The following is a 53,526-nucleotide window of genomic DNA, read 5'->3' on the forward strand; positions in this document are numbered from 1 at the left end:
TCGCCCGGCTTGGCCAGGCGCACCCCTTTAAGCCGCTGCGCAGCAAGCCATAGGGCGCGGTCGCGCTGCCCGTGCATGGTGGCATCGGGACCGGTGAGGATTTCAGCGCGCAGCGCCGGGCTCAGGAGTGCCAGGGCCGTCGCGGCGAGGAAATGGCGGCGGGGAAGCATCATGGGGACTTTCGTCAGCTTTGATGCGCGCACCGATATTTCAGAAACGCGTGCATGCCCAGGATGGCTTTCATTGGGTGAACGCCTCCAGCGGGATGTCGGCCGCCTTCACCTTGGGGAGTTCGAGGGGCCGCATCGACGGGAGCAGATAAGCTCGCGTCGGAATGATCTCCAGCCACTCGGTTTGCGTGACGAATCCGCAGGCGTCCGCCATCTTGGGGTCTTTGCAATCGACGTTAAAGCCCAACAATTTGGCATGCAGCCAACGCGTGAAATAAGGAAGATAAGTTTCGAGGTCGCGCTTGTCGCGTACGTACAGGGTAATGCCCGGATGCAGGAAGGTTCTGCTCGCATAAGCTTCGTATGCCTCAATGGACGTGAACGGCTCGCAATGCCAACCACTACACCCTGGCACACTGTCCACGGCGGCAAGCAAGCGCGGGCGACCGTCCGGACCATAGATGGCGACAGATCGAGTCGTGGCCTCCTTGTATCTAAAGCCCCAGTAAATGGTCGTTCCGTCTTTCAGGGTCAAGCGCATTGGACCGGCCTGGAAGCCGTCGAGGATGCGGCTCGATACCAAGGCCTTGTCTTCGATGCCTGGGTGAGTGAATGAATAATAGAGTGCCTTAGCATTCCCGGTGAACGCTTCAATAGTCGACGTAATAGTCTTTTTATCCAAAGGGGTAACTGGGACGCTGTTTAATTGCGCTGCAGCAAATGAGAATGGGAGGAACAGCATCGCGAGAGCTGTCACGTAAATTGCTTGACGAATCCTCATCATCTTGAAACGTCCTTTCATGGTCTGCTTTGATTACCCCCGCCCTGACTCGCAGGCGGACAGGGATTGCCGGTTTCCGGCAAATAAGCGTTGTCGATACCGAACCGCAGTACGTCACTCTCCCGGCGTCTGCGGTCCCTGTATTGATCGGGTGGTCTGTAAAGCCAGTCTGCCAGTTTTTGCCACTCGCCATCGTAGACGTATCTCCAGAACGTCTGGCGAATTGAGTCCTTTGAATCGCTCAGTCCGTATTGATAGGCGAAATCGACGATGACCGTCTGCGCCTCTTCCGGAAGTTTCTTGAAGACCATTCCCTGTGTGTTTTTCCTGTCGAACTGTGCGGCGACTCTCTTCTGCGTGTCGTAGCCAAACGCGTCCGCCAGAAGCCTGGCCTCGGCTTTAGTGACGGTCAGCGGGCTCTTGACCAACGCATCAACTGCTTTTTGCCCTTTTAGAGGGGCGAAGTAGGGATCGAGCTTCTTCATCAACGCAGCCACATCGACGTTGTCGGGGTTACCCTTGTCCTTGATGTAGGCATTGAGCACGGCTTTCGTGCCTGCTGCGCTTTGCTGACCGAGATCGACCCCGGTGCTGATGGTGACGCCGCTGGAAGCAATCACCTTCCCATTCTTGTCTGTGGGAACGTAACCTTTAACTTCCAGCACGCCCTCGCTTCTCTCCAGAAACTCCTTGTCCACCCGCCACTTCTCGGTACAGGCATCGGACAGGCGTAACGTGCAGTTGTTCGCCCTCACGAACCGCATTTTCCGTTCGAGGCTACCCAGACAGATCCCGGGGCATTCCGCCTTCGTTGCAGTGCCGCCCATGCAGGAGGCCTTCGAAGGGTCGCACGCGGGTTGGGCTGGGAGCAAGGGCAGCGCGGCGACACTGGCGGCCAGTCCCAGCGCCATGAGCCAGAGGCGCTTGCCGAACGGGCGGGTCCGCCCTGATCGATGCACGTCGTGTTTCATGGCGCGGGCGCGAGGTTGATGCACACAGGCTTGTCGGGGCAGTTGCCCTGTGCAGGATCGCAGGTCGACTGGGCCGCGCAGGCCGCCTCCCCCGCGGTGCACTTGGGCAGGGTCCCACTCCCTCCATAGGGCGGCCCGGGGTCCTTTGGCTTGCCGTCATTGCCCGGACCCGGGATGGAGGCCATGGCGTCGTTCTCGATGGCCTCAGACTGCATGCGGATGACGGTGTGGGCGACGATGGGAATGCGGCCGCGGGCGATGAGGGCCTTGCGGAAGGTGTCCGGGTCGTCGGCATCGAGCACCGACAGCGCCCAGGTGTAAAACCGCCCCACCAGCGGCAGTTGTTTCTCCCGGGGGATGCCGTAGGTCACGCGCAGCTTGAGTAGATTGGCGTCCTGCAGGGTCTGGCCGGATCGGTTGGTCTTGGGGTCGTGGTTGCAGCCCGGCACATCCATCGGACACTGAAGGAAGGCAAGATTGGCGTTGGGAATGACGCGACCCTTGACCTTGAGCCTGGCCGCCAGGGCCGGGCTGGCGTAGTCGTCGAAGCTCTCCTTGCTGGGTGAGAGGATTTCGATGCGCACCGGGCTGGTAGCCAGGTCGGCTACGAGCCGGGCGTAGGACTGGGCGAGTTCCGTCGGGGTGGTGCCGCCGCCGTAGTAGGCCACCAGCCCCCGCCGCAGGCCGGTGAAGAGGGCCTCCATGCGGGCATGATCGACGGCACCGGCGCGCGCCGCTTCGAAGGTGGCGTAGTTGAGATTGCTCTTGGCGTGATACACCAGCCCGGCCTGCAGGGTGGCCAGCCCCAGCATCAGCACCGTGGGCGCCACGACGACGAACTCCACCAGGGAGGCGCCGCGCGTCCGTGCCCACCGGGCCGTCAGAGGACGGCGCCTCATGGCCGGCCCGCCTCGCCCAGAACCGTCAGGCTTTGGCCCACCTCGAGCCCGAGCGCCTCCGCCTGCCCCGCCGAAAGCTCCAGTACCGCGCGGCTACTTGGGCAGACGGCGATGCGCCACGGGGGCAGCGGCGCGACGATTTTGCGGATGCGCTGCTGGGCATCCAGGAACACCGCGTCGATGGCATAGGCCATGCCGAAGGTGTGCACCGCGGCGCAGGGGACGATGAGCAGGCCCTCTTCCCGGCTGAGGCGGCGCCAAAGCAGGCCACGGGCGCGGGCGAGGAAGCGGTCGGCCACGTGCAACCGCAGCACCTTCCCGTTGATGAGCAGTTCGCGTGGCATCACAACCCCATTTGCAGGAAGCGGACGATGATGGGGAACAGCAGGATCAGGAAGGTGCATGGGAAGATGAAGAAGATGAGCGGAAACAGCAGCTTCACCGGCGCCTCCATGGCCGCCTTCTCGGCGCGCACGAAGCGCTCGACCCGCCGCTGCTCCGCCTGGGCGCGCAGGATGGGCCCCAGGTTCATGCCCATGGCTTCGCCCTGGATCAGGGCGGATACCAGGCTCGCCACCGCGGGCTCGTTGAGCCGGTCGGCGAAGGTGCGCAGTGCATCCACCCGCGGCTTGCCGGCGCGGATGTCTCGCAACACCCGCTTCAGTTCGTCGCGCAGGGGGCCTGCCGGGCCCTTGGCCACCGCCTGCTGGAAGGCGCCGGTGAGGTTGAGGCCAGCCTCCACACAGAGGGTGATGAGGTCCAGGAAGAACGGCAGAGTCTTCAGGGTCTCGCGCCGCCGCAGCGCGATGCGGTCACGGAACCAGGCATGCATCAGGGCGTAGCCCAGCAGCGCGCCCAGCAGGCCGAAGCCCAGGGAGTTGGCGGCCCGGAAGGAACCGGCGATCCACCACAAAAGCAGTCCGCCGAGCAAGCTGGCGAGCAGGCGCTGGGCGATGAGTTGTTCCGGCGACAGCGCATAGTCGAGGCCGGCGAGCCGCAGCTGCACCAGCAGGCGCTGGCGCTGGCGCAGCGGCAGCAGCGGCCCCAGGTAATAGGCCACCCACTGGATGGGCCACCACAGCAGGCGGAAGGCGGGCGGCGGCGGGTCGAGATAGGTGCGGTCTTCCGGCGGCACCTCGACGACGGCGCGCGACAGTTGCCAACCCACGAGGCCCACCGACAGCCCGGTGAGCAGCCCCACGCCAGCCACGATCAGGGAGGAGGTCGCCGCTGCGGCCATGGTTTTACACGTCGATGGCAACGATCTTGCGGATGAGCACGACGCCGAAGAACTCCAGCAGCACGACCACCGCGATCGTCCCCCAGCCCATGCGCGTGGTCCACAGCAGACTCATGGCAGCAGGTTCCAGCTTGCTCAAGGCGAGAAACAGGAACACCGGCAGCAGACCGACGACCCAGGCCTGCAGCTTGCCCTGCGCGGTGAGGGCGCGAATCTTGCCCTCCATGGCGATCTTGCTGCGCAGCGTCTGCGCGGCACGCTCCAGGGCTTCGGCGAGGCTGCCGCCGGTCTCGTTGGCGATGCGCATGGCGGACACGAACAGCGTCACCGACTGCAGCGGCACGCGCCGCGCCAGGTTCTCCAGGGATTGGTCCAGGGCCACACCCAGCCGCTGCTCGCGCAGCACCAGCTCGAACTCCTGAGAAACCGGCGGTCGCGTCTCGCGCACCAGCTGCTGCAGGGCGTGGCTCAGGCTGACACCGGCGCGCAGACCCCCCGCGATCACCAGCAGCGCATCCGGCAACTGCTGTTCGATGGCGTGCAGACGCCGCTCACGCAGCTTGCGCAGGATGAGCCGCGGCAGAATCGCCGCCCCCACCGCCGCCGCCACCCCCAGCAGGAACAGGCCGCTCGCCACCCAGACTCCGATGCCGGCGAGCAGAATCAGGGCGATGTTGGCGATGAAGAGGTGCGTGGGGTCCACGAACAGGAACAGCTCGCGCAGGCTGAAATGGGCGCGTTGGGTGAAGGCCTCGCGGTAGCGGGCGACGGCCACCACGCCGATGTCGAAGGCGGCCCACGCCAGTAGCGCAACCGCCATTCCGATCCCGACAACGATGCCGAACACGGCGCCGCTCATGGCTGCTCTCCGCCGTCGAACATCGACAGGTCCAGCGTGGCGCCGCGCGCCCGCAGTTCCTCGTAGAAGCTCGGCACGATGCCGCCGGCGACGAAGCGCCCACGCACACCCCCATCATCGCCATAGCCATGCTGCTCGAATCTGAAGAGCTCCTGCAGCTGGATGGTGCCGCCTTCCATGCCGGTGACTTCGCTGATGCTGGTGACCTTGCGCGCGCCGCAGGCAAAGCGCGTCTGCTGCACGATGATGTCCACGGCACTGGCGATCTGCTCGCGGATGGCCATGAGCGGCAGGTCCATGCCGGCCATCAGCACCAGGGTTTCCAGCCGCGCCAGTGCGTCGCGGGGACTGTTGGCATGCAGCGTGGTGAGGGAGCCGTCGTGGCCGGTGTTCATGGCCTGCAGCATGTCCAGGGCTTCGCCGCCGCGGCACTCGCCCACCACGATGCGATCCGGCCGCATGCGCAGCGCGTTCCGGACCAGGTCGCGAATCGTCACCTGCCCCCGTCCTTCGAGGTTGGCGGGACGCGCTTCCAGCGACACCAGGTTGGCATGGTGCAGCTTGAGCTCGGCCGCATCCTCGATAGTGATGACCCGCTCGCCGTCCGGGATGAAGTTGGAAAGGACGTTGAGGAAAGTGGTCTTGCCCGAGCCGGTACCCCCGGAGACGACGATGTTCTTGCGCTGCTCGACGCAAACGCGCAGGAAGGCGCCCATGGCGGCGGAAAGGGAGCCATAGGCCAGCAGGTCGTCGATGGTCAGCCGGCGCTGGGCGAATTTGCGGATGGTGAGGGTCGGCCCCTTCAGCGCCAGCGGCGGGATGATGGCATTGACCCGGGAACCGTCCTTCAGGCGTGCGTCCACCATGGGCGAGGATTCATCGATGCGCCGCCCGATGGGCGCCACGATGCGCTCGATCACCCCCATCACCGCGCGGTCGCTGGTGAAGGACAGCGGATACGGCTCCAGCCGGCCGTTGCGCTCCACGTAAATCTGATCGAAGCGGTTGACCATGATCTCGGTCACGCCCTCGTCCGCCAGCAGTTCTTCCAGCGGCCCCAGTCCGATGGCTTCGTTGAGGACCTCCTTGAGCAGGGCGTCGCGATCCAGCGTTGGCGGCAGTTCGGGATCGGCCTCGATCAGCTCCCGCACCAGGCTTTCGGTTTCCTTGCGCAGCTCGGCTTCGGTCATGCGCGTGAGATCACGTCGCCGCAGGTCGATGGTATCCAGCAGGCGCTCGTGAATGCGTTTGCGCCAGAGGTAGCGACCCTGGATGGCCGCTGCGTCCAGATTGTGTGGTTGGGTGGGCGTGGGCGTGGCGTCGCTGGGCGTGGCGTACTCGAGGGTCGCGCGCTCCCGGGCTTCGGCTGCCACGGGTGCCTCGGCCGGCTGCCGGTCCTTCACGCGGATGCGGTAGCCGCCGATGACGATCTCATCGGCGAAGTCCAGCGGCCCGTGGCGCACCACGCGTGCACCATTCACCCAGGTGCCCGCCAACTGCCCCAAATCCTCGATATACAAGCCGCCGCCAGCGCGCAGCAGCCGCGCGTGCTCGCGCCCGATGCGCCAGCCGGCAAGCTGCACCGCGCAATGCCTGCCCCGGCCCAGCAGGGCCTCGTTGGCATTCACGGCGGTCTCCACCGTGGTGCCGTCGCTGTCGGTGATGGTCACACTGAACATGGCATTCACCTCAGAAGTCGTCGAAACCACGTGTCGCTTCGGCGGGCGCCGCAGTGGGGGAATGACTGACCTCCTCCACCTTCTTCTGCACCGATTCCTTGAAAGCCGTGAGCGCGGGGTCATCGGGTGTCGTGACCATGGGCGTTACGAACACCACCAGTTCGGTCTCCCGTTTCTGGTAACGCTTGGACTTGAACAGGGCACCGAGGATGGGGATGTCACCCAGGAACGGCACTTTGTCCACCTGGTTCGAGGTCTCGCGGGAGAGCAGCCCGCTCAGGACGATGGTCTGGCCCTGGATGACGTTGAACTCGGTCTCCGTCTTGCGCGTGCTCAGGGCCGGACCGGCGCGGGTCACCACCGAGGCGTCGATGTTGCTCACCTCGCTGCTCACCTTGGCGCGGATCACGCCCTTGTGGTCCACGCGGGGCTCGATGCTGAGCCTGATGCCGTATTCGCGAAACAGCACCGTGGTGCCGTTGATATTGCTGACCTCGTAAGGGAATTCGCCGCCGGCGAGGAAGGTCGCCTTGGAGCCACTGCGCGCGGACAGGGTTGGCTCGGCCAGCAGGGCCGCGACCCCGTTCTGCACCAGCAGGTTGAGCTGGGCGTTCAGGCCCAGGTTGACCAGGGACAGAATGTTGAGGCCGGACGGAACGGGCAGCGGACCGCCGCCGGGCGTGGTGATGGGCGGGGGGTTGTTTTGTCCCGCCAGCACGTTGATCTGGTACGGCCCGTCGCCGCGGCGGATGGGGCCCCATACCCCGCCCACGGCCACGCCGCCGGTGCTGCTCCACTTGAGCCCGATCTCGCGCAGGACGTTGGTCGGCAGTTCCATCACCTTGACGTCCATCACGACCATCTTTTCCCAGCCCAGGCGGTTGGTGAAATTGATGATCTGTGGATAGCGCTTGGCCAGTTCGTCGATCTTGGCCAGGTCGGCGTCGCTCAGGTCGTCGCCTTCGACGATCACCTTGTCGCCCACCCGGCGCACCTTGGCATTGGGAATGCCGACCAAGACATCGACGATCTCGTTGAGCACCCGCGACATGTCGCTGGGCAGCACGGTGATCTTGAGCTTGCGGCTGCGCCCGTTCTTGGTCCAGATGTAGAGGCTGGACGCGCCAGCCTGGTTGGCGATCAGGAGAATCTCACGGTCGTCGAGCACCGATGCGGACAGCACCGCGCCATTACCCACGGCCAGCCGGGCGGCATTGGTCTGGGGCATCACGCGGGTCTCGCCCACGAACATTTCGATCTCGGCAGGTTCCTGTGCCCCCGCTGCCGGCGTATCGAGGGCACGCACCTTAGGCGCCTTGGGCGCCGGCGCGGCGGCGGCGTTCGCGACCTGAAGGAATAACGCAAGCGGGACAAACAGGAAAAAAACGGGTTTGAACATCGAACTTTCCATGTTTTGTTTTATGGAGCATGTCGTGACGGGCTCACGCCGCCCGACATGTCGAGCGCGCGCACGGCGTCGGCCAAGGCCTCACCATTGCCGGCGGAGCGCCCCGCCGGGCCTAGCCTGAGCTGCGGCACGTCGCCGAGCTTGTGGCCGGCGCCACCATAGATGACCGGCACCCCGCCGGCCGTCTCGATGGCCTGCTCGGACAGGCCCAGCAACGCAAAGGCATCGCGCTTGCTGCGCGAGATTTCCGCCGTATCGCCCGGCGCCCGCAGCAATGCGGTGATCTTGCCCACCTCGCGCGCGGCGATGATGCGCTGGGCGTCCTCCGGCGTCGTCTCCAGCGTGACGGTAGTGAAACTCTGTGTGCGCGCCCCATCGCCTTCGGGCCCGGGGGTCACCCGGTTTCCGGCGGCGAGGACGGTGACACCCTGCAGCAGCGCGAAAGTGATGTTGCGGTTGTCTTTGCGCACGTTGACTACGATGTCGATGAGATCGCCCGGCTGCAGCATCCCGGACAGCGAACTCACCTCGTCCACCGGCACGGTGATGGCGCGCCGTCCCGGGGTCAGCCGGGCCGAGAAACTGGGCGCCTTTTCCCCTTCGAGCTGTGCCCACAAAATGGCCTCCCCCTTCATTGCCGGGTAGGCCAGCACCGCGTTGGCCGCGCGGTCGAACTGGGCGGGGGTGATGGCATCGGAGTGGGCCCATTCGGCGGGCACTTCGCGCACCGCCACGGTCTCGGGCGTCAGCGCGGCACCTTTCTGCAGATCCTGCTTCGCCACCACCACCTTGCGCACGGCCTGCTTGCCACGGGCCTCGATTTCCGCGACGCGCTGGTTGAGGTAGCGCATGGCCAAAAGCGCCGCGCCGATGCCGAGAATCCCGGCGACAGCGAAGATGAGCCAGGAACGTTGGATTTTGAGCTTCACGGGCCACCTCATACCGGCAGGGCGATGGCGGACAGGAAACGGGCGAAACCCTTGCCCACGGCCTGGGCGAACTGCAGCAGCAGCGGCGGCTCGCCGCCGAAGGGCGCGAAGAAAATCGTGGCGACGATGGCGGTGAGGATCAGGTACTCCACCATGGACTGGCCGCATTGCATCGGGCGGCACCTTTCCAATAGCTGTTGCATGGCTAGCGCTCCGTGTCGGTTGTTTCGATGAGATTCAGCACCACGCTGGTACCCGAGGCCAGGGCCGAGACGACCAGGATGGCCTCGCGATTGGCGGCGGCAAACCACAGGCTGCGTCCCTGCGTCCCAGCGCGCTGCACCGGCAGGTCCCGTTCCACCCGGTAGCCGCGAGATTGCAGCTCGGCCCTGAAGAACGCCGCATTCGTCTCCACGCTGTGGTCGTTGGTGATCGTCACGACGCGCGCCCGCTTGCCGGGGTCGGTCATCTCCACGTCCACTGCCAGCTTGCTGCCGGCGGGGAGCCCGAGCCCCAGGGGTCGGCCGAGATGGGCCAGGCCTGCTTTCAAATCGCTGACGGAGACCGTGCCCTCGGTGCCCCGCAGCGCCTTGCGCAGGCGCGCGGTGTAGAGCAGATCGCCCTGCCGCTGGGACACCACGGTCCAACCCTTTAGGGTGGTCTCCACGCGCCTGGCGCCGAAGCGTGTGCGGTAGAACGCCAGCACCGCTGCCAGCGGTTTGTCGGTGGCGAACACGCGAACGCGAGTCGGCACGCCGTTGATGCGTAGGGATTGCGCGATGTCTACGGCATCGATGCCCTCCATGGCCGGCGGGACTGGCAGGGCCAGGGCCGCGAGCGGGCTTGCGCAGCAGACCACGATCAGCGCCGCCAGGCCGCGCAGGATCGTCCGAGCCGTTTTCGAGGAGCCGTTCATCGCAGTCGATCCCCCGGAACGATTTCCGGATCGATGTCGTTCACGTCCATGGCAGGGTCGAGGATGAGGGGCGGCACTTGCCCGAGCGTGCTGCCCAGCGCCTCCAGGGGGGCAATCGGATAGGCGGCGGCGCCCGCCCCTTCCACCTTGACTTTCACCATGCCGGGAGAGGCGGCCGCCCAAGCATCGACCAGGATGCTGGTGGTGCGGGACAGGACCAGGTCCAGCTCGTCGAAGGGCTTGAGCAGCGCAAGCTTGCGCGGGCGCACGGTGACACGTCCGGTGTAGAGGTTGGCCTCATTGAGGTTGAACCCCGCGCGCCCCGAAAACACCGCGGCAGCCGGGACATGCTTGCTCTCCACCTTGGTTTCCACCGCCACGTCCGCGTCGAAGTCGGCCAGCAGGGGCTTGCCCTGATAGTCGGCCCAGACGGGATTGCGGTGGGCCGGGATGTTTATCGCCACGTCGTGGGTCTTGATCGGTGCATCGGAGGTGCTGTAGAAGCGCCGTCGCACTTCGGCCGCGAGTTCCGCATCGGTCTTTAAGCTCGATGCGCTGTTGCGGATGGTGCCCTCGAAGGCGACGTAGCGGCTCGCGATTTCGGTGGTCTGCGCCAGATCCGTGTACTTGCCTAGCAAGGGCACGATGAGAAAGAAGGGCACCAGCACCAGGGCCAAGGCAATGAATTCGACGGTGGACGCACCGGCCTCGGCTGCGCCTGTGATGCTACGGACGGCTGACATAACGCTTGTCCTTGACCGGCAGGTCCCGGGGCGGATCGAAGACGGCGCGATCGATGCGTGCCACGGAAACCAGTGTCTCCACCCGTCCTTCGAAGGCATGCGCGGGGCTGTCCGGCGAGGGGGAGGACACCCGCAGGCTCATGGGACGCGCAAACGCAGGGAGCCGGGGGCTGTCCGTGATGCAGGCGGAGGCCATCTCCCCCGGCCAGCCCATGACGCGGCAATGGACGAAGGGGAAAGGCTCCGCCTCGCTCCCGGTGTCCTGGAGAAAGTCGCGCCAGCCCGGGTGGAACTTGCGCCTGGCCGGCAGGTAACCCGGGCTCATCAGGTCCAGCAGGGCGTTTTCGTGGCGATCGTTCACGTCGCCGGGCCGGTTGTCGGACTTGGCGTAGGTGGTGATTTCCCACTGGTCGCCCACGCGCCGGATGGCGGTGACGATCTTCTTGAGCCGTACCTGGAAGTCGCAGGCGTTCGCGTCCAGCGGCACCAGCTCATGGAGATAGAGATATTCCACATAGGTCGGCCCGATGTATTCGTAGCCGTAGAAGGTGCCCGCGTCCTCGAGGCGTCCTCTGGTGAGCCGCGCCGCCCGCCCCCGAAACTTCGGGCAGATCATGCTTGCCGCCTCGAAACGAATCCTGGCATCGGCATGAAGGGGCGTGGTTCCGGTCTTGCGCACGAACACCCCGCTCACATGGGCGCCGCTGGGCGCGCGATCATCCGGCAAGGGGACCGTCACCGGCGCTTCGCTGGGACTGTCCTCCCGCGGCAGTGGGTCCGCCGATGCGGCCGCGGAGAGAACGGTGAGCACCCCCAGCAACACGGTTGGAAAACAGCGCCGGGCGGACGTCGGTCGGATCATGGTTTTTCCTCCACGCGAACCCCGTCCGGAAGCGCGAACACGCCGCGATCGATGTCGGCGTCGGGAATGAGCACGTCCACCTGGGCGTCGCCCCGCGGGCGTCCAGACAACGTCACGGACAGCTTGAGCTGCATCTGACGCACGTAGTCGGGCACGCGCACGGAATCGATGACACAGATTTCTTGCGTACTGGGTCCCAGGCTTGCCCGCATGACGCGACAGGGAAACCCCGCGATCTCCTCGCGACCGCCAGTGGGCGTGAAATCCCCCATCCCGCCCCCGTTCAGCTTGTCCGGGTTGAGGTGGGTGAACAGGCGTCGGCCGGGGACGGTAAGCGACGTGGCGCTGGCCTTGTCCGGGCGGTAGGAAATACGACGGGTGCGCTTGCCGTCAAAGGACGCGATCGCCACCGTGTGCAGGGTCACTTCATGGAAATCGCACAGGTCGTGCCCCGAGACCGGCGCGATCTGCGTGCTCACCGTATAGCTCGCCGACTGGGTGGCAGTGTAATAGGCGTCGGCCTGCCACTTGCCCGCGTCCGCAAGACTGCCGGATATGAGCCGCGCCTCCCGATGCTTGAGCGCCGGGCATTGCGCCTGTGCTGTGGCAAACATTTGCGCCGCCATCTCGCGGGCCAGGTGATCCACGCCCGTGGCATGGGCGTACACGCCCGTCGTGGTGCCGCGGGGTTTCACCCCTTCCGGCAGGGGCGCGATCGTGCCGGCCGCAGCCCAGGGGGCGATCCCGGCGGCGAGCAGCGCCATGCCAACCACACTTCTCTTCAGCGACGACTTCATGGCAATGCCAGTCCTTTCTGCCACGCTGCGGCGTAGGCCTTGTCGCCGGCGGTGGGGGCGACCAGCCTCACCTGCCAGTAGGGGTTGTACAGGCTGGCCAGTTCCTGGCGACCATCGCTGCGAGCCACCGGCCGGTCGAAGAACACTTCGGCGCGGGAGAGCGCCGCGAGCACCGAGCCCGGCGCATCGGCGCCGAATTGCGCCAGGTCGCCGCCGGGCTGGATGATGGACGCGCCGCCGGAGGTGCGGGTGACGCTGCGCGGCTTGGTGACGCGGATGGTGATGCCGGTACGCTGGCTTCCGTCGGCGGCGAGATCGGCGAGATCACGCGAGGTGGGCAGGCCGCTGAAGACGGCGCCGCCCGAGGCAGTCAAATCGACCATGGCAGGGTCCGCGCGCTTCTTGCTGGTGCGGCTGTTTTCCGCGTAGGAGCCGCCGTGATAGCCGTGCCCCTGGTCGGCACCCAGGGCGTTCACCTGGGCCGCGCCCCAACTGATGGACTGCTGCACGTCACCGCACCAGTCGAGGCCGAACTTGCCGCAGCCGAGCCGTTGCCCATGATGCTCGAGGGTGTCCATGGCACGCCATTCGTCGTACCCCACCAGATCCGTGCCGCCGCGGCGCTTGAGCGCCACGTCCTTCTGCAGCGGCCAGATCGTGGGCCCGCTCAGGGTCCAGACGCGCTCCCGCGTGAAGCGGTCGCGCGAGGCGGTCGTCACTTCGGCGAAGCGACCCCGTTCGTCGCCGGTGCTGCCGCTCTTCCCGTAGGCCTTGGTGAAGCGGTCGAAGTCGTAGCTGGTCAGCACCACTTCGGCGGCCATGGCGGGATCGATTTTCTTGACGATCTCATCCGCCAGGCTGCGCTGGCTGATGCCCAGGAGCAGACTGGCGTGAAGGACGGTCTGGGAGGCACTCAAGGCCCGCACGGCCGTATCGTGCGCGGTGATCAGCGAGGGCAGCAGGGTGTCCACATAATTCAGGAAAGTCTCGGTGCCCTCCCCGCCGGTGTATGCATTCAGATAGGCCGTACCCGTTATGACGGCCATAAGCTGCGCCAGCTCCGTGTAGTCGCCGGGGTTGAATATCCAACTGCCCGCGACATCGTCAAGCGCCCCGGCGTTTTCCACCAGGGTCGCCGAATAATGGGCCCAGGACACGAAGCTCACCACCTGGGCGATGGCGATTTCGTTGGCGACCATGGTGCGGTTGACATAGGCGTCGTAATTGAGCGCCCGCGCTTCCAGCGTGGCCGCGCTGTAGGCCGCGGCGTCGGCGGCGTTGGTCAGGCGGATTTTTTCGGTCACCGCCTGCCCGCTGTTGAATGCGTAGAACATCACCACGGCACTGAGAAACAGAAAAGCCAATCCCAGGATCAGCGCCTGGCCGCGGGCAGGGAATCCAACTTGATGCCGTTTCATGCGCCGGCCCGTGCAGATGCCCTGGCACGCGTTTCCGCCAGGGCACAAACCATCAGGCCCAGGGCCACGAGCGACATGGGCAAGGCATCACCCGCCAGCACATAGGGGGTGCTGCCCGTTCGCGGTTCTACGCGCGTGATGAGGCTGGCCACGGTCTGGGGCGGCAGCGCGTCCAGGACGTGGCCATGATGGTCGATGGCCACTGTCCAGCCGGTATTGGCTGCGCGCAACAGGGGCTTGCCCGCCTCCAGCGCACGCGCCTGCGAGATCTGGAGATGCTGATCCATGGGCGCGGTCGCACCGTCCCAGCTATCGTTCACCAGCGTTACCAGCAACTGGGACTGGGCCACCGCTTCCCGCCGCTCGTTGCCGAACACATCCTCGTAACACATGCGCAGCGCGATACGTGTGCCCGCAAGAACCAAGTCACCCGGGTGCGGCGCGCCGGGACTGGTATCCAGCATGCGCACCTTCGCCATGCGCTCGTAGAGCGGGCGCAGCCAGCGGGCAAAGGGAATGAATTCGCCGAAGGGCAGCAGATGCTGCTTGTCGTAAACCTGGTTGCCCGACACGCCGAGGCTGCGGGTGGAACTCACGTAATCGTAGGGCGTGCCCTCGGCACGGCGGCGAAAATAACTCACCAGCATGTCGCCCTGCCGTGCCCAGGCCAGTGCTTCGAGGAAACGCTGAAACCCGGCCGGCAACTGGTGCTCGAACAGCGGGAAGGCGGTCTCGGGCATGATGACCAGGGCCGCCTCGCTGCGCGCCGCGAGTGCACCATAGGTGCGCAAGGCCCGCGCGGTGTCCTCCGGCGAGAACTTTTCCCGCATCGGCGCGTTGCCCTGCAGCAGGGCGGCCGTCACCGATTTCCCGCTTGGTGTCGTCCACTCGATGCGACCGGCGGCCGCGCCAGCCACCAAAACCAGTACCACCACCGCCACCGCCGCGACGCGTGTGCGGCTTTGGCGCGCGACCGCCGCCCAGGCGAGCCAGCCCGCGCAGACCATCGTCGCCAGGCTGACCCCGAGGATGCCCAGCAGGGGCGCGAAGCCTGCGAGGGGCCCATCCGGCACTTGCGCATAACCCACCGTCAGCCACGGGAAGGCAAGCGCTCCCTGATGGCGCAGCCACTCGCTGCTCACCCACAGCGCGGGCGCGAGCACGGTGAGGCGCAGGGACAAGGGCAGGCGGGCGGCACCCACCAGGGCCGCCACCGCAGCCGGCAGCGAGGAAAGGCCCGCTATCAACGCCAGCGGCCCGAGCAGGGCGAGCACCGGTTCCTGGGAGCGATCCACCCCCGAAAACAGCCACCACAGACTGGGCATGAACAGGGCCAGGCCGAACACCCCTCCCACGATGGCCGCCCCCAACGGGCGCCGTTGGCGGGCGAGCAAGGCAAGCAGGCCCGCAAGCCCCAGCAGCGTCGCCGGCCACAGGTTATGGGGCGCAAAACGGAGGCCGGCCATCCACCCGGCGGCGGCTGCGAGGACAGGGACGCGCAGCCGCTGCATGACGGCGGAGGGCGTGAGGTGCGCGCAGCAGCGAGGCAGCCGCGCAAGGGGCCCAGCCAGGATTTGAGAGACGGACGTATTCACCGGACGTTTCCAACGCGAAGCGGGGCGCGGGCGTACGCGCCCGGGAGCACCCATGGTGCTCCCGTCCAGATGCGTCACTTGTTGATGTTGTTGGTGTAATTGTCCAGGGTGTGCTTGGTGTCGGCTTCGCTCGCAGCGTTAGCAGCAGCCGTCTGAGAGGCGGTCTTGGTCGCGCTGCCGTCCACGCCGGAGATCTCCTGGGCAATGGCCGCAGTCTGGTCGCGCACGGTGTTGCCGAAGTACTGATAGGTCGCGATCGCGGCCACGCCGATCAGCGCCACGATGATGATGTACTCGGTCATGCCCTGACCGCGTTGCCGGTTGTTGGAAAGTCGCATCGTGCCTCCTAAAGCGGGTTGGTGGGGGAAGCCGGGACCCTGGCGCACGCTTTGCACGCGCGCCCCTGCAGGCCTCGACGGGGGGCAAGCTTAGACAATGCGACTGTCATACTCCATGGGCCGTTCGGCCCATGGCCGAAGGGAAGGCGGCTCAGATCAGGCCGCGTTCGATGGCGCTGGCCACCGCCTGGGCGCGGTTGTTGACGCGCAATTTGACCAGGATGGCTTGCACCTGATTTTTCACGGTCTTATAGGCCACCCCCCGAATGGCGGCGATTTCGGCGTTGGTCTTGCCGCGGCGCACCCACTCCAGCACCTCGCGCTCACGGGGCGTCAGCGTGCCGGCTGCCCCGCCCCCACCGGGCAGCGGCGCAAGCCCGGTACCCTGCTGGGAAATTTCCGGGAGGATTCTGAGCACGGCGTAATGGAAGTGTGGCAATGCGAGCTTGAGCGCCTGCCGCTGGTGGAGATGGGGCGGGCCCGGCAGGCGAAAGAAGTTGAAGCTGATGGTCTGACCCGGCAGGATGTGGCGCACCCCACAGGCCATCATGTTGCGCAACCCGCTGCGGCTGAAGCGCTCCAGCCATTCGGCGTCGGCGCCATGGCCGTGGTCTTCGAGTTGGAAAAAGCCGGGCTCATCGTTCGCCAGCCAGCTGAGAGCGGCCGGCGACCGGCGCCAGCCATCCTGCTCCCGCAGCGCCGCCAGGTAATCCTCCGGCACACTGCAACCGAACACGGCCCGGACCGCGCCGTCGCAGGAGCCGGCGGGCGCCGCGACCAGCGCGAAGGCGCCGTGGGGCAGGATCGCCTGCAACCGATGCCGAGTGACGAAAAGCAGATCCGCTACCGTCCGCACCTCTGCCAGCGCCGTGGCCAGCGCCAGAAACGCCGCTGCATCGATGAACCGTGACGGCGCGCCTGCCCTTTGCAGCGCGCTCCCCGCGTCCGCCAGCCCCATAGGCTACCCCCCAGCGCCGATATTGCTATGACATATTCGCTTTTGATTAACGATATGTCATCGTACTGGTCCCGGCGGGTCTGGTCAACTGCACGGCTTGGCTGCGGCTACACCCCAAGGCGAAAGGCCGTGGAAGGCGGCGCCCCGGTTTGGAGATAAAGGGGATCGGCCCGATTCCGTCGCCCCTTGTGGAGGGATGTCCGGCAGTGCAGGCGAGCGCACTGCCGCACAATTGGAATTCTGGGCGGTTCTAGAAATTCGGCTTGGGCGACGCCTCCTGGTAACGCCGTATGCCCGCCATGATCTCGGCCTTGGCCTCTTCCGCGCCGACCCAGCCTTCCACCTTCACCCACTTGTTGGGCTCCAGATCCTTGTAGTGCTCGAAGAAGTGGGCGATCTGCGCGAGCAGCAGGGGCGAGAAATCTTCCGGCTTTTCGATGTGGCGGTACAGGCCACACAGCTTGTCCACCGGCACGGCGATGACCTTCGCATCCACCCCGGACTCGTCGATCATCTTGAGCATACCAACCGGTCGGCAGCGCACGACCACGCCTGTGATCAGCGGCACCGGCGTCACCACCAGCACGTCCACCGGGTCGCCGTCTTCAGACAACGTATGCGGGATGTAGCCGTAGTTGCAGGGATAGTGCATGGCGGTGGACATGAAGCGGTCCACGAACATGGCCCCGGTTTCCTTGTCCACTTCGTACTTGATGGGATCGCCGTGCTGGGGGATTTCGACGATGACATTGATGTCGTGCGGAGCATCGCGGCCGGAAGTCACTTTGTCGAGATTCATTCGTTAGGTCCTTCGTTCTTCAGATCTGGCCGCGCACGGCGTCGGCCCAGTTGTTGGGGGTTTCGTAGATGCGCACCCGCTCCAGCCGGAGGCGGTTGCCGAACACATCCACATAGGCCTTGTCGAGAATGCGAAAAGCCGCAGCCGCCAGGTTCTCTGCAGTAGGCACGCTATCCAGTACGACTGTCTTATGGCCCGGCAGGCTTTCTAGGAATTCACGCACCACGGTATCGCCACGATACACCAGAAAGGCGTGGTCCCAGGCATTGATCAGCTGCTCCATGGCGATACGCTTGACATCGCCGTAATCCATCACCATTCCTTGTTCGGACACGCCTTCCGTGGTGATCACCTCGCCAAAAAGGGTGATTTCCAGCGCATAACGGTGGCCGTGCAGATGCCGGCACTGACTCTTGTGGTGGGGAATCCGGTGACCGGCGTCGAACTCGATTCTGCGCGTGATGAGCATGGCGGGTCCACGAAGAAAGGGCGCGATTATCCCAGATTTTGGCCAGCCTTGTGCGCCCAGCCAGGGTGTACCGCAGGCCCGCACCCAATGCCCCGAAGCATTACAATGGAGCCATGTCCCGGATTATCCATTAGGACACGGGATGAGGGTGGCAGGGGCGCCTGAGTTGCGCAAGGCAGTCGCAGGCCGGGTTGTACACCTGGCCGAGAAGTCGAGCGCGAGCCGGGCCGCATGGGGTCGCCCGCATCCGCGTAGGCACAAGTGATGGTTAAAAAACCAGTGATCAATGTCATGTAGCGTACAGTTTATCGGGTATGCACCGGTCTAATGGATAATCTGGAATGATGCAAATTTCCACCCCCCTTTCCGTCACCGATCACCGCCGCGACATTGCCGGCATGACCTATGTCTATCCGGTGGTATCGCGCCGGGCAGGCGGCGTGTCCGTAGGCATCAACCTCAACACCAACAATGCCTGCAACTGGCGTTGCATCTATTGCCAGGTGCCCAACCTCATCCACGGCGCCGCGCCGCCCACAGACCTGGCCCTGCTGACGGCGGAGCTGCGCACCATGCTGCAGGAAATCCTGCATGGGCGTTTTCTCGAAGAGCGGGTGCCGGAAGGCGCGCGCCGCTTGAACGACATCGCCCTGTCTGGTAATGGGGAACCCACCAGCGCCAAGGCGTTCCCAGAGGTAATCGAATCTGTGGGGCAGGTGCTGGTGGAGTTTGAGCTGGTAGGCGCGGTCCGTCTGGTGCTCATCACCAATGGTAGCCTCGTGCACCAAACCCATGTCCAGGCGGGACTCGCCCGCATGGCGCAACTGCATGGCGAGGTTTGGTTCAAGCTGGATGCCGGCACCCGCGAGAGCATGCGCCGCATCAACGGCACGCAACAGACACCGGACCGGACCCTGAAAAATCTCGTCACGGCGGCAGGCTTGTGTCCCACCTGGGTCCAAACCTGCGTGTTCGCGTTGGACGGCGAACCGCCGGCCGCCGACGAGCGCCAGGCCTATCTGGACCTGCTCGCCCGCGCCCTCAAGCAGGGCGTGCGCCTTGAGGGCGTGCTGCTTTACGGCCTGGCCCGGCCTTCGCTGCAACCGGAAGCGGCGCGCTTGTCTTGCCTGTCTGCTGCCTGGCTGGAAGACTGGGCCGCCCAAATCCAGCAGCGACTGGGCCTGGCGGTGAAGGTCACCCCCTGAGGGTCAGGACGCGCCGCCGTCCTTGTCCTTTTTGCCGGCCTTCGCGGCCTTGCGCAGGCTTTTGTAGAGGTCGGGGTGGGATTCCTTGAGATAGTCGAGAATCTCCACGTCTTCCTTCTTGATGCGGCTGATGTCGATCTGCTCCACGTGCACCAGCCGCAATAGTTCCCGCACCGGCTTGGGCATCTTGCGCCCGCTCTCGTAGCGTGAGCCGCCGCTTTGGGTCACCCCGATCTTGGTCCAGAACTCCTGCTGATTGAGCCCCAGCTTGCGCCGGATCTCCCGGGGATTGAGCACCTTGTCCAACATTTTCATCTCGTGCGCCTTTATGGTCGAAGTCGGTTGATTATGTTTTTTAGCAATCTAGCAAGAGAAATGCCAAGTTTCGCTCCAAAACCGGCATTCTAGCAAGACGCTGCAGCCGCGCCAACGCGTGCAGCCGCAATGCCGGGTGTTCCACGATGGCGGCCCCGCCGCCGGCATCTTTAGGGATTCGTCATCCCTTCGACGCCGACAGTCATTCGTTCGACATAATGGCCGCCAATTTGTTTCCCGTACCTTTTCCGGTAAACTTTTGACTTTTTTGGAACTGCCCATGGCACTCATCGTACAAAAATACGGCGGCACCTCGGTCGGCAGCGTCGAGCGCATCAAGAACGTGGCCCAGCGCATCGCCCGCTTCCGGGCCCAGGGCCATCAGGTGGTGGCGGTGGTCTCCGCCATGAGCGGCGAAACGAACCGCCTCATCGCCCTGGCCAAAGAAATCCAGCCCCAGCCGGATCCCCGCGAGCTCGACGTGCTGGTCTCCACGGGTGAGCAGGTCACCATTGCCCTCTTGTCCATGGCCCTCATGGAAATGGGCCTCAAAGCCAGAAGCTACACCGGCGCGCAGGTGCGCATCCTCACTGACAACGCCTTCACCAAGGCACGTATCCTCAGCATCGACGAAGACAAGATTCGGGCCGATCTAGACAGTGGCTACGTGGTGGTGGTCGCGGGCTTCCAGGGGGTGGATGAGCACGGCAACATAACCACCCTCGGGCGCGGTGGCTCCGATACCACCGGTGTAGCCCTGGCGGCGGCGCTCAAGGCCGATGAATGCCAGATCTACACGGACGTGGACGGGGTCTATACCACCGACCCGCGCATCGTGCCGGAGGCGCGCAAGCTCACCACCATCACCTTCGAGGAAATGCTGGAGCTTGCCAGCCTGGGTTCCAAGGTGCTGCAGATCCGCTCGGTGGAGTTTGCCGGCAAGTACAAAGTCAAATTGCGCGTGCTTTCCAGCTTCGAAGAAGAAGGCGAAGGCACGCTCATCACCTTCGAGGAAGACACCATGGAAAAACCCATCATCTCCGGTATTGCCTTCAATCGTGACGAAGCCAAGCTGACCGTGCTGGGCGTACCGGACCGCCCGGGCATCGCCGCCCACATCCTGGGGCCCATTGCCGATGCCAACATCGACGTGGACATGATCGTGCAGAATGTGGGCCACGACGGCACCACCGACTTTTCTTTCACCGTGCACCGCAACGAGTTCACGAAGGCGTTGGATGTGCTGCAGACGGTAAAGGCGGAAATCGGCGCCCGGGAAATCATCGGCGATAATCGGATTGCCAAGGTTTCTCTGGTGGGTGTGGGCATGCGCAACCACGCGGGCATCGCCGGCAAGATGTTCAAGACACTGGCCGACGAAAACATCAACATCCAGATGATCTCCACCTCGGAAATCAAGATTTCCGTGGTGGTGGAAGACAAGTACATGGAGCTCGCGGTGCGGGCGCTGCACCAAGCCTTCGAGCTCGACAAGGCAAACTGATGGTTTGACCGCCACAGGATACCTCGGGTATCCTAGCCCCTTTTTTTTGGAGACGTGGCCGAGAGGTCGAAGGCGCTCCCCTGCTAAGGGAGTATACGGGCCAAAACCTGTATCGAGGGTTCGAATCCCTCCGTCTCCGCCAATTGCAGACAGTAACTCATTGATAAAACGTCGGTTTTTCTCAAAGCTCGTTTCTTTGTGTTACCGCTAGTGTTACCCGATGCACGCGGTAGGGTAGCACGTTGACGCTCGGCCACGGGCGGCGCATTTCCTCGCCGCGCCATCATCGGGAACAAAAACCGCCGCGCAGAAAGGCCCACAAGCGGTTTTTTTCGGGGCGGGATAGGCCAAGGTATGACCAGGCTTGAAAAATCGCTCCTAGGGCCTCCTAGGGCCGGATGGGTCAATCCGGACGGTTGAGGATTTCATACACCCAGCGCTCCGTAAGCCGGTAGCGCCGGGCGATAGATTGGACAGATTCGCCGCCATCATAGGCAGCGCGGATGGCGGCGTTTCTGGCCGCGCGGTCGCGTTTCTCGTCCTTGGGGATGTAGATCATCGTTCCTCCGGCGTAGGCGCACAGGGCTTCTTGGGCCGGTGCGGGCAGGTCGCACAGCGGGCCGGAAAATGGCAGGCGCTTGGCGATGCGCAACACCATGCCGCCATAAGTCTGCATGAGGGTTTCCAGCGCATCGCGTCCAATCAGCCGTTCCAGATAGCGCGTGTCATTCAGCGCCATATGCCTTGTTCTCCTTGCCATAAAGCGTTTCACGGATGGCAGCAAGCGTTTCTGCCGGAATGGTCTTGATGGGCTTGTCGCCGGTGCAGTCGGGGATTCGCTCGAACAGTTCTAGCAGCGCCAGCGCTTCCCTTGGGGCCACTTCGCCGCCAGCCACCTTGCCTAGCAGGTCGGCCTTCCACTCGGCGGGCGTTTCGCCGTTGAGAACCACGGCGTCACGCACCGGCGTCAAGGCAGGCAAGGCGCGGTCTAGAAGCAGCTTTGCGGCTTGCACGTCACCGGCAATGGCCAGTTGGTAAAGCTTCTGCAACACCGGCGGCAAAACGCGGCGTATGGCGTTGCGCAGGCGCAGGCCTTCGCGGTCTTTGGCAGGCAGTCTAGGCATGTCTCGCTCCCCATAGGCCAATGAGCACCGCATCGGCGCGGTCATGCCGCGTGAGAAACTCGCGGGCTTCAGGGCATAACCGGCAGGCGGCGGCAAGGCTTGCGTTCTTCGGCGCGTTGGCCGGGATGCCAGCCCATCGCCGCCATGTGATGGGGGCCACGCGAAATAGCGGCAGGCCGGAAGCCGTGATGATGGCTTCCAGCGCGCCGACATTACGGCCAAAGCTGAAGGCGGCCACCTTGCCGTCGGTAGGTCGGGCGGCCACGGCTTCAATGACGGCGCGGCGCACCCGATGCCGTCTTGCCAGCGCCGACAATGCCACGGCATCGATTAGCCTACGGTGCGGGCCTTCGTCGAGTATGGGGATGTCGGCTACGTCGATTACCTCGCCATCCGGCGTCAGCCACGCCAGCGCACCGTTCAGGCCGGGGTCGATGCCGAGAAGGGTTCCATCATCACGCATCGATAACCTCGCAGTCTGCGCCGATGCGCATGATCAGCCACGCGCGGCGCGTTGTTTCCACGTCTCCCTTGTTGTATTCGGCGATGGCGGCATAGCTCCCGGCCTTCCACAGGTCGAACACGTCGCGGCCATCGCCGGTTTCCTTCGGATCGGCTAGACCAAGGCAGCGCGCCAGTTTTGACAGGCTCACGCGGCCACCGTAACCGGCGAACATCAGCATGGTGTCGCCGTAATCCTTGCCTTGCCGGTCTTCCGGCTTGGGCAGCCAGTGCGGGGGGATGATCCGATTAGCCCAGCACCGGGCGCGCAGGAATGGCAGATCGAAGGCGGCGTTGTGGCAAACCACGAAGGGGCGGCGGGATTCGTGCCAATGCGGAAAGTCGCGCATGGCGTCGTCAATGCTACGCAGGGCGCGGCGCAGGAAGGCGCTTTCCGTCTCATCCAATCCGCGCACAAAGGAATCGGCCTCGCCATCCTCGCCGATGGCAAACCCAATGGCGCATAGCTCGCCGATGGCCGGGTCAAGGGCTTGCTTGCGCCATTGCTCTTCGATGGCGGCCTCGCCGTGCTCAGCCCACCAAGCTTCGATGCTCTCGGCCTTCTTGAGCGTGCCGGGGGCCTTGGTCTCGGCGCGGGCTTGCGCTTTGGCGGCTTCGCTCTGGCCGGGGATAGTTTCAACGTCGATGGTTAGCAGGTTCATGGCATGGTCTCCTCAAAACGCGATGTCGTCGGCAAGATCGGCGAAAGAACCGGCGGCAGGCGGCGCTTGCCGCTCCTTCCATTCCGGCGATGCTTCGATGGCTTCTTGCTGGCGCTTGGTCAGCCGGTCGAAAGCGGGCCACGTCGCCGGATCGGACAGGTCGAAGATGAGCGGGTATTTGACTTCCGGCGGCGGGGTCATGCCGCGCGGCAAGGGGGATGCGCCACGAATCTCGGCGTAGGTGTTACCGCCACGCTCGGCGTGCACGATGTTGAGCAACACCGGTGCGTTAATCAGCTTGCGGATATCGAAGCCCTTGAGTTCCTCGAGCGTGAAGGGGCGGCCGCGCCAGCTTTCCAAGAATTGGCGCAGGGCGGCCTTTTCATGCAGGCTTGCCGTGAAGCGGCGGCTCACCGTGAAGGGTTCGCCGTCGGATCGGCACTCATCCAGTTGCCACGCGATGGCGATTTTGTGCTGCTGCTTGGCCTCGCCTTGGTATTCCACGGTCTGCGTGCCAAGGTCGATCACATGGCAGCAGCGGGCAGGCAGGCTTCCAGCAGGGGGCAGTTCATAGGCTTGCGATTCAGCAGACAGGTTCAGGCTCATTGCTTGTCTCCTTCAAGTTCACCAAGTTCATCAAGCTGGGTAGCGCACAGGATGATCACCTGCACCATGCGCAGCACCAGCCGGGCGCGGTCTTCCAGCAGTAGCGGGGCTTCAGTCAGCACCGACAGGGCGGCCTTCTCAAGCTCGCGCTTGGCATCGGCGATGGCTTGCTCAATGGGGGATCGGGTCATGGTCAGTCTCCTACGGGTTGGGTGTCTTCGGGGTCGCAGTCTTCGGCGTCGGCCACTTCCTCGCGCGTCAGGGGCGGATCGCAGGTCAGCAAGGCTCCGTCGGGCAGCCGCCATGTGCTACGCGGCGTGTCGTCGTCGTCTGCGCCGGTTGCCGAGTAATGGGTAATCAGCGCGGACAGGTAGTCGTGCAGGTCGTGAATTTCTGTTGCAATCGCGTTAAAGGCTTCGTTTGTGGACATAAAAGGCTCCTTGTAGAACGGGTTTGCGGTCAGGGGTCAAACACCACGCGGGCAGGCCGTAGGGCGGCCTATCCACGGGGTCGGGGGAATCCGGCAGCGCCGGATCATTCAGGGCCAGCCGCAGGGCAGCCCACGGCAGGCCAAGATTGCGGGCCAGCAGGCCGGTGGATGCGCGGGCGGCGGCTTCGGCTTCCTCGCGGGGAATGCCGCCGTCGAATTCGAGGATGGCGGCGCGTTCCTCGAAGTGTTCCTTGAGTGTCTCCGCCCACAGGCAGGCAAGCAGGCCGGGCTTGTGCTCTCGGATCGCCTCGCGTTGCGCAGGCGTAAGCTTTGGCGCCGGGCTAACAATCAGCCGGTCACCGTCCGGATGAAGGGCGAACCCGGCGGCGCGCAGGTCGGCGAGCAAGGCGGCGGCGCTCATCAGAAAGACTCCCGGTCGGGATCGGCGGGGGCGGGTTTGTTACACAAGATGCCAACCTGCCCACAAGATGCCAACTTGGCAGGTTGGCACCTTGTGGCATCTTTGGCATCTTGTGGGAGATACCATCGCCAAACAGCACCCTTGCCACCGAATGCTCCGCCTTCTTTGCGCTTTTCCACACCCAGCGCATCGGCGGCTCTATGAATAGTTCGCCATGCGAACCCGGCTCCGTCGGCGTCGGCCTTCACTTCCTTCGCCGCCATCGGGCCATCGGTGAGCAGGTCGGTGAGGAACCGCTTGGCTTCCTCAAGCTCGCCGCCTTCGCCGTCGGCCGGATCGTTCCACTTCTCGGCTTGGGCGATGATGGCGCGGGCCTCGCCTTCCACGGCGTGCAACCATTCCACGCGCGAAGCCGGAATGCCGGGCGCGGCTTCCGTCAGGGCGATGTCGTAACCGAATCCTCCGAAGTCGGGGCCGATGTTCGATTTCACCCGGGCGAGCAGGCGCGGCGGCAGATCGTTTTCCTCGGCATTGCGGTTGGTCGTTGCGAACAGCACCAGCCGGGCCAGCGCAGCAAAGGCAAGGCTTCCGGTCACCCGCTCCCACGGCTCGCGGCCAGACGTGCCCTTGCTCGTGTGTGTGATGCCCAGCACGGCGCAATCCAGCTTTTCGGCCAGTTCCACCACGGGGGCCAATCCACGCCTTACCTCGGCGTTCTTGTGACTATCGCCAGTGACAGCCGAGACGATGGGGTCGAGGATCAGCAGCGCAGGGCGAATGCGCGTCAGCGCGCGGGCAAGGCGCGGCATATCGGTTGCCGGATCGAAGGGGCGCGGGCCTTCGGCATCATTCGTCGATTCCACGAAGTGACACCGGCGCAGATCGGCACCGGCAGCGGCCAGCCGGGGCTTGAGCGTGCGCTTGGGATCGTCTTCACCCGACCAGATCACCACGTCGGCGGCGTCAGCGCGCGCGCCGTCGGGCCAGCGGCCACCACTCGATACCGTCGCGGCAAACGCCATCGCCAGCGTGCTTTTGCCGCATCCCGGCGCACCGGCCAGTAGCGCCAGCATCCCGCGCGGCAGCCATCCATCCCACAACCAGCGCACCGGCTCCATAGGAAGATCAAAGGCGCGGGTGATGGCGATGTCGTCTTCAATGCTCTCGAATACCTCGCGCACCGCCTCCAGCCCTTGCTTGACGTGCAAGTCGTTGAAGTCGGCACCCTTGTCCATCTCGGCGGGCGGGGCCACCAGCGGGCAGCTAAGGGCGCGGGCGGCCTCGATCGCTTGCGGATGCGGCTTGCCACCTTCGGCAAGGTCGGCGGCAATGACAAGCTCGATGCCGGGCCGGGCAGCCTTGATCGATTCACCGGCGCGCTTCAGATTGCCCACGCTCAGCGCAGCGGCCACCGGCTCGCCCAACGCTTGGGCAATGGATAGGGCAGTTGCCACGCCTTCGGCCAGCACCACGCGGCCAGACGCTGGCAGCGGGCCGGTTGCCCAGAAACCAGCAGCCTTCACGCCACCGGCAAGGGCAGACTTGCGGCCATGCTCATCGATCATTTCCAGCGTCGCCGGAAAGGGCAGGCCGGGCACCTTCACCGGCGCAAGCAGGATGCGGCCTTGTAGCGCCTCGCCCTTGGCTTGCGGCGTGTAACCCAATCGGCGGGTGATTTGCGTCGCATCCAATTCGCGCAAAGACGGCACGGGCGCAACGCCTTTGCGCACAAGGTAGGGATGATCGGCAGCCGCGGGCTTGGCGTCCTTCTTCCAGATCATGGCGGCCAGCGCAGCGGCTTCTTTGGCGCGTTGTGCTCGCTCATCGTCGGCCTTGCGGATGGCATCCTCGATGCGGCGGCGTTGCTCGGCTTCTTCCTCCGGCGTCAGGCGGCGGCCAAGGTTGGCGTGCCACGTCTCAGAAACGCCGGATCGCCAGCAGCCGAATGCACCGGCGGGGATGTTGTCGGCGTGCAGCACATACCATCCAGCATCATCGCCACGCTCGCCGTTGGTCGAGAACCGTTGCAATTTGCCATCGGCAATGATTGCTTCCGGCGGCTCGATTCCGGCCTCTTGCATGGCGGCGCGGAATTGGTCGATAATGTTGGCGTTGGTGATGTTTTGTGCCGCTTCCCGTTGCCCGACGGGGGCGGCATTTCTGTTTGGGGCTAGCATGGGCCGCCTCAAACAGACGCAGGCAGCTTGCCAGACAGGATTTTGGCCGCCAGCCCTTTAACGGCCTTGGCCTCGATCGCCAGCTCTCGGCCTTTGATCCACTCTTCAATATCCGATTCGCGCCATGCAATCGCACCGCGCGGTCCCGGCGATAGCTTCACCGGCGAGGGGAAGGTTCCAAGCTTGGCGTGCTTGAAGATGAAGCTGCGGCGCACACCGCAGCGGGCCATGACTTCGGGAAGGCGAAGAAGTTTTTCAGGCATCGCGTCATTCCTTTCATGGTTACGGAATGGCGCGATGATGTTGGATCAAAAAATGCCAATCAATTATGCGCTACCGCTAGCGCATAAGCCTGTAGCGCTAGCGCATAAGCCTGTAGCGCTAGCGTCTACACCCTCCCGTTCTTCTTCCATTCTTCGATTTTGGACGGGAGCAGCCACCGGCGAGCCGTAGCGGGGCTGATTTTGAGTAATCTGACTCCCTCTCTTGCGCATTGGTTTTTCGTTTTATATCGGCCGGAGAACCACATCTCCATCAGTCGATCGCGTGCCGAGTTCGTCTTCGCATGCCGCTTCTTCCCACCGGCCTTGCCTAGGTTCTTTACCACCGCTTCCACGTCGTCCAGCGCCTTGTCCATCATGCCGATATAAGAGTTCATGATGCGCTCGTAGATGGTCTGAATCGCCGCGTGATTGCGCGGGGTTGCTTGCAGGCGCGGATCGGCAAGCATTGCCTCGAAGTGCTCTTGAATGGCTTCGCTTGCGTCGTTTTCTTTTTTCAGGACGGTGGATATTTCCGTCTGCTGAAATATCTCGAGTGCTTTTCCGATGCCAGAAACAGCCTCGCGCACTTCTTCGCGTTCGTCTTCCGGCAGTGATTGCAGCCACTGTTCGCGCTCCTCCGGCGTCATGCGCATCATGCGCTTCAAATCGCCAGCCGTAACACGTTTGCGCTTGCTGTTGCTAGGGTCTTGTTTGCTCATGTCGTCCTCCCATGAACGGCGTCCTTGAAGGGGATGCCCGACCAGGCGGTGGACGGGTCGCTTTTCGGCAACGGGGATCAGCCGTCGCCTAGGCCGGGCAAAAACGAGGTCAGCTTGTCATCTTGGCGTGCTCGCGCACCGGCAACGGCACCACTACGCCAGCGGGTCGGGTTACAAACCGTGCCCAGTCGTCCATCAGGGCGCGGCGCTTGGCAAGCAGGGCACCGCGCGCATAGGCGGCCTCGGCCTTGTCCTTGAGTTGATGCGCCAAGGCGTGCTCGATCACCTCGCGGGCGTGATGCGTCGTCTCGCCAGCCCAGTCGCGGAAGGTCGAACGTAGGCCATGCGCCGTGATGATGCGGTCGCTTGCCGGATCAAGGAAGCCTTGCCCACCGGCGGCCAGATCGTCGGCGTGCATGCGCCGGATTGTGGCCGTCATGGCCATATCGGACAGCATCCCACCACGCGGCGCGAAGAACACATAGGGGCTTGCCTCCATGCGCGGCAGGCTTCGCAACAATGCCAGCGCCGGTTCAGACAAGGGCACCACGTGTTCCTTCCCGGTCTTCGTGCGCTCGCTGGGGATCGTCCATAGCTTGGTCTCGAAGTCGATTTCGCGCCACGTCGCACCTCGGGCTTCACCGGATCGGCAGGCGGTTAGCAGGATGAATTCCAGACAACGGGCGGCCATGCCGGGGCGTTCCGTTAGCTTCCGGTAGAACTCGGCCACGCGCACATAGGGCAGCGCGGGTTGATGCTGAATACGCTTGACCTTGGAAGGCTCGGGCAATAGCGCCTTCAGGCGGCCACGCCAGCGCGCCGGGTTGTAGTCGTCGCGCCAGCCATGCGCGGCGCAGTAGTCAAGGATGGCCTCGATGCGTTGACGAACCCGGCTTGCAGTCTCGGCCTTCGTCGTCCAGATCGGGCGCAACACCGACAAGACATGCTCCACCGTCACCGCTTGGGGAGTCAGCTTGCCTATCTTGGGCAGCACGTAATCGCGCAGGGTGTTTTCCCATTGCTGGGCATGCTTGGCGTTTCGCCAGCCGGGGCGCTTGGCCTCGATGAGCATGGCGGCGGCTTCGGCGAAGGTCGGGATGCGTTCGCCCTTGCCGCTCAGCCGCGCATAGACGGCGGCGGGGTCTTCGCCGTTGAGCAGGGCATGCCGCAGCTTGGCGGCAAGCTCGCGCGCTTCCTTCAGTGACCGATCCTTGACGGAACCTAGGCCGATTTGTCGAACCTTGCCGTCGCGCTTCCATCGGAATACCCAAGAACGGCTTCCGCCCACCACCTTCAGATACAGGTTACCGCCGTCGGCGTGTAGCCCATCGGCGGCGGTCTCAACACCTCGCGCAGTCAGCTTTGCCATGCTTCCCCCCAAGTCTGTGTTACCCGTAGTGTTACCCGATAACGCGGCTTGGGGTAAATTCTAGCGAATTTCGGCGGACAATCAAGCCTTCTAAGTCCTTGTTTCCTCGAAACCTTAGTGGGAGTTGGTGAACACCTGCGAATCAGTAGGAAGCGGACTCCGTCTCCGCCAGACAAGAATGGGGCCTTCGTGGTCCCATTGCTGTCTGGCGCAGAAGCAGGCTCTTTGCGCCCCGCTCGGATCAGGCGGGGCGGGCGTAAGGGGTCCGCCGCTGGTCCCCGGGCTTATAGGCCGCTCACCGCGGCGCCGTTGTTTGCAAAGCCGTTTTACTTTATAATCGCCGCTTCCGCGCCCGTAGCTCAGTTGGATAGAGTACCTGGCTACGAACCAGGGGGTCAGGAGTTCGAATCTCTTCGGGCGCGCCAGATCGTAACGGGCTGCCATGTGGCGGCCCTTTTCTTTCCCCTGTCGCGTTTTGCCTGGCTTACGCTACATCAGGACCCAGCGCCGCGAGGTCGATGCCAACGAGTAACGCCCTGGGAAACGACCCCTGGCAAGCCGCCGAAAAACTGGGCGGGAAAGCGAACGGGGCCGAGCGTTCCGCCCTTCGGCGAGCATCGTCCTGCCGCTGCAGATAATCCGTCTTCGACGGGAAAGGTTCCTGTCCACGAGGAGGAGCCCAGCCAGCCGGCTGCGGGTCGCGACAAGACCTGATCAGGCGGCTTTCCGGCCCTTGGCGCCGATGGTCTGACGGGCGGAGGCGGTGAGATTCGAACTCACGAGGGGTAAAAACCCCTGGCGGTTTTCAAGACCGCTGCCTTAAACCACTCGGCCACGCCTCCGACTACCTGCATCCACCTGGCAGTTTCAGCTCCGACAAGACCTGCTGCACGGGTTGGCGACCCAAGTCAGCCGAACACCGCTGCGGCCTTGTTGCCGCACGGCCCTTCGCAGGCGACCGTACGGCCACGCCGGCCCTGCCCGACACACCGGCTTTACGCTGCCGATGCACCTGCTCGCGCGATGACGCGAGGCGCATGATACCGTGGAAATCCCTGCGCGGCACGGGGGCCGTTTTGCGCAAAAAAGTAGCCGCCGACCACTTGGGTTGAAACTTTGACATCCCTTGGCTAGTCTATGCCCTCGTTAGCGGCGTTCGTCCATCTCAAACCATCGAGATCAACCCAAGGAGATTCCATGCAAGCCGATTATCCCTCCAACCTGAGCAGCCTATCCGTCGCGGTGCCCAGCGCGCAGAAGGTACTGCGCAACACCTATATGCTGCTGGCCATGACGCTGCTGTTCAGCGCGCTGACTGCGGCAGCGGCCGTGGCCCTACACGTGTCCTATGGCGTCGGCCTGGTGAGCAGCCTGATTGCCCTCGCCCTGCTGTGGTTTGCCGTGCCCCGCACCGCCAATTCCGCCGCGGGCATCGGGGTGGTGTTCGCGATCACCGGTCTGCTGGGTTTCGGTCTCGGCCCCGTGCTCAACCACTACCTGGCACTCGCTAACGGCGCCCAGATCGTGATGCTGGCGCTGGGGCTTACCGGTATCGCGTTTCTCGGGCTGTCTGCCTATGCGCTCACCACGCGCAAGGACTTCAGCTTCATGCGTAGCTTCCTGGTCGCTGGCGTGCTGGTGGCTTTCATCGCTTCCATCGTGTCGCTGGTCGCAGCCTTGCTTGGCCACCCTCTGCCGGCGCTGGCGCTGACCGTCTCGGCCATGTTTGCCGTGCTCATGTGCGGGATGATCCTCTATCAGACCGGCGAGATCGTGAACGGCGGCGAGACCAACTACGTGCTGGCCACCATCGGCCTGTACGTTTCCCTCTACAACCTGTTCACCAGCCTACTGCAGTTGCTGGGCGCTTTCATGGGCGAGCGCGACTGATTCGCGCGCTCCAGGCGCAAACGACGGGGCGGGTGAACCGCCCCGTTGCTTTTTTAGCGCTCGAACAGCGCGATCGATTCCACGTGCCCGGTGTGCGGGAACATGTTGACCACACCGGCCGCAAGCAGGTGGTAACCCTTCTCGTGGCTGAGCACGGCGGCATCCCGCGCCAAGGTGGCTGGACTGCAGGAGACATAAACGATGCGCGCGGGCGCATCGCTTCCCAGCGCCTTGACCACCTGGATGGCGCCGTCTCGCGGTGGATCGATGAGCATCTTGTCGAAGTGGCCCCACTCCGCGAGGGTTTCCGGCGTGACCTCGAACAGATTGGCCGCGAGGAAATGAGTCGAGGCAGCAAGCCCATTGTGTGCGGCGTTGGCACGCGCCCGCGCCACCAGCGCGGAACTTCCTTCCACGCCCACCACGGTGGCACCGCGCCGGGCCATGGGCAGGCTGAAATTGCCCAGTCCACAGAACAGATCGGCGATACGCTCGCCCGGCTGAGGGTCTAGCAAGGCCATGGCACGCCGCACCAACACCCGGTTGATCGCGGGGTTGACCTGGGTGAATTCTGTGGGCGAGAAAGGCATGTCTAGCCCAAACTCGGGCAGCGTGTAGCTCAGGTGAGGGGCCTCGAGCGGATAGAATGGGAACACGCTATCCGGCCCCTTGGGCTGCAGCCACCACTGTATGCCGTGGGCGTCGGCAAACTCACGCAGGCGCACTTCGTCATCTGCGCTCAAGGGCTCCAGAATCCTCAGCACCAGCGCGTCTACACGCTCGCCCAGGGCGATTTCCACCTGGGGTGCACGCTCACGCACCGACAGCCCACCGATCAGCGCACGCAGAGGATCGATCAGCCGGGCGATGCGCGGAGGCAGGATTTCGCAGCCATGCATGTCGGCGATGAAACTGCTCCTGCGCTCGTGGAAGCCCACCAGCACCCCGCCTTTCTTGGCCACTAGACGCGCGGACATGCGCGCGCGGTGGCGATAGCCCCAAGACGGACCATGGATCGCCGGCAGCATCGACTCTGGTCGTACCTTGCCGATGCGTGCCAGGTTGTCTTCCAGGATGCGCTGCTTGGCGGCTACCTGCGCATAAGGCTCCATGTGCTGCAACAGACAGCCGCCACACACCCCGAAATAGGGACAGCGTGGTGTCACGCGCATGAAGCTCGCCTCCAGCACGCGCGTGACCTCGCCCAGCTCATAGGTGGACTTGCGGCGCAGCGTGCGATACTCGACGCACTCACCGGGCAGCGCGCCTTCCACGAACACCACCTTACCCGCCACGTGGGCCACGCCGCGTCCCTCGTGATCCAGGGATTCGATGCGCGCACTCATATCGACACTCTTAAGCGGCTCAAGCGCGACTCCAGCAGGGCCAGCAGCCGTCCGGCCCGGGTCCCGGCCAATTTTGCCCCGAGCAGGAGGCCGACTGCATCCGCCACGACGTCGGCTGCTTCCGCCGAACGGGTGGGCGTAAAGGACTGCGCGATCTCGATCGCCACGCCCAGTGACAGCAAGGCCGCCATCGGCAGCGCGCGGCGGGGCGTGATCTGGAGGAACCAGAACGCGAGCCAGGCGAAGGTCGCCGCATGTTCCAGCTTGTCCCCATGTGGGAACACCAAGGGGTGTGGCGGCGTGGGCATCAGGGACAGATAGACGACCGCGGCCACCATCAGCCCACCCAGGCGCATCCACAGGGATGGCCAGCTTAGCGGCGCATCCATGTTAACCCCACGCCGCCAGGTATTCCTGCCAATGGGCGTCCGGCAGCCCGGCAAGATGCTCGCGCACGCGGGCCACTTCCGCGTCATAAGCCTCGCGCGTGAGGGCGCCGCGTAGCAGCTGAAAGCGCAAATAAACCAGGAAGGTATTGACTGCGTCGGTTTCGCAATAGGCGCGAATGGCCTGAATCTCGCCACGCCGCCAGGCGGGCCAGACCTGGGCGCCGTCCATGCCCAGCTTGCCGGGCAAGCCCATGAGCCGTGCCAGCTCGTCCAGTGGGGCATTGGCGCGTGGCTGATAAAGGGCGAGCAAGTCCATGAGATCGAGATGGCGGGTGTGGTAGCGGCTGATGTAGTTGTTGTATTTGAACTCACGGTCTTCCTCGCCCATGTCCCAGTAACGCGGCGCCGACAAGCCGTGGATCAATGCGCGGTAGTGCAGCACGGGCAGATCGAACCCGCCGCCATTCCATGACACGAGCTGCGGCGTGTAGTGCTCTATGCCATTGAAAAAGCGCTGGATGAGCTCCGCCTCCGGAGACTCCGGCGTACCCAGGGACCAGACGCGCAACCCCTCGGCATCGCGCAGCACGCAGGAGATGGCGATCACCCGATGCAAGTGATGGGGTAAAAACTCGCTTCCCGTCGCCTGGCGCCGCCGCTGGAAAGCGATCTCGGCCACTTCTTCTGGCGTCGCCGCGGGGTTGAGCTCCCACAGCACACGTAGCCCATCGGTATCCGGGATGGTCTCGATGTCGAAGACCAGAACGGGGATCATGCCTACACTCCTCACGACCACGCGCCTAATGGAAAGGCCCAGGTGGTGTCTTGAGCAAGGGGGACAATGCCGAATCAATCGCACACGGAGACGGGCCCCGCGCCCGAGCCGTCACCGGGGGATCCTCATGGAAAGCGCGCTGGCGTTGCGTTTCACTGCGTGGTCAGCCATTTGGTGGAACTTCAGCCGCGCAAGGCAGAGGCCGCCCGCTACTCTGGAGGAATTGCTGTTCTTAAGCCGCCCGTGGCCGCAAGGCCATGGATTCGACGAGGCGACCGGCGCCGAGCTTGCCTTCCTCATCGATTTGCTGCACAGCCTACGGCGACCCGCGGCATCCCCACTGGACGCCAACGTCTGGGCCATTGCCTGGGATGCGCACCCCAAGGTGCCCGACACTACTTCCTGACCCATTCGCCGTTTGCGTTCTGCACGTACCAGCCGGAAGGCGCCTTGGCAATCCAGCGGCTTGCGAAGGTGGCGCGGATATCGGCTTCCCACTCCGGGTGACCATTGGCACGGGCGATCTCACGATAGAGCGCGACCCGATCGCGGTTCTCCTCGGCCACCAGGGCCTGGACCGCCGCGCGCTGGGCAAGCGGCACCAAGGAAGCATCCCGCAAAGCAATCAGACCATCGCGGGTGAGACCGAGGGCGCCGTTGTCGTAAAAAGGCTTGAGCTGGGCGTGGCGTGCCTGCTGCGCGGTCTTGATGGCCGCGATGGTGGGTGTGTCGATGTCCAGATTGGCGCCCTGTGCGTAGGCGCATAGAGAAAGCAGCATCAGGCAAAGGCCGAGCAGGGAGGCGGGCGCTCGTTTCATTTGTTCTGCCCCTCTGTGCCCGGCGCACGTTCCGGCTTGAGCTGCCATACCTCTTCGATGATTTTATCCGCCGCTTTTTCCGCAGCGGCGGCAGGAAAGTAGATGTTGATGGTGACGCAGCCGGCGAGCAGGGCGCCCGTCAGCACGATGCCGCTCGCCCTCGCAAACAGGCGCATGATCGCTTCCTCATTTGACCACCGGGGCAGCGCCTTGCCGGATGCGCGCAAGCCGCTTAACCAGTTCGTTCCAATCGACCTGGCGATTGTAGCCGATGACGCTGAGGGCGGGAATCCCACCACCTTCCACGATGAGGAAGCCTCCATCACGCGCGGCTAGGCCGGAAAGCGTGAGCACGTTGCGCTCGAGCCGGCCGGCCAAACCGATGCGCCGGTAACGGAAATCTTCGAACAAACGCAGGAAACTTTTTTGCAGCGCCGCGCTCGCACTGCCGCCGCCAAGGGCGGCAATGTCATCCACCGCACGCTGGGAGATGCGTCGCGGGTAGTCACCGGGGCTGCTCGCCACCGAAGCGCTGAAGCGCAAGGGGCGGCCGTTCTCTACTAGCAAGTCACGGACCACCACATCGACGCGGCCTTCGATGCGGCCGAAGGAAAAGGTGCGCGTGAGTAGATCGAGATCGAGCCCACGCATGTCCACCTCGGCTTCACTCCGAGTCACCGGCCCGGGCAGGCCTTCCACCCGCAAATCTTTGACCACCGCCGTGCCATCGAAGATACGAAAAAGAAGCGCGCCGTCTACGCTCAGCAAACCGCTGCGCCAGCTCACACGCGGGATCACCGCCGATAGGCTGCCATGCATACGCGGCCAGCCCAGCGCCGTGGAAAGGCTTTCCATGGAAACGGGACGAAGGCTCGCCTCGCCGGCGGCTTCCCAACCCGCCGTACCGCCTCGCAGCGACAAGTTGGCAAGCTGCAGGCTGCCATCCAGCACCGGCAGGTCCAGGCGGTCCACCGCCGCGCCTTCGGGATCAAGACGCACATCCGTCGCGAACGACTTGAGCGGTAAGGCGCGCAGACGGCCGCCGCGCACTGCGAACCTCCCCTGCGACGGGCCATGGGCGCGCCAGGGAAGATGGGCGTCAATGCCCTCGAGCGCCAGCATGCCACGGTCATCGAAGATGGCGCCGTTCTCGACATCGAGATCAACGCGCACCACGCGTCCATCATCGATTTCCATCCCGCCACGCCCCCGTCCGGCGAGGCTGAGCGCGCCGCCAACGCTCCCAGCCAAAAGCGGCCTCACGAGCAGATCATAAGCGGGCCCAATGGCCAAGCCATCGCTTGTAAGCCGCAGCTTTTGGATTCGCCGCGTCCCCATATCCCAGCGTCCACTGGCGAGGAAATCGCCGATGCCTTCCAGCGTCAGATGCGCGTCGCTAAGATCCAGCCAGCGGCCATCGTAGGCTCCACGAAAGAGCAGGCGTCGCCGCTGTTGCCCTAGATAGAACGGCGACCAGAACAGCTCGCCCCGTTCCCAGACGAGCTCGCCCGCGCCGCGCCAGGCACTCTCGCGCCGCCCATTCAGGCTAAACCCCATCTCGATCCCCTCGCCCGCGTGCAATCCCGCCGCGTCCCCGAAGGCCACCTCCCGCATCCTGCCGCTCGCCGCAAGATCGAGCCGTCCCCTCTCGTCGCGGCTGAGCCGGATGTGCGCATCCAAGCGCCCCGCGGTGAGACGAGGCCATGCCGCGGGAAGCAGGAACGCAAGGCTTGTGAGGTCGCCGTTGCTGACTTCGATCTCGGCAAGACGGGTCGCGCCACGCGTGAAATGCTTCACGCGCCAGCGTTCGCCTGACCGTCCGGCGAGTACCAGTTCCAGGGCACCCTCACGTAAGTGGTAGCGGAATTGCACGGTCAGCCAAGGCAGCGCATCGAGGTACCCATCGTCACAGGTGATGACATCCGTGCCGATGTGTGTGGCCGCGCACCGAAGAGAAAGGTTCTCCCAGCGGCGGCTACTCGCGCGCACCTCGCGGATGTGCAACTGGAGGGGCTGGCGACCGCTTAGCGACACACGCGCAGTGAGCCCTTTAAGCAGCACACCAGGGGCATCCAGCCGGTCCAGGCGCAGCTCGAGAGTCTGGGCGCGAAGTGGGATGGCGCAAAGAATAGTGAACAGAACGAGCGGCACCCGCACCAGTGACGGCACGCGGCATTTGGCGTGAAGCAACGCGAAGCGTTTCCTAGCGCGCCCTCTCCCCACGGGAGAGGGCGGGAATGAGGGAAGCGCCCACGGACAGACGCGGTTTCATGGAGTCAAGGTGGCCCATCGCCCTGATCGTCAGGCAGGAAACACGCCGGTGGAAAGATAACGGTCACCCCGGTCACAGACGATGGAAACGATCACCGCGTTCTCCACCTCGGCCGATACCCGCAGCGCCACGGCCAGCGCACCACCGGAGGAAATACCGGCGAAGATGCCCTCCTCGCGTGCCAGACGGCGGGTCATTTCCTCGGCTTCCTGCTGGCTCACGTAAAGCAACCGGTCCACCCGGCTGGGATCATAGATGCGGGGCAGGTATTCCTCTGGCCATTTGCGAATGCCCGGAATTTGCGAGCCTTCCTCGGGCTGCACACCGATAATCTGGATGGCTGGGTTGCGTTCCTTGAGGTAGCGGGAGCAGCCCATGATGGTACCGGTGGTACCCATGCTGGAGACGAAATGGGTGATGGTGCCTTGGGTGTCGCGCCAGATTTCCGGGCCCGTGCCTTCGTAGTGGGCAAGGGGATTGTCCGGGTTACCAAACTGGTTGAGAATACGTCCCCTGCCTTCGGCCTGCATGCGGTTGGCCACGTCGATGGCCTCCTCCATGCTACCTTCGCGCGAGGTGAGCACGATCTCGGCGCCGAAGGCGCGCATGATCTGGCGTCGTTCCACACTCATGTGTTCCGGCATCACCAGGATCATGCGATAGCCGCGGATGGCCGCCGCCATGGCCAGCGCAATGCCGGTATTGCCGCTGGTGGCCTCGATCAAGGTGTCGCCGGGCTTGATCTCGCCGCGGGCCTCAGCACGCATGATCATGGACAGGGCGGGCCGGTCCTTCACCGATCCGGCGGGATTATTGCCCTCGAGTTTCACCAGGATGGTGTTGCTGGTCTTGCCGGGCAGACGCTTGAGCTTGACCAGCGGCGTGTTGCCGACGAAATGTTCGATGGTGTGGTACATCAGGCCTCCGAACCTTGCTTGAGCGCACCGCCCCCCTGGTAGAGATGATCGCATTCCGCTACTACGCCGGCCATGGTGACACAGTTCTTTCCGTGGCTTTTGGAATGCTTGAGCGCGCGCCAGGCTCGCGCATAGAACTCGGCGCGCGATTCGCCGCCGATGTAGGTGGCCGCGCCGAAGCTTGCCGTCACCGGTTCCAGCACGGGCAGGATGAGCTGGCTCTCCAGCTCCATGCGGATACGCTCGGCGACGATGATGGCGCCCATTTCATTGGTTTCCGGCAAAAGCAGCGCGAATTCCTGGCCCCCGTAGCGCACCACCAGATCCACGCCACGCACCGCCTGTTTGAGTAAGGTGGCGACGTGACCCAGAATCTCATCGCCCACCTCGCGGCTGTAATTCTCGTTGATCCCGGTGAAGTCATCGATGTCCATGAGCAAGAGCGCCAAGGGACGGCGCGAACGCTCCCAACGCCGGATTTCGTCCTCCATGCGCTGGTCGAGCACCGCACGGTTGGCCAGCCCCGTCACCGTATCCAGGCGCTTGAGCTGGGCAATCTCTTCCAGCGCCTGTTGCAGGGCATGGCTGCGCCTGGTGAGCACACGCCGCACCTCGTCCAGCTCCTTCTTGGTGTGGGCGAGTTCTGCGTTCATCTCTTCAAAAGCACTGATGTCCATTTCCGCCACCAGGAACAGCATTCTGCTTCCACGGTAGACCCGTCCAGCGAAGGCGCGCTGCGGTCCCTCGGGCGTGCCGAGCCGGATCAACCCCTGGTAGACCAGCCCATCCACCTGGATGGGCGCGGCGGTGAGCAAGCCAAAGCTGGGTTCGATGAAGCCAGTGGTGGGCGTGCCCTCGGACAGGCCCGCCAGGGTGGCAAGAAAACCTTCATTGGCCTCGATGAGCTGCCCGTCCTCGGAGAAGAGGGCGAGCGCCACCGCACGTAGGTCGTTGAGCCACGGCGGCAGCAAGGCGAAGGGCGGGCTCACCGCGAGCTCCCGCCGTCGCAATTGCGGCCATAGACGTCATCGAAACGCACGATATCGTCCTCGCCGAGATAGGGGCCGCTCTGGATCTCGATGATCTGCAGGGGCACCCGCCCCGGATTTTCCAGCCGGTGACGGTGGGTCTTGGGGATGTAGGTGGACTGATTTTCCTCCAGATAGATTTCCTTCTCCCCGTTGGTGATGCGCGCAGTGCCCGCCACCACCACCCAATGCTCGGACCGGTGGTAGTGCATCTGCATGGACAGCTTGGCGCCGGGGTTCACCACGATGCGCTTGATCTTGTAGAAGGGACCTTCCTCCAGAACCGTATAACTCCCCCAGGGGCGAGTCACGGTAAGATGGGTTTCCGCCAAGTGGGCATGGCGTTCCTTGACCGCCGCCACCAATTGTTTGAGATCCTGCACACGCTCGCGTGGGCAGACTAGGGTCGCGTCTCGCGTCTGCACCACGGCCAGGCCCTCGATCCCCAGGGTCGCCACCAGCCCGTGCTCGCTCCAGAGGAGATTGTCGCGGCTATCCAGAGCCAGCACGTCGCCCTGGACCATGTTGTTCTGCTCGTCCTTATCCCGCTGCTGGTAGATGGCTTCCCAGGATCCCAGATCACTCCAGCCCATGTCCACCGGCACCACCGCCACGTCCGGCGTGAGTTCCAGCAGACCATAGTCGATGGAGACATCGGGCATGGCGCCGTAGAGCTCCGCTGGCGCACTCATGCCCCCTTCCACCGCCAGCTGCTGAGCGGTCTCGTACACCAGGGGCTGATGCCGTTGCAGCAGCTCCAGGAAACGATCCGCCCGGAATACGAACATGCCGCCATTCCAGAAATAATCACCCTGCTCGAGATACTGGCGAGCAGTTTCCAGATCGGGCTTCTCGACGAAGCGGGTGGCCTTCTGCACCTTGGCGATGGGGCCGTTTTCCCCGGCAGCCAAAGGGGGACCGGCCTGGATGTAGCCATAGCCCGTAGCCGGCGCGCTGGGTTTCATGCCAAACAGGGTAAGGTAGCCGCGCTCGGCCGCGGCCTCCGCGGCTTCCCAGGCCTGGAGAAAGGCTTGGCCGTCGGCGACCGCATGGTCGGAAGAAAACACGCCCACCAGGGCGTCCGGCGTCTGCTGTGCGATGCGCGCGCACGCCCAAGCGATGGCCGGCAGCGTGTTGCGCCCCATGGGCTCGGCCAGCACGGCGCAGGCCAGGCCCGGATGCACGGCGTGCAACTGGCCAGCCACCTCGAAGCGGTACTCGTTCGAAGTCACGGTGAGCACGTGGGCCGGGTCCACCATGGGCAAGAGGCGGCGCAGGGTCTGCTGCAGCAGGCTCTCGCCACCGTTGAGACAAAGCAGCTGTTTCGGTTTGTTGGCGCGCGACAGGGGCCACAGGCGTGTGCCGGAGCCGCCGGCGAGCACGACGGCATAACGCTTGGCCGCGGTCAGACGCTCCGCGGCAGGGTGCAGCTTGACATTGCTGGCTGGCATAGCGTCCTCCTCCGCTCCCGGTGCCATGGCCGGGAAGGAAACGATACCACAGCCCCTGGCCAACCGGCTTTTTCTGTCCTATTCAAAATAGTACGACGTCTTTGCTTTCCCTTCGCGGAAAGCCAAGGGCTTGCTCAACGCACGGGTCTCCCGTCGGCCTAGGGATGCCCGCATCGAAAGAGTGCGACAAATGGAAACGAGCGGCCCCGGCGGCAGCCGGGGTCCATCTGGGAAGCATCAGAGCGCCACTCTGCTGGCGGCGCTGGAGGCCCTGCGCGCGGAATTGGGTGAGGTAGCCGATGAGCTGATCACGCTGCTGCGGGCAGCGGGTGTGACCCCCGAGCCGGCGTCCAAAGGGGGGCCAGACGGCAGCAAGTCCAGCTGAACCGGCCTACATGTGGTCGATGATGCTCTGTCCGAAGGCCGAGCAGGACACCTGGGTGGCACCCGGCATCAGACGCGCGAAGTCATAGGTGACGCGCCCTGCGCCGATCGCCCCTTCCATACCCTTGATGATGAGATCGGCCGCCTCGGTCCACCCCATGTGACGCAACATCATCTCCGCGGAGAGTACCAGCGAGCCAGGGTTGACGTAGTCCTTGCCCGCGTATTTGGGCGCGGTGCCGTGGGTGGCCTCGAACATGGCCACGGAATCCGAGAGATTGGCGCCGGGGGCGATGCCGATGCCCCCCACCTCCGCCGCTAGGGCATCGGAGATGTAATCGCCGTTGAGGTTGAGGGTGGCGATCACGTCGTATTCCTCCGGTCGCAGCAAGATTTGCTGCAGGAAGGCATCGGCGATGACGTCCTTGATGACGATGCCGTTGGGCAGTTCCATCCACGGCCCTTCACCGATGGGCTTGGCACCGAACTCGCGCGCGGCCAGCTCGTAGCCCCATTTCTTGAAACCGCCCTCGGTGAATTTCATGATGTTGCCCTTGTGCACCAAGGTCACAGACTTGCGACCATTGTCAATCGCGTAGCGGATGGCCTTGCGGATCAGGCGCTCGCTGCCCTCCCGGGAAACGGGTTTAATGCCGATGGCGCTGGTCTCCGGGAAGCGGATCTTGCCGCCCACCCCCATCTCGTTCGTGAGGAAAGCAATCACCTTTCTCACCGCATCGCTGCCCATCTCCCATTCGATGCCGGCGTAGATGTCCTCGGTGTTTTCGCGGAAGATCACCATGTCCACCTTTTCCGGCTCCTTCACCGGGCTCGGCACGCCACGGAAATAGCGCACCGGTCGCAGGCAGACGTAGAGGTCGAGAAGCTGACGCAGCGCCACGTTGAGGGAACGGATGCCACCCGAGGTGGGGGTGGTGAGCGGACCCTTGATGGAAACCACGTATTCGCGGGCGGCCGCTACGGTCTCCTCGGGCAGCCAGGTGTCGCCGCCATAGAGGTGGTTGGCCTTCTCGCCAGCATAGATCTCCATCCACTGGATGGCGCGCCGGCCCCCGTAAGCCTTGCTCACGGCAGCGTCCACCACCTTTTTCATCACCGGCGTGATGTCCACGCCCGTGCCATCGCCCTCGATGAAGGGAATGATGGGCCGGTCCGGGACATTCAGGCTGAAATCGGGATTGACCGTAATTCTCTCGCCCTGCGCGGGCACTTGGATACGAGGGGTCATAAATTCATCCGGATGAAAATTGGATCTGGCCGCCAGGGCCGATCCCGTCTATGCTGCGCAGCCGATGCCGCGTCTCATTCTGCTCAACAAGCCCTATGGGGTGATCTGCCAGTTCCGTCCCGACGGCGTGCATCCCACGCTCAAGGACTACGTGCCCCTGCCCGGGGTCTATCCCGCCGGGCGCTTGGACACGGATAGCGAGGGGCTGGTCATTTTAACCGATGACGGCTGGCTTCAGCATCGTATCGCCGATCCACGTCACAAATTGCCCAAGACCTACTGGGTACAGGTGGAAGGCATCCCGGACGAAGCCGCGCTGGAACGCTTGCGGCGTGGTGTGCGGCTGCGGGATTTCGTCACCCGCCCAGCGCAGGTGGTACGCATGGAAGAGCCCGCGGCACTGTGGCCACGGGATCCGCCCATCCGCCAGCGCCGGTACATTCCCGTAAGCTGGCTCGCCATCACCCTACGCGAGGGCAAGAACCGTCAGGTGCGACGCATGACCGCGGCCGTGGGCCATCCCACACTGCGCCTCGTCCGCTGGTCGATCGGCAAGTGGACGCTGGCGGGCCTCGCCCCGGGCCAGTGGCGCGAGCTGCCGCCGCCTTTCCGGTCGCGGCGACGGGTAGAATAGCGTCTTACGCGCGGATTCCCCATGCACGAGTGGCAACAACTCTTCAAGATCACCGTAGCCTTGCTGGCGATCGTCAATCCTTTCGGTGGCATTCCGGTGTTCATCGGCGCTACCCAGGGCTGGCGACCGCGGGAGCGGGCCCGCACCGCGCGCACCGTCGCCCTCACGGTGTTCTGCGTGCTCACCCTGGCGGCCTTCACTGGCGACCGGCTGCTGGATTTCTTCAACGTAAGCATCGGCTCCTTCATGGTTGGAGGCGGCATCCTGATCTTGCTGTTGGCCATTTCCATGTTACAGGCCAAGGAGAGTCCAATTCGGCAGACACCGGAGGAAGCGGTGGAAGTGATCGATCGCCAGGCGGTGGGTGTAGTGCCCCTCGGCGTGCCGCTTCTGGCCGGACCGGGTGCTATCTCCAGTGTGATCATCGCCGCCCATCAGTTCCGCCAGGGCGATTTCCTGGGCCACATCATGCTGCTTTTGCCTATCCTTGCGGTCACCCTAGTGGTGTGGGCCGTGTTCCTCCTGGGCAGCCGCATCGCCCGGCGCCTGGGGCGCACCGGCCTCAACATCGTCACGCGGCTAATGGGCCTGGTACTTGCCGCCATGGCGGTGGAGACCATTGCCCGTGGTCTGATGGAACTCTTTCCCAAACTCGCGTGAGCATCATGATCTGGAAACCCCATGTCACCGTGGCGGCCGTGGTGGAGCAGGATGGCCGTTTCCTGCTGGTGGAAGAGGAAGCGGGCGGCCAGTTGGTGCTCAACCAGCCGGCAGGCCACTGGGAGCAGGATGAAAGCCTAATCCAGGGAGTCGTGCGCGAAACCCTGGAGGAAACCGGTTACGATTTCCAGCCCAGCGCCCTGGTGGGCATCTACCGTTGGCCCCATCCTCGGAAGGAAGTCACCTACCTGCGCTTCGCCTTCGCCGGCCATATCACCGGCTTCCACCCGGAGCGCCCGCTGGATACAGGCATCCAGCGCCCGTTGTGGCTCACGCCGACAGAACTCATGGCGGAGGCGGCGCGTCATCGCAGTCCACTGGTGGCGCGCTGCGTGGCGGATTACCTGGCGGGCCGACGCTATCCTCTGGAACTCCTCACCCACTTCGCCTGAACATGCGGCTGTGGTGTCTTCTCCTGCTCGCCCTGCTGTCGGCTGCCGCACATGCCGATGAGCAGGTGGAGATCTGCTACAACTGGGGCTGTCAAACCCGCGCGGTGGTGGTATTCGACGTCAATGATCTGCTCTGCATCGCCGACCTGTTCGAAGGCGCAGACACGCCCGCTCTGGAAAGGAGCGCGATTGCGCTCGCCATCGGCCTCATGGAACGCATTGCCGGCCAGCAGACTCCCACGCGCAACGACCGGGGCGGCAATCTCGCCGATGATGGCGTGGAAGGACGCATGGACTGCATCGACCATTCCCACAACACCACCGCCTACCTGCGCCTGCTGGAACGACGCGGCTTGCTGCGCTTCCACCAGGTGCTGGAGCCGGTGGAACGGGCACCCTGGTTGCTCGACGTGCACTGGGCGGCCCATATCCGCGAGCGTGCCAGCGGCGCAGAGTATGTGGTGGATTCCTGGTTCTTCGACAACGGCGAGCCGGCGGCGGTATTCACCCTCCAGGAATGGAAGAAGGGGGCGCAGCCCCATGGCTGAGCGTGTCGTGGTGGGCATGTCGGGGGGCGTGGATTCCTCCGTCGCGGCCTGGCTCCTCAAGCGGCAAGGCTACGAGGTAGTGGGGCTGTTCATGCGCAACTGGGAAGACGACGAGGAATGCCCAGCGCGCCAGGATTTCCTTGACGTGCTGGCCGTGGCCGAAGTCATCGGCATCGAAGTCGAGGCGGTAAATTTCGCGCGCGAGTACAAGGAACGGGTGTTCAATTATTTCCTGCGCGAATATCAGGCGGGACGCACGCCCAACCCAGACGTGCTGTGCAACTCGGAAATCAAGTTCAAGGCCTTTCTGGAACATGCCCTGAGTCTGGGCGCAGATCGCATCGCCACGGGCCACTACGCGCTGGTGCGGGAACGCAACGGCGTCCATGAGCTGGTCAAGGCGCGGGATAGTGGCAAGGACCAGACCTATTTCCTCTATCGCCTGAATCAGGCGCAGCTCGCGCGCACGCTGTTTCCCCTCGGGGGGCTGCTCAAAAGCGAAGTGCGCGCCATCGCTCGAGAGGCGGGGCTGCCGACCCATGCCAAGAAAGACAGCACCGGCATCTGCTTCATCGGCGAGCGGGATTTCCGCGAGTTCCTATCACGCTATCTGCCCAGGCAGCCAGGTGATATGGAAACGCCGGATGGCCGCTACGTAGGCCGCCACGACGGGCTCATGTACTACACCATCGGCCAGCGTCAGGGCCTGGGTATTGGAGGGCCTGGCGCGCCGTGGTATGTGGCGGGCAAGGATCTCGCCCGCAATGTGCTGATCGTGGTCCAAGGCCACGATCATCCCCTGCTCTTCAAGGATCGCCTCGAAGCCGGGGATCTGTCATGGATCGCTGGCACCCCGCCCGATCCAAGGCGACGGTACGCAGCCAAGACTCGCTACCGTCAGACCGACGCCGCCTGTCACATCGAGCGCCTGGCGGACAATCACATGGCGCTTCGCTTCGACATGCCCCAATGGGCGGTGACACCCGGGCAGTCGGTGGTGCTGTACGAAGACGATGTCTGCCTGGGAGGTGGCATCATCCAGTGAGTCGGCCATGGCGCTGAACCCGGAGCCCGAGTGCTGGAATTGCCGCCACTTCCGCGCCCAACCCCAACACAAGGTCTGTGCGCTGCACCAGGTGGTGCTGCCCATGGAACGCGGGCCGCATCTGATATGCACCCGCTGGCAGCATCAGGCGGATGCGCGAGGTGCGGTGGTGTGGTGGCACCGCCGCTACCTGCGCTACGACAGTCTGCTCTACCGCTATTCTCCCTTCGGCGTGGAGAGGCCGCGGCCAGTCGTACCCTTGCGCGCCCTGCCGGTGGCTAACGACGTGCGCTGAGGCGCTGTATCATCGCTGGGCGCGGGATGGCCGTGTAACCCTGGGCAAAGGCCAGCACGGACAAAGCGGGAAAGGCTTGCATGAGCTCATTGCGCCCAAGCAGGAAGGCCGGATTGCTGGGACGCCCGAAGGCCTCGTTGCCCACCATAAAGGTTTCATAGATGAGGAGCCCGCCGGGCGCGAGCGCCGCCTCGATCAGGGGAAAGAGCGGCCGGTGAAGATAACGGCTGACGACGATGGCATCGAAGCTGCGCTCAGCATAGGGCCATGGTGCCTGCTCCAGATCCGCGCAGCGCGGCGTGATCCCAGGCACCTGCGCCAAGGGCGCCAGCGCGCTGGCATCGCGATCCACCGCCTCCACGGCGAAACCTTGGGCCGCCAACCAGCGCGCATGGCGCCCGCTACCGGCGGCGAGATCCAACACGCGCGCCTGCCGCGGCAGACCCCGTGCCCAGCGCATCACCCACGGCGAAGGTGCTTCCGCTGCCATACTCATGGCGTTGCCATGCCGGCCACACGCCGCCTTGCCTTGGCCTGATAGCAAGCGCGGTCGGCCCGATGCACGAGCTCGCTGGCGGTGAGGGTCGGGTCGATGGCCACCACTCCCGCACTCATGCCCACACGCAGCAGGTGTTCACCCCACGGCAGATAGCGCCGGTTGGCATCGGCCAGCAAGCGCTGGGTTTTTGCGCGCTCGATCTCGAGCATGCCATCGAGCGTGTCCGTCAGGCGCGCCTCCAGGGGGCGAATGTGCCGGCGGATGAGGTAGGCGGCCTCCTGCGGGCGCTCTGCCATCATGGCATCGAGCGCTTGCTCATGCAGTTTCTCGTCCTCGGCAATGAGCGCGCGCGCCTGTTCCCAAGCTTGGCGCTGGTCCCGACCGGGCGCCAGACCGAGCAAGGTCTCGCCCGCCTGGATGAAGGTGAGTGCCATGCGGCTGTAGCGCAGCCGTTCCTCATCCCGCTCGAAGTGATCGCGCAGGAAAAACATGCCCTGCAGACTGGCAAGACGGTCACGCGCCACCATGCGCATGGTGTACACGGCCTCGGCGCAGCGGAAGGTGCGATTGGCCAGTTCGTCCATCTGGGCATTGACCTCGGCCAGGCGGGTCAAGCCCAGGCCCAGCATGACGAGCGTGAAAACGGCAACACCGGCAAAGCCGGCAAGGATGATCTGCCTGCTCGACAGATGGGCTGACATGCAGGTCAAGCCACGGGCACCGTCACCTGGAAGGGCTCCATGGCGAACAGTTTTTCCGCGAGCCTAGCGAGGTTGAGATGGGCCTCGCGCCAGCGGATCTCCGGGAAGCGGAAATCCAGATAGCCAAGGCAGCAGCCGACGGCAATGTCGGCAAGGTTCATGGTTTCGCCGGTGCAGAATTTCTTCTCACCCAGTTCCTCGGACATGGTCTTTAGGCCGCGGAACACCTTCTGCTCCTGCCGCACGATCCAGTCATGGCTCTGGCATTCCGGTGCGCGCCGGGTGCGCTCGAGGTAAATGAGCGCAGCGGCATCGGCAATGCCGTCCGCAAGCGCCTCCCACTTCTTGACCGCGATGCGTTGTCGGTTGCCCTCCGGAATCAGGCGCGAGACCGGTGTCACCGTATCCAGGTACTCAGCGATGACGCGCGAGTCGTAGAGAGCCGTGCCATCGTCCATCACCAGGACCGGCACCTTGCCCAGTGGGTTGGCATCCGGCACCTTGGTATCCGGTGTCCACGGCACATCGACTACGAACTCGAGTTCGATGTGTTTTTCCATGGCCACGATGCGTACCTTGCGCACGAAGGGGCTGGTGAGAGAGCCGATCAGTTTCATAGTCTGTCCATCGAAATCAGGGGAAACGCAAAAACGCAAAGGACGCAAAGCAGATCATCAACACCTTTGCGATCTTTGCGGCCTTTGCGTTGGAAACGTCTATGCCTGCACCAACGGGATGACCTTCCCTGGTCTCAGGTATTGCTCCATCTGGTGGAAATTCAGGTAACGGTAGATGTTCTCCGCCAGCGGCGCGATTTTCTGCTGCACCACCGCCAAATATTCCTCCACGCTGGGAATGCGTCCCAGCCGCGCGCACACCGCAGCCAATTCAGCCGAACCCAAATAGACGCGCGCGCCCTTGCCCATGCGATTGTCGAAGTTGCGGGTACTGGTGGAGAACACGGTGGCATTGTCCGCCACCCGTGCCTGGTTGCCCATGCACAGAGAGCAGCCAGGCATTTCGGTACGCGCGCCGACGCGGCCAAAGATCGCGTATACACCCTCTTCCCGCAGCTGCGCCTCGTCCATGCGCGTGGGCGGCGCGATCCACAGGCGGGGAGGAATGAGGCCCGCATCCTCTAGCACACGACCGGCAGCGCGGTAGTGGCCGATGTTGGTCATGCAACTCCCAATAAAGACCTCGTCGATCTTGTCGCCCGCCACGGCAGAGAGGGGTTTGATGTCGTCCGGATCGTTGGGACAGGCCACCAGGGGCTCCTTGATCTCGTCAAGGTCGATCTCCAGCACGTAGGCATACTCGGCATCGGCATCAGGCTCGAGCAGCTCCGGTTTGTCGAGCCAGGCACGCATGGCATCGATACGCCGCTGCAAGGTGCGTGCGTCCTGGTAACCCCGCTCGATGAGATGCTCCAGCAACACGATGTTGGAGTTGAGGAACTCGATCACGGGTTCTTTGTTGAGGCGCACCGTGCAGCCATTGGCGGAACGCTCGGCGGAAGCATCAGCGAATTCGAAGGCCTGCTCCACCTTGAGGTCCGGCAGTCCCTCGATTTCCAGGATACGGCCATTGAACACATTCTTCTTGCCCTGCTTGCCCACGGTGAGCACGCCCTGCTGAATGGCGGCATAGGGAATGGCATTCACCAGATCGCGCAGGGTGATGCCCGGTTGCATCGTTCCCTTGAAACGCACTAGGACCGATTCGGGCATGTCCAGCGGCATCACCCCCATGGCAGCGGCGAAGGCCACCAGGCCGGAGCCCGCGGGGAAACTGATGCCGATGGGGAAGCGGGTATGGGAATCCCCACCAGTACCCACCGTATCCGGCAGTAGCATCCGATTGAGCCAAGAGTGGATGACGCCATCCCCCGGTTTCAGGGAAACGCCGCCACGCGAGGAAATGAATTCCGGCAACTCGTGCTGCAACTTGATGTCCACCGGCTTGGGATAGGCCGCGGTATGGCAAAAGCTTTGCATCACCAGATCGGCGGAGAAGCCCAGGCAGGCAAGCTCCTTGAGCTCGTCGCGGGTCATGGCGCCAGTGGTGTCCTGGGAGCCGACGGTAGTCATCTTCGGTTCGCAGTAGGTGCCGGGGCGGATACCCGCCACGCCACAAGCGCGGCCTACGATCTTCTGCGCGAGGGTAAAGCCCTTCCCCGTGTCCTTCGGTGCCATCGGTTTGATGAACACATCGGAGGGTCTAAGCCCCAGTGCCTCGCGTGCCTTGTTGGTCAGGCCCCGGCCGATGATGAGCGGGATGCGCCCAGCAGCGCGGATCTCATCGGGTAGGGTAAGCGGTTCCAGACGGAAGCTCGCGATGACCTGCCCGGCCTCGTCCGTGATCTCCCCCCGGTAAGGATGGATGGTGATCACCTGCCCCATCGCCATGCGGCTGACATCGCACTGGATGGGCAGGGCCCCAGAATCCTCGGCGGTGTTGAAGAAAATGGGCGCGATCTTGCCGCCCAGCACGATGCCACCGGTGCGCTTGTTGGGCAGATGGGGAATGTCCTGCCCCATGTGCCACTGCACAGAGTTGATCGCCGACTTGCGCGAGGAGCCGGTGCCCACCACGTCTCCCACGAAAGCAAGGGGCAGCCCCTTCTTCTTGAGCTCAGCGATCACCGCCAGCGCATCCGGCATCTTGTTGATGAGCATCGCCTTGGCGTGCTGGGGAATGTCCGGACGCGACCACGCCTCCTGGGCGGGAGAAAGATCGTCAGTATTGGTTTCCCCCGGCACCTTGAACACCACACAAGGGATGGACTCGGGCAATGGCGCGCGGCCGGTGAACCACTCCGCCTCGGCCCACGACTCCAGCAGCGCCCGCGCGTGGGGATTGCCTGCCTTGAACTTGTCCACCACGTCGTGGAAGGCATCGAACAGCAAAATGGTGTGGGACAGGGCCTGCACCGCATCCGGCGCCAGGGTTGCGTCATCCATGAGCTCGATGAGCGGGGCCACGTTGTAGCCTCCCAACATGGTGCCCAGAATCTGCACCGCATGCTGGCGGCAGATGAGTGGTGTGTGCGCCTTGCCCCGGGCCACGTCGGCGAGGAAAGCCGCCTTCACGTAAGCCGCCTGGTCCACGCCGGGCGGCACGCGGTTTTCCAATAGATCGAGGAGAAAATCCTCTTCGCCGGTGGGGGGATGCTTGATCAGCTCCACCAGGGCGGCGACCTGTTCGGCGTTGAGGGGAAGCGGCGGCAGCCCCTGGGCCGCGCGCTCCGCGACGTGGGCACGATAGGCTTCGAGCATGGGTATGGCTTTGTATGCTGACAAAATGCGCTGGATTATAGCATCGCGCTCCAATGGTCCGCTTGTGTCACGCCAACTTGCGCCGCGCGCGAAAGCTCAAGATCGCGTGCATGGCGTTACGCGCACGTTGCGAAAAACGCCCGATGCCATCCAGCCCCGCCAGCAGGATCCAGGAGAAGTTCACCCCAGCACCGCAGCGACCCGCTCCCGCAAAAGGGGCAGCACATGCGCCGCGAACCAGGGATTTTGCTTGAGCCAGAGTTGGTTGCGCGGACTGGGATGGGGCAACGGGAAATAGGCCGGCAAATACTCGTGACAGGCTGCTACCGTCTCACGCAGCGTCGCCTTGCGCCGCGCGCCGAGATAATAGGCCTGGGCATACTGTCCCACCAGCAACGTGAGCCGGATGTGCGGCATGAAGGCAAGCAGGCGCGGATGCCACAGGGGCGCACATTCTGGTCGTGGCGGCGCATCCCCGCGCGGCCCGCTGCCGGGATAGCACAAACCCGCCGGCACGATGGCGATGTGGCGGCTATCATAAAAGCGCTCGCGGTCCATACCCAGCCACGCGCGCAGCCGATCGCCGGAAGGATCATTCCATGGAATGCCACTCTCATGCACCCGCCGCCCCGGCGCCTGGCCCACGATCAACAACCGCGCCGTCTGCGACACCCGCAACACCGGCTTCGGACCCAGCGGCAGAGCGCGCTCACACACGCGGCAGGCACGGATTTCGGCGAGGAGTCGGTCGAGCGGGCACATGGCCCATTGTAGCCCGTGACGGCCACGGGAGAGCGCGCCAACCCCTCGACCGCCCGCTCTCCTCGCACCTTGAGACCTCCTCGGGAACACACCGCCGAACACCTTCTCCAACGTCGGCTAGGCGCGGATTCCCGCGCGCAAGCAGCACTGCCGCATCATGGTTCCAATGGAGGACTTCATGTTCAGGACATTTTTGTTGGCAACGGCGTGGTGGATCGCCGCCACTGCCGCGGCCGATGATCATCCGGCGGTGGCGCGCCTACTCGCGTCAGACCAGCCACCACCAGGGGTGGTGTTCGAGATCGTCACGGGCGATCCGCAGGCGCTCGTCTGGGTCGTGCCGCAGGTGAGCGACTACGCGCGCCGACTGCGGGCACGTTTCCCAGAACTCGCCCTGGCCGTGGTAAGCCATGGGCAGGAGATGTTCGCCCTCGCGGCCGAAGCGCAGGCTTTAGCGCCCACCGTGCACGCAGGTATCACGCACCTGGTTCGGGAGGAGGGTATCCCGGTGCACGTGTGCGAGACCTATGCAGGTTGGCGTGGCGTGGGAGCGGAAGCGTTTCCCGACTATGTGACCGTGTCGGCCGCAGGTCCGGCGCAAGTGGCCGATTACCTGGCGTTGGGCTACGTGCGGGTGCAGATCACCGGCAAGAGTGCCCAGACGCCCGAACCCAATCGGGTAGAATAAGAGTTTTTGCGTCGGCGCCCCGACTGGTGCCAGGCGTCGTTTGCCCATTGCTGATACACCCCTCGATAGGCCGCCATGGAACTGTCTGCTCTCACTGCTCTTTCTCCCCTCGATGGCCGCTATGCTTCGCGCATGGGGGGCCTGCGCGCCTTGTTCTCTGAATTCGGGCTGATGAAGCACCGGGTGCGGGTGGAAATCGAGTGGCTCAAGGCGTTGGCGGCCGAACCTGCGCTTACCGAAGTGCCCCCCTTTTCGCCGGCCACGATCGCCGAGCTTGATTTACTGGCGACCAACTTCAGTGAGGCGGATGCGCAAGCGGTGAAGGATATCGAGGCCATCACCAACCACGACGTCAAGGCCATCGAATATTTCCTGAAACAGCGGCTCGCCGGTAATCCGGAGGTCATGCGGGTAGCGGAATTTATCCACTTCGCCTGCACCTCCGAAGACATCAACAATCTCGCCCATGGGCTCATGCTGAAGGCCGGGCGCGACCAAGTGCTATTGCCGGCCCTCGACCGGCTCCTGGAGAAACTTGGCGAGCTGGCTCATGCCTGGGCCGATTTCCCGATGCTGGCCCATACCCACGGCCAACCCGCGTCACCCACCACGGTGGGTAAGGAGTTCGCCAATGTGGTCTACCGGCTGCGGGCCGCCCGTGACCGCCTAGTGGCGGTAGCAGTGCTCGGCAAGATGAACGGGGCGGTGGGCAATTACAACGCCCACCTAGCCGCGTATCCAGATTTCAACTGGGAAAACTTCGCGCGCCGCTTCGTGGAGAAACTGGGCCTACAGTTCAACCCCTACACCATCCAGATCGAGCCCCATGATTACATGGCGGAGCTATTCGATGCGCTGGCGCGGGTCGATACCATCCTGATCGACCTCGACCGTGACGTATGGGGCTACATTGCCCTGGGCTATTTCCGTCAGAAGGTGAAGGCCGGCGAGGTGGGCTCCAGCACCATGCCCCACAAGGTCAACCCCATCGATTTCGAAAACTCCGAAGGCAACCTCGGCGTGGCCAATGCGCTATTGCGCCATCTCGCGGAGAAGCTCCCCGTGTCGCGCTGGCAGCGGGATCTCACGGACTCCACCGTGCTGCGCAACATGGGCGTGGCGCTGGGCTATGCCCTACTGGGTTTCGAGTCCTGTCTGCGCGGCCTGAACAAGCTGGAAGTCAACCCGCAGCGCCTCGATGAGGATCTCGATGCCAACTGGGAGGTACTGGCCGAGCCCATCCAGACCGTGATGCGCCGCTATGGCGTGCCCAATCCTTACGAGCAGCTCAAGGAGCTGACGCGGGGCAAACATGGCATCACCCGCGAGACACTGGCCGCCTTCATTCGGCAACTGCCCATCCCCGAGCCGGAAAAGGCACGTCTGCTGGCCCTCGAGCCGCGCGCCTACACCGGCCTGGCCGCCGTGCTCGCGCGCCGTATCTGATGGTTGAAACTCACCCGGGCCGACACCACATAGCAAGGATCGACTGGGGAGAACATCATGGCAAGCCATTCTTTCGACGTCACCGCTACCAACTTCAAGCAGGTCGTGCTGGATGCGCCGAAGAACGTGCCCGTACTAGTGGATTTTTGGGCCACGTGGTGCGGGCCGTGCCGCGTGCTCAAGCCCATTCTGGAAAAGCTCGCAGAGGAATACCAAGGCCGCTTCATCCTGGCCAAGGTGGAGACCGATGCCAACCCGGAGCTCGCCGCCCAGTTCGGCATACGCGGCGTGCCCACGGTGAAAGCCTTCTTGAACGGCGAAATGGTCGATGAGTTTTCAGGGGCGCTGCCCGAGTCCCAGGTGCGTGCCTTCATCGATGCCCTGATTCCCTCGCCGGGCGAGGCACTGCGCCAGCGGGCGCAGGAGGTCTATGCCAGCGGCGATGCGGCGCAAGCGCTCAAGCTTCTGGGAGAGGCCTCCAAGCTCGACCCCCACAACGAAAAGATCCGCATCGACACCGCCGCCATCATGGTGGACCTGGGCGAGATGGCGGAAGCCAAGCGCCTGCTTTCCAGCCTGTCCCCCCAGACGGCGCTTCAGCCGCGGGTGCAGGAGCTCCTCGCACGCATCGAGTTCGCCGAGAAGGCCAAGGATCTGCCGGACGAGGCAACCCTCGCGTCGCGCATCACGGCCAATGAGAACGATCTGGAAGCACGCTTGCAACTCGCCAATCTCTACATCGCCCAGGGGCGCTACGAACCCGCGCTGGAACAGCTGCTGGAAATCGTCCGTCGCGACCGCCACTTCCAGGATGACGTCGGTCGCAAGACCATGATCTCGGTTTTCAATCTTCTGGGGGGCGGAGAGCTGGT

The 53,526-nt window shown here is 64.2% G+C and carries 63 protein-coding genes and 3 tRNA genes (1 of these 66 only partly in view); 17 read left to right on the top strand and 49 right to left on the bottom strand.

Translation table 11 applies throughout. The features are described 5' to 3' along the window. Window positions 1–240 precede the first annotated feature (240 nt). The 20 genes from V6E02_RS11245 to queD all read right to left on the bottom strand — a co-directional run bounded on the left by V6E02_RS11245 (window position 241) and on the right by queD (window position 17,831). Entirely contained in the window at window positions 241–972 is a 732-nt protein-coding gene (locus V6E02_RS11245; protein WP_347308899.1) for a hypothetical protein, read from the bottom strand. Next, window positions 969–1,922, bottom strand: coding sequence for a pesticin C-terminus-like muramidase (locus V6E02_RS11250; RefSeq protein WP_347308900.1), 954 nt, complete (start codon window positions 1,920–1,922; stop codon window positions 969–971). The genes V6E02_RS11245 and V6E02_RS11250 overlap by 4 nt, the downstream gene beginning before the upstream one ends. Further along, the gene (locus V6E02_RS11255; protein ID WP_347308901.1) at window positions 1,919–2,821 is read right to left on the bottom strand and encodes a TadE/TadG family type IV pilus assembly protein; all 903 of its coding nucleotides are present in this window, start codon (window positions 2,819–2,821) and stop codon (window positions 1,919–1,921) included. Before V6E02_RS11255 ends, V6E02_RS11250 begins: the two co-directional genes overlap by 4 nt. Further along, a complete protein-coding gene (locus tag V6E02_RS11260) occupies window positions 2,818–3,165 on the bottom strand; it encodes a DUF192 domain-containing protein (RefSeq protein WP_347308902.1) in 348 nt (115 codons plus the stop codon). The genes V6E02_RS11255 and V6E02_RS11260 overlap by 4 nt, the downstream gene beginning before the upstream one ends. After that, on the bottom strand, window positions 3,165–4,061 hold the full coding sequence (locus tag V6E02_RS11265) for a type II secretion system F family protein (RefSeq protein ID WP_347308903.1): 897 nt from the start codon (window positions 4,059–4,061) through the stop codon (window positions 3,165–3,167). The genes V6E02_RS11260 and V6E02_RS11265 overlap by 1 nt, the downstream gene beginning before the upstream one ends. 4 nt (window positions 4,062–4,065) lie before the next feature. After that, the gene (locus V6E02_RS11270) at window positions 4,066–4,920 is read right to left on the bottom strand and encodes a type II secretion system F family protein (protein WP_347308904.1); all 855 of its coding nucleotides are present in this window, start codon (window positions 4,918–4,920) and stop codon (window positions 4,066–4,068) included. Next, window positions 4,917–6,599 (bottom strand): TadA family conjugal transfer-associated ATPase, encoded by a 1,683-nt coding sequence (locus tag V6E02_RS11275; protein WP_347308905.1) that lies wholly within the window; start codon window positions 6,597–6,599, stop codon window positions 4,917–4,919. Before V6E02_RS11275 ends, V6E02_RS11270 begins: the two co-directional genes overlap by 4 nt. Before the next feature lie 10 nt (window positions 6,600–6,609). After that, on the bottom strand, window positions 6,610–7,998 hold the full coding sequence (locus tag V6E02_RS11280) for a type II and III secretion system protein family protein (protein ID WP_347308906.1): 1,389 nt from the start codon (window positions 7,996–7,998) through the stop codon (window positions 6,610–6,612). 20 nt (window positions 7,999–8,018) lie between these two features. Beyond that, complete coding sequence (cpaB, locus tag V6E02_RS11285; RefSeq protein ID WP_347308907.1) at window positions 8,019–8,936, bottom strand: Flp pilus assembly protein CpaB; 918 nt, start codon at window positions 8,934–8,936, stop codon at window positions 8,019–8,021. A gap of 8 nt (window positions 8,937–8,944) precedes the next feature. Continuing rightward, complete coding sequence (locus V6E02_RS11290) at window positions 8,945–9,109, bottom strand: hypothetical protein (RefSeq protein WP_347308908.1); 165 nt, start codon at window positions 9,107–9,109, stop codon at window positions 8,945–8,947. Between the two features lie 32 nt (window positions 9,110–9,141). After that, entirely contained in the window at window positions 9,142–9,852 is a 711-nt protein-coding gene (locus tag V6E02_RS11295; protein WP_347308909.1) for a hypothetical protein, read from the bottom strand. Further along, window positions 9,849–10,595: a hypothetical protein gene (locus V6E02_RS11300; protein WP_347308910.1), complete on the bottom strand. Its 747-nt coding sequence runs from the start codon at window positions 10,593–10,595 to the stop codon at window positions 9,849–9,851. The genes V6E02_RS11295 and V6E02_RS11300 overlap by 4 nt, the downstream gene beginning before the upstream one ends. Then, window positions 10,579–11,457: a hypothetical protein gene (locus V6E02_RS11305; RefSeq protein WP_347308911.1), complete on the bottom strand. Its 879-nt coding sequence runs from the start codon at window positions 11,455–11,457 to the stop codon at window positions 10,579–10,581. The genes V6E02_RS11300 and V6E02_RS11305 overlap by 17 nt, the downstream gene beginning before the upstream one ends. Next, window positions 11,454–12,254 carry a hypothetical protein gene (locus V6E02_RS11310; protein ID WP_347308912.1) on the bottom strand — a complete coding sequence of 267 codons (801 nt, stop codon included), beginning with the start codon at window positions 12,252–12,254 and terminating at the stop codon, window positions 11,454–11,456. The genes V6E02_RS11305 and V6E02_RS11310 overlap by 4 nt, the downstream gene beginning before the upstream one ends. After that, window positions 12,251–13,672, bottom strand: coding sequence for a pilus assembly protein TadG-related protein (locus tag V6E02_RS11315; protein WP_347308913.1), 1,422 nt, complete (start codon window positions 13,670–13,672; stop codon window positions 12,251–12,253). Before V6E02_RS11315 ends, V6E02_RS11310 begins: the two co-directional genes overlap by 4 nt. Beyond that, a complete protein-coding gene (lnt, locus tag V6E02_RS11320; protein WP_347308914.1) occupies window positions 13,669–15,138 on the bottom strand; it encodes an apolipoprotein N-acyltransferase in 1,470 nt (489 codons plus the stop codon). The genes V6E02_RS11315 and lnt overlap by 4 nt, the downstream gene beginning before the upstream one ends. Before the next feature lie 203 nt (window positions 15,139–15,341). After that, complete coding sequence (locus V6E02_RS11325) at window positions 15,342–15,605, bottom strand: Flp family type IVb pilin (RefSeq protein ID WP_347308915.1); 264 nt, start codon at window positions 15,603–15,605, stop codon at window positions 15,342–15,344. A 151-nt stretch (window positions 15,606–15,756) separates the two neighbouring features. Then, entirely contained in the window at window positions 15,757–16,563 is an 807-nt protein-coding gene (locus V6E02_RS11330; protein ID WP_347308916.1) for a LuxR C-terminal-related transcriptional regulator, read from the bottom strand. Window positions 16,564–16,813: 250 nt separating this feature from the next. Beyond that, a complete protein-coding gene (ppa, locus tag V6E02_RS11335; protein WP_347308917.1) occupies window positions 16,814–17,362 on the bottom strand; it encodes an inorganic diphosphatase in 549 nt (182 codons plus the stop codon). Window positions 17,363–17,381: 19 nt separating this feature from the next. Further along, entirely contained in the window at window positions 17,382–17,831 is a 450-nt protein-coding gene (gene queD, locus V6E02_RS11340; protein ID WP_347308918.1) for a 6-carboxytetrahydropterin synthase QueD, read from the bottom strand. A 341-nt stretch (window positions 17,832–18,172) separates the two neighbouring features. Here queD and V6E02_RS11345 point away from each other — a divergent pair, with 341 nt between their 5' ends. Then, on the top strand, window positions 18,173–19,036 hold the full coding sequence (locus V6E02_RS11345; protein WP_347308919.1) for a radical SAM protein: 864 nt from the start codon (window positions 18,173–18,175) through the stop codon (window positions 19,034–19,036). A gap of 3 nt (window positions 19,037–19,039) precedes the next feature. Here V6E02_RS11345 and V6E02_RS11350 read toward each other — a convergent pair whose 3' ends face one another. Next, a complete protein-coding gene (locus V6E02_RS11350) occupies window positions 19,040–19,351 on the bottom strand; it encodes a helix-turn-helix domain-containing protein (RefSeq protein WP_347308920.1) in 312 nt (103 codons plus the stop codon). Between the two features lie 280 nt (window positions 19,352–19,631). Between V6E02_RS11350 and V6E02_RS11355 the strand changes: the two genes are divergently transcribed. Both V6E02_RS11355 and V6E02_RS11360 read left to right on the top strand, forming a co-directional pair. Continuing rightward, on the top strand, window positions 19,632–20,855 hold the full coding sequence (locus tag V6E02_RS11355) for an aspartate kinase (RefSeq protein ID WP_347308921.1): 1,224 nt from the start codon (window positions 19,632–19,634) through the stop codon (window positions 20,853–20,855). Between the two features lie 48 nt (window positions 20,856–20,903). Then, a tRNA-Ser gene (locus V6E02_RS11360) sits at window positions 20,904–20,997 on the top strand. Window positions 20,998–21,258: 261 nt separating this feature from the next. On the opposite strand, the gene V6E02_RS11365 is transcribed toward V6E02_RS11360, so the two are convergent. Genes V6E02_RS11365 through V6E02_RS11405 form a run of 9 tightly spaced genes read right to left on the bottom strand, consistent with a single transcriptional unit; the run spans window position 21,259 to window position 26,197 of the window. After that, window positions 21,259–21,594 (bottom strand): Mor transcription activator family protein, encoded by a 336-nt coding sequence (locus V6E02_RS11365; RefSeq protein WP_347308922.1) that lies wholly within the window; start codon window positions 21,592–21,594, stop codon window positions 21,259–21,261. After that, the gene (locus V6E02_RS11370) at window positions 21,581–21,979 is read right to left on the bottom strand and encodes a hypothetical protein (RefSeq protein WP_347308923.1); all 399 of its coding nucleotides are present in this window, start codon (window positions 21,977–21,979) and stop codon (window positions 21,581–21,583) included. Before V6E02_RS11370 ends, V6E02_RS11365 begins: the two co-directional genes overlap by 14 nt. Then, complete coding sequence (locus V6E02_RS11375; protein WP_347308924.1) at window positions 21,972–22,442, bottom strand: RuvC family protein; 471 nt, start codon at window positions 22,440–22,442, stop codon at window positions 21,972–21,974. The genes V6E02_RS11370 and V6E02_RS11375 overlap by 8 nt, the downstream gene beginning before the upstream one ends. Continuing rightward, window positions 22,435–23,142, bottom strand: coding sequence for a 3'-5' exonuclease family protein (locus V6E02_RS11380; RefSeq protein ID WP_347308925.1), 708 nt, complete (start codon window positions 23,140–23,142; stop codon window positions 22,435–22,437). Before V6E02_RS11380 ends, V6E02_RS11375 begins: the two co-directional genes overlap by 8 nt. Window positions 23,143–23,154: 12 nt before the next feature. Further along, window positions 23,155–23,748, bottom strand: coding sequence for a phage replication initiation protein, NGO0469 family (locus tag V6E02_RS11385; RefSeq protein WP_347308926.1), 594 nt, complete (start codon window positions 23,746–23,748; stop codon window positions 23,155–23,157). Next, window positions 23,745–23,939 carry a hypothetical protein gene (locus V6E02_RS11390; RefSeq protein ID WP_347308927.1) on the bottom strand — a complete coding sequence of 65 codons (195 nt, stop codon included), beginning with the start codon at window positions 23,937–23,939 and terminating at the stop codon, window positions 23,745–23,747. The genes V6E02_RS11385 and V6E02_RS11390 overlap by 4 nt, the downstream gene beginning before the upstream one ends. Window positions 23,940–23,941: 2 nt before the next feature. Next, complete coding sequence (locus V6E02_RS11395) at window positions 23,942–24,178, bottom strand: hypothetical protein (protein WP_347308928.1); 237 nt, start codon at window positions 24,176–24,178, stop codon at window positions 23,942–23,944. Next, a complete protein-coding gene (locus V6E02_RS11400; RefSeq protein ID WP_347308929.1) occupies window positions 24,156–24,599 on the bottom strand; it encodes a TubC N-terminal docking domain-related protein in 444 nt (147 codons plus the stop codon). Before V6E02_RS11400 ends, V6E02_RS11395 begins: the two co-directional genes overlap by 23 nt. Further along, window positions 24,599–26,197 (bottom strand): AAA family ATPase, encoded by a 1,599-nt coding sequence (locus tag V6E02_RS11405; RefSeq protein WP_347308930.1) that lies wholly within the window; start codon window positions 26,195–26,197, stop codon window positions 24,599–24,601. The genes V6E02_RS11400 and V6E02_RS11405 overlap by 1 nt, the downstream gene beginning before the upstream one ends. Window positions 26,198–26,338: 141 nt before the next feature. On the opposite strand from V6E02_RS11405, the gene V6E02_RS11410 reads away from it, so the two are divergent. Beyond that, window positions 26,339–26,773: a hypothetical protein gene (locus tag V6E02_RS11410; RefSeq protein ID WP_347308931.1), complete on the top strand. Its 435-nt coding sequence runs from the start codon at window positions 26,339–26,341 to the stop codon at window positions 26,771–26,773. 11 nt (window positions 26,774–26,784) lie between these two features. Here the strand turns inward: V6E02_RS11410 and V6E02_RS11415 are convergent, their stop codons facing one another. The 3 genes from V6E02_RS11415 to V6E02_RS11425 form a co-directional block, all read right to left on the bottom strand. Next, a complete protein-coding gene (locus V6E02_RS11415) occupies window positions 26,785–27,039 on the bottom strand; it encodes a helix-turn-helix transcriptional regulator (RefSeq protein WP_347308932.1) in 255 nt (84 codons plus the stop codon). 125 nt (window positions 27,040–27,164) lie between these two features. After that, a complete protein-coding gene (locus tag V6E02_RS11420; protein WP_347308933.1) occupies window positions 27,165–27,758 on the bottom strand; it encodes a hypothetical protein in 594 nt (197 codons plus the stop codon). A gap of 109 nt (window positions 27,759–27,867) precedes the next feature. Beyond that, on the bottom strand, window positions 27,868–29,127 hold the full coding sequence (locus V6E02_RS11425) for a tyrosine-type recombinase/integrase (RefSeq protein WP_347308934.1): 1,260 nt from the start codon (window positions 29,125–29,127) through the stop codon (window positions 27,868–27,870). Window positions 29,128–29,475: 348 nt separating this feature from the next. Between V6E02_RS11425 and V6E02_RS11430 the strand changes: the two genes are divergently transcribed. Next, window positions 29,476–29,552, top strand: a tRNA-Arg gene (locus V6E02_RS11430). A gap of 330 nt (window positions 29,553–29,882) precedes the next feature. Here V6E02_RS11430 and V6E02_RS11435 read toward each other — a convergent pair. Next, window positions 29,883–29,969: transfer RNA gene (locus V6E02_RS11435), tRNA-Ser, on the bottom strand. Between the two features lie 355 nt (window positions 29,970–30,324). Here V6E02_RS11435 and V6E02_RS11440 point away from each other — a divergent pair. Beyond that, window positions 30,325–31,017, top strand: a complete 693-nt coding sequence (locus V6E02_RS11440) for a Bax inhibitor-1/YccA family protein (RefSeq protein WP_347308935.1) — start codon at window positions 30,325–30,327, stop codon at window positions 31,015–31,017. A gap of 53 nt (window positions 31,018–31,070) precedes the next feature. On the opposite strand, the gene rlmD is transcribed toward V6E02_RS11440, so the two are convergent. The 3 genes from rlmD to V6E02_RS11455 are packed head-to-tail and all read right to left on the bottom strand — an operon-like array spanning window position 31,071 to window position 33,527. After that, complete coding sequence (rlmD, locus tag V6E02_RS11445) at window positions 31,071–32,363, bottom strand: 23S rRNA (uracil(1939)-C(5))-methyltransferase RlmD (protein ID WP_347308936.1); 1,293 nt, start codon at window positions 32,361–32,363, stop codon at window positions 31,071–31,073. Then, window positions 32,360–32,752: a VanZ family protein gene (locus V6E02_RS11450; RefSeq protein ID WP_347308937.1), complete on the bottom strand. Its 393-nt coding sequence runs from the start codon at window positions 32,750–32,752 to the stop codon at window positions 32,360–32,362. Before V6E02_RS11450 ends, rlmD begins: the two co-directional genes overlap by 4 nt. A gap of 1 nt (window position 32,753) precedes the next feature. Next, complete coding sequence (locus tag V6E02_RS11455; RefSeq protein WP_347308938.1) at window positions 32,754–33,527, bottom strand: 3'-5' exonuclease; 774 nt, start codon at window positions 33,525–33,527, stop codon at window positions 32,754–32,756. A gap of 127 nt (window positions 33,528–33,654) precedes the next feature. Here V6E02_RS11455 and V6E02_RS11460 point away from each other — a divergent pair, with 127 nt between their 5' ends. Next, the gene (locus tag V6E02_RS11460; RefSeq protein ID WP_347308939.1) at window positions 33,655–33,933 is read left to right on the top strand and encodes a hypothetical protein; all 279 of its coding nucleotides are present in this window, start codon (window positions 33,655–33,657) and stop codon (window positions 33,931–33,933) included. Here the strand turns inward: V6E02_RS11460 and V6E02_RS11465 are convergent. The 6 genes from V6E02_RS11465 to V6E02_RS11490 form a co-directional block, all read right to left on the bottom strand. Next, window positions 33,923–34,345, bottom strand: a complete 423-nt coding sequence (locus tag V6E02_RS11465; RefSeq protein WP_347308940.1) for a YdbL family probable chaperone protein — start codon at window positions 34,343–34,345, stop codon at window positions 33,923–33,925. The genes V6E02_RS11460 and V6E02_RS11465 overlap by 11 nt on opposite strands. Continuing rightward, complete coding sequence (locus V6E02_RS11470; RefSeq protein WP_347308941.1) at window positions 34,342–34,521, bottom strand: hypothetical protein; 180 nt, start codon at window positions 34,519–34,521, stop codon at window positions 34,342–34,344. The genes V6E02_RS11465 and V6E02_RS11470 overlap by 4 nt, the downstream gene beginning before the upstream one ends. Window positions 34,522–34,531: 10 nt before the next feature. Continuing rightward, the gene (locus tag V6E02_RS11475; RefSeq protein WP_347308942.1) at window positions 34,532–36,535 is read right to left on the bottom strand and encodes a hypothetical protein; all 2,004 of its coding nucleotides are present in this window, start codon (window positions 36,533–36,535) and stop codon (window positions 34,532–34,534) included. A 111-nt stretch (window positions 36,536–36,646) separates the two neighbouring features. Then, a complete protein-coding gene (gene cysM / locus V6E02_RS11480) occupies window positions 36,647–37,537 on the bottom strand; it encodes a cysteine synthase CysM (protein WP_347308979.1) in 891 nt (296 codons plus the stop codon). Further along, the gene (locus V6E02_RS11485; RefSeq protein WP_347308943.1) at window positions 37,534–38,523 is read right to left on the bottom strand and encodes a GGDEF domain-containing protein; all 990 of its coding nucleotides are present in this window, start codon (window positions 38,521–38,523) and stop codon (window positions 37,534–37,536) included. The genes cysM and V6E02_RS11485 overlap by 4 nt, the downstream gene beginning before the upstream one ends. Then, window positions 38,520–40,013 carry a mannose-1-phosphate guanylyltransferase/mannose-6-phosphate isomerase gene (locus V6E02_RS11490; RefSeq protein WP_347308944.1) on the bottom strand — a complete coding sequence of 498 codons (1,494 nt, stop codon included), beginning with the start codon at window positions 40,011–40,013 and terminating at the stop codon, window positions 38,520–38,522. Before V6E02_RS11490 ends, V6E02_RS11485 begins: the two co-directional genes overlap by 4 nt. A 190-nt stretch (window positions 40,014–40,203) precedes the next feature. Here V6E02_RS11490 and V6E02_RS11495 point away from each other — a divergent pair, with 190 nt between their 5' ends. Continuing rightward, entirely contained in the window at window positions 40,204–40,398 is a 195-nt protein-coding gene (locus V6E02_RS11495) for a hypothetical protein (RefSeq protein ID WP_347308945.1), read from the top strand. A 6-nt stretch (window positions 40,399–40,404) separates the two neighbouring features. Here the strand turns inward: V6E02_RS11495 and icd are convergent, their stop codons facing one another. Then, window positions 40,405–41,646 carry an NADP-dependent isocitrate dehydrogenase gene (gene icd, locus V6E02_RS11500; RefSeq protein ID WP_347308946.1) on the bottom strand — a complete coding sequence of 414 codons (1,242 nt, stop codon included), beginning with the start codon at window positions 41,644–41,646 and terminating at the stop codon, window positions 40,405–40,407. A gap of 64 nt (window positions 41,647–41,710) precedes the next feature. Here icd and V6E02_RS11505 point away from each other — a divergent pair, with 64 nt between their 5' ends. The 6 genes from V6E02_RS11505 to V6E02_RS11530 are packed head-to-tail and all read left to right on the top strand — an operon-like array spanning window position 41,711 to window position 45,280. Further along, window positions 41,711–42,280, top strand: coding sequence for a pseudouridine synthase (locus V6E02_RS11505; protein WP_347308980.1), 570 nt, complete (start codon window positions 41,711–41,713; stop codon window positions 42,278–42,280). A gap of 21 nt (window positions 42,281–42,301) precedes the next feature. Beyond that, window positions 42,302–42,940, top strand: coding sequence for a MarC family protein (locus V6E02_RS11510; RefSeq protein ID WP_347308947.1), 639 nt, complete (start codon window positions 42,302–42,304; stop codon window positions 42,938–42,940). A gap of 5 nt (window positions 42,941–42,945) precedes the next feature. Beyond that, the gene (locus V6E02_RS11515) at window positions 42,946–43,392 is read left to right on the top strand and encodes an NUDIX hydrolase (protein WP_347308948.1); all 447 of its coding nucleotides are present in this window, start codon (window positions 42,946–42,948) and stop codon (window positions 43,390–43,392) included. A gap of 2 nt (window positions 43,393–43,394) precedes the next feature. After that, window positions 43,395–43,940: a hypothetical protein gene (locus V6E02_RS11520; RefSeq protein ID WP_347308949.1), complete on the top strand. Its 546-nt coding sequence runs from the start codon at window positions 43,395–43,397 to the stop codon at window positions 43,938–43,940. Then, window positions 43,933–44,985 (top strand): tRNA 2-thiouridine(34) synthase MnmA, encoded by a 1,053-nt coding sequence (mnmA, locus tag V6E02_RS11525; protein ID WP_347308950.1) that lies wholly within the window; start codon window positions 43,933–43,935, stop codon window positions 44,983–44,985. The genes V6E02_RS11520 and mnmA overlap by 8 nt, the downstream gene beginning before the upstream one ends. A gap of 7 nt (window positions 44,986–44,992) precedes the next feature. Next, complete coding sequence (locus V6E02_RS11530) at window positions 44,993–45,280, top strand: hypothetical protein (protein WP_347308951.1); 288 nt, start codon at window positions 44,993–44,995, stop codon at window positions 45,278–45,280. On the opposite strand, the gene V6E02_RS11535 is transcribed toward V6E02_RS11530, so the two are convergent. From V6E02_RS11535 to V6E02_RS11555, 5 genes are all read right to left on the bottom strand, one after another. Next, window positions 45,264–45,776: a class I SAM-dependent methyltransferase gene (locus tag V6E02_RS11535; RefSeq protein ID WP_347308952.1), complete on the bottom strand. Its 513-nt coding sequence runs from the start codon at window positions 45,774–45,776 to the stop codon at window positions 45,264–45,266. The two genes, V6E02_RS11530 and V6E02_RS11535, sit on opposite strands and share 17 nt — an antisense overlap. Continuing rightward, on the bottom strand, window positions 45,773–46,480 hold the full coding sequence (locus tag V6E02_RS11540; protein WP_347308953.1) for a hypothetical protein: 708 nt from the start codon (window positions 46,478–46,480) through the stop codon (window positions 45,773–45,775). The genes V6E02_RS11535 and V6E02_RS11540 overlap by 4 nt, the downstream gene beginning before the upstream one ends. 5 nt (window positions 46,481–46,485) lie before the next feature. Continuing rightward, on the bottom strand, window positions 46,486–47,097 hold the full coding sequence (locus V6E02_RS11545; RefSeq protein WP_347308954.1) for a glutathione S-transferase: 612 nt from the start codon (window positions 47,095–47,097) through the stop codon (window positions 46,486–46,488). Between the two features lie 99 nt (window positions 47,098–47,196). Next, on the bottom strand, window positions 47,197–49,758 hold the full coding sequence (gene acnB / locus V6E02_RS11550) for a bifunctional aconitate hydratase 2/2-methylisocitrate dehydratase (protein ID WP_347308955.1): 2,562 nt from the start codon (window positions 49,756–49,758) through the stop codon (window positions 47,197–47,199). Between the two features lie 180 nt (window positions 49,759–49,938). Further along, entirely contained in the window at window positions 49,939–50,520 is a 582-nt protein-coding gene (locus V6E02_RS11555) for a uracil-DNA glycosylase family protein (protein ID WP_347308956.1), read from the bottom strand. A gap of 178 nt (window positions 50,521–50,698) precedes the next feature. Between V6E02_RS11555 and V6E02_RS11560 the strand changes: the two genes are divergently transcribed. The 3 genes from V6E02_RS11560 to trxA form a co-directional block, all read left to right on the top strand. After that, complete coding sequence (locus V6E02_RS11560) at window positions 50,699–51,208, top strand: hypothetical protein (RefSeq protein WP_347308957.1); 510 nt, start codon at window positions 50,699–50,701, stop codon at window positions 51,206–51,208. Window positions 51,209–51,283: 75 nt separating this feature from the next. Beyond that, window positions 51,284–52,654, top strand: a complete 1,371-nt coding sequence (gene purB / locus V6E02_RS11565) for an adenylosuccinate lyase (RefSeq protein ID WP_347308958.1) — start codon at window positions 51,284–51,286, stop codon at window positions 52,652–52,654. 57 nt (window positions 52,655–52,711) lie between these two features. Further along, on the top strand, window positions 52,712–53,526 hold the 5' portion of the coding sequence (gene trxA, locus V6E02_RS11570; protein ID WP_347308959.1) for a thioredoxin. The gene runs 40 nt beyond the window's last position; only the first 815 of its 855 coding nucleotides appear in the window; the start codon lies at window positions 52,712–52,714; the stop codon falls past the right edge of the window.

The organism is Thiobacter sp. AK1 (assembly GCF_039822265.1).
In the GTDB taxonomy this organism is placed as follows: Bacteria; Pseudomonadota; Gammaproteobacteria; order Burkholderiales; family Thiobacteraceae; genus Thiobacter; species Thiobacter aerophilum.

Coding starts and splice junctions, on each gene's coding strand:
- V6E02_RS11245 (WP_347308899.1), bottom strand. CDS start 972: ATGAAAGGACGTTTCAAGATGATGAGGATTCGTCAAGCAATTTACGTG.
- V6E02_RS11250 (WP_347308900.1), bottom strand. CDS start 1,922: ATGAAACACGACGTGCATCGATCAGGGCGGACCCGCCCGTTCGGCAAG.
- V6E02_RS11255 (WP_347308901.1), bottom strand. CDS start 2,821: ATGAGGCGCCGTCCTCTGACGGCCCGGTGGGCACGGACGCGCGGCGCC.
- V6E02_RS11260 (WP_347308902.1), bottom strand. CDS start 3,165: ATGCCACGCGAACTGCTCATCAACGGGAAGGTGCTGCGGTTGCACGTG.
- V6E02_RS11265 (WP_347308903.1), bottom strand. CDS start 4,061: ATGGCCGCAGCGGCGACCTCCTCCCTGATCGTGGCTGGCGTGGGGCTG.
- V6E02_RS11270 (WP_347308904.1), bottom strand. CDS start 4,920: ATGAGCGGCGCCGTGTTCGGCATCGTTGTCGGGATCGGAATGGCGGTT.
- V6E02_RS11275 (WP_347308905.1), bottom strand. CDS start 6,599: ATGTTCAGTGTGACCATCACCGACAGCGACGGCACCACGGTGGAGACC.
- V6E02_RS11280 (WP_347308906.1), bottom strand. CDS start 7,998: ATGTTCAAACCCGTTTTTTTCCTGTTTGTCCCGCTTGCGTTATTCCTT.
- V6E02_RS11290 (WP_347308908.1), bottom strand. CDS start 9,109: ATGCAATGCGGCCAGTCCATGGTGGAGTACCTGATCCTCACCGCCATC.
- V6E02_RS11295 (WP_347308909.1), bottom strand. CDS start 9,852: ATGAACGGCTCCTCGAAAACGGCTCGGACGATCCTGCGCGGCCTGGCG.
- V6E02_RS11300 (WP_347308910.1), bottom strand. CDS start 10,595: ATGTCAGCCGTCCGTAGCATCACAGGCGCAGCCGAGGCCGGTGCGTCC.
- V6E02_RS11305 (WP_347308911.1), bottom strand. CDS start 11,457: ATGATCCGACCGACGTCCGCCCGGCGCTGTTTTCCAACCGTGTTGCTG.
- V6E02_RS11310 (WP_347308912.1), bottom strand. CDS start 12,254: ATGAAGTCGTCGCTGAAGAGAAGTGTGGTTGGCATGGCGCTGCTCGCC.
- V6E02_RS11315 (WP_347308913.1), bottom strand. CDS start 13,672: ATGAAACGGCATCAAGTTGGATTCCCTGCCCGCGGCCAGGCGCTGATC.
- lnt (WP_347308914.1), bottom strand. CDS start 15,138: ATGGCCGGCCTCCGTTTTGCGCCCCATAACCTGTGGCCGGCGACGCTG.
- V6E02_RS11325 (WP_347308915.1), bottom strand. CDS start 15,605: ATGCGACTTTCCAACAACCGGCAACGCGGTCAGGGCATGACCGAGTAC.
- V6E02_RS11330 (WP_347308916.1), bottom strand. CDS start 16,563: ATGGGGCTGGCGGACGCGGGGAGCGCGCTGCAAAGGGCAGGCGCGCCG.
- ppa (WP_347308917.1), bottom strand. CDS start 17,362: ATGAATCTCGACAAAGTGACTTCCGGCCGCGATGCTCCGCACGACATC.
- queD (WP_347308918.1), bottom strand. CDS start 17,831: ATGCTCATCACGCGCAGAATCGAGTTCGACGCCGGTCACCGGATTCCC.
- V6E02_RS11345 (WP_347308919.1), top strand. CDS start 18,173: ATGATGCAAATTTCCACCCCCCTTTCCGTCACCGATCACCGCCGCGAC.
- V6E02_RS11350 (WP_347308920.1), bottom strand. CDS start 19,351: ATGAAAATGTTGGACAAGGTGCTCAATCCCCGGGAGATCCGGCGCAAG.
- V6E02_RS11355 (WP_347308921.1), top strand. CDS start 19,632: ATGGCACTCATCGTACAAAAATACGGCGGCACCTCGGTCGGCAGCGTC.
- V6E02_RS11365 (WP_347308922.1), bottom strand. CDS start 21,594: ATGGCGCTGAATGACACGCGCTATCTGGAACGGCTGATTGGACGCGAT.
- V6E02_RS11370 (WP_347308923.1), bottom strand. CDS start 21,979: ATGCCTAGACTGCCTGCCAAAGACCGCGAAGGCCTGCGCCTGCGCAAC.
- V6E02_RS11375 (WP_347308924.1), bottom strand. CDS start 22,442: ATGCGTGATGATGGAACCCTTCTCGGCATCGACCCCGGCCTGAACGGT.
- V6E02_RS11380 (WP_347308925.1), bottom strand. CDS start 23,142: ATGAACCTGCTAACCATCGACGTTGAAACTATCCCCGGCCAGAGCGAA.
- V6E02_RS11385 (WP_347308926.1), bottom strand. CDS start 23,748: ATGAGCCTGAACCTGTCTGCTGAATCGCAAGCCTATGAACTGCCCCCT.
- V6E02_RS11390 (WP_347308927.1), bottom strand. CDS start 23,939: ATGACCCGATCCCCCATTGAGCAAGCCATCGCCGATGCCAAGCGCGAG.
- V6E02_RS11395 (WP_347308928.1), bottom strand. CDS start 24,178: ATGTCCACAAACGAAGCCTTTAACGCGATTGCAACAGAAATTCACGAC.
- V6E02_RS11400 (WP_347308929.1), bottom strand. CDS start 24,599: ATGAGCGCCGCCGCCTTGCTCGCCGACCTGCGCGCCGCCGGGTTCGCC.
- V6E02_RS11410 (WP_347308931.1), top strand. CDS start 26,339: ATGATCGGCAGCCGCGGGCTTGGCGTCCTTCTTCCAGATCATGGCGGC.
- V6E02_RS11415 (WP_347308932.1), bottom strand. CDS start 27,039: ATGCCTGAAAAACTTCTTCGCCTTCCCGAAGTCATGGCCCGCTGCGGT.
- V6E02_RS11420 (WP_347308933.1), bottom strand. CDS start 27,758: ATGAGCAAACAAGACCCTAGCAACAGCAAGCGCAAACGTGTTACGGCT.
- V6E02_RS11425 (WP_347308934.1), bottom strand. CDS start 29,127: ATGGCAAAGCTGACTGCGCGAGGTGTTGAGACCGCCGCCGATGGGCTA.
- V6E02_RS11440 (WP_347308935.1), top strand. CDS start 30,325: ATGCAAGCCGATTATCCCTCCAACCTGAGCAGCCTATCCGTCGCGGTG.
- rlmD (WP_347308936.1), bottom strand. CDS start 32,363: ATGAGTGCGCGCATCGAATCCCTGGATCACGAGGGACGCGGCGTGGCC.
- V6E02_RS11450 (WP_347308937.1), bottom strand. CDS start 32,752: ATGGATGCGCCGCTAAGCTGGCCATCCCTGTGGATGCGCCTGGGTGGG.
- V6E02_RS11455 (WP_347308938.1), bottom strand. CDS start 33,527: ATGATCCCCGTTCTGGTCTTCGACATCGAGACCATCCCGGATACCGAT.
- V6E02_RS11460 (WP_347308939.1), top strand. CDS start 33,655: ATGGAAAGCGCGCTGGCGTTGCGTTTCACTGCGTGGTCAGCCATTTGG.
- V6E02_RS11465 (WP_347308940.1), bottom strand. CDS start 34,345: ATGAAACGAGCGCCCGCCTCCCTGCTCGGCCTTTGCCTGATGCTGCTT.
- V6E02_RS11470 (WP_347308941.1), bottom strand. CDS start 34,521: ATGCGCCTGTTTGCGAGGGCGAGCGGCATCGTGCTGACGGGCGCCCTG.
- V6E02_RS11490 (WP_347308944.1), bottom strand. CDS start 40,013: ATGCCAGCCAGCAATGTCAAGCTGCACCCTGCCGCGGAGCGTCTGACC.
- V6E02_RS11495 (WP_347308945.1), top strand. CDS start 40,204: ATGGAAACGAGCGGCCCCGGCGGCAGCCGGGGTCCATCTGGGAAGCAT.
- icd (WP_347308946.1), bottom strand. CDS start 41,646: ATGACCCCTCGTATCCAAGTGCCCGCGCAGGGCGAGAGAATTACGGTC.
- V6E02_RS11505 (WP_347308980.1), top strand. CDS start 41,711: ATGCCGCGTCTCATTCTGCTCAACAAGCCCTATGGGGTGATCTGCCAG.
- V6E02_RS11510 (WP_347308947.1), top strand. CDS start 42,302: ATGCACGAGTGGCAACAACTCTTCAAGATCACCGTAGCCTTGCTGGCG.
- V6E02_RS11515 (WP_347308948.1), top strand. CDS start 42,946: ATGATCTGGAAACCCCATGTCACCGTGGCGGCCGTGGTGGAGCAGGAT.
- V6E02_RS11520 (WP_347308949.1), top strand. CDS start 43,395: ATGCGGCTGTGGTGTCTTCTCCTGCTCGCCCTGCTGTCGGCTGCCGCA.
- mnmA (WP_347308950.1), top strand. CDS start 43,933: ATGGCTGAGCGTGTCGTGGTGGGCATGTCGGGGGGCGTGGATTCCTCC.
- V6E02_RS11530 (WP_347308951.1), top strand. CDS start 44,993: ATGGCGCTGAACCCGGAGCCCGAGTGCTGGAATTGCCGCCACTTCCGC.
- V6E02_RS11535 (WP_347308952.1), bottom strand. CDS start 45,776: ATGAGTATGGCAGCGGAAGCACCTTCGCCGTGGGTGATGCGCTGGGCA.
- V6E02_RS11540 (WP_347308953.1), bottom strand. CDS start 46,480: ATGTCAGCCCATCTGTCGAGCAGGCAGATCATCCTTGCCGGCTTTGCC.
- V6E02_RS11545 (WP_347308954.1), bottom strand. CDS start 47,097: ATGAAACTGATCGGCTCTCTCACCAGCCCCTTCGTGCGCAAGGTACGC.
- acnB (WP_347308955.1), bottom strand. CDS start 49,758: ATGCTCGAAGCCTATCGTGCCCACGTCGCGGAGCGCGCGGCCCAGGGG.
- V6E02_RS11555 (WP_347308956.1), bottom strand. CDS start 50,520: ATGTGCCCGCTCGACCGACTCCTCGCCGAAATCCGTGCCTGCCGCGTG.
- V6E02_RS11560 (WP_347308957.1), top strand. CDS start 50,699: ATGTTCAGGACATTTTTGTTGGCAACGGCGTGGTGGATCGCCGCCACT.
- purB (WP_347308958.1), top strand. CDS start 51,284: ATGGAACTGTCTGCTCTCACTGCTCTTTCTCCCCTCGATGGCCGCTAT.